Below are 57,671 nucleotides of genomic sequence, written 5' to 3' on the forward strand. Positions count from 1 at the left end.
AAATCGGATTAATAAAAGATATAGGTGCTGGCGCCGTATTTATTGCTTCAATCATAGCTATAGTCGTTGCTGGGATTATTTATATTCCAAAAATCTTCGCTTAATTCTGTTAATAACCTCTTAGCAATAATACCAAAACTGTTAGGATAAACGTTACTAATTTGTATTTTTGATTTAATAACTAAATCGTAATTCAATACGCTTAAGTCTGAATGTATTTCAGGCTTTGTTTATAATAGATGGCAAAACGTACGACCAAGAAAAAAGCACCAGCAAAACCTAAGCTTAAACGCCCTTCCTTTAAACTGTCGAGTCAGCAAAAGCTGATACTTGGTAGCTTATTCATTATTTTAGGTGTTTTACTGTTTATTTCGTTCGTTTCATTTTTATTTACAGGAAAAGAAGACCAAAGTCTGTTATCAGAATTCCCATCAAGACAAATAGAAGCCAAAAATTGGGCAAGTCAACTTGGCGCAAAGCTTAGTGAGTGGTTTATTACCAAAGGGTTTGGTTTACCATCGTTTATATTTTCGGGATTGTTGTTTTTATCTGGCGTTTACGTTTCGCTAAATCTTAACCTTGCAAAACTCCGTAAACATTGGATTTGGGGAACACTAATTGTTATATGGCTATCTATTCTTTTAGGCTTCTTTACGCATAAATACGATATCCTAGGTGGTGTTATTGGTTATGAAATGAATCATTTTTTTCAAGATTATATTGGAAAAATTGGTACAGCGCTCCTACTCGCTTTTGGCTTAATCGTGTATTTGGCAATCCGCTTTAAAATGACAGGTGATACCTTTGTGAATCTGTTTAAAAGAGCTAAATCTAATATTAAGGACGATTTTAAAACTGTTGAGAACACTAATACTTCTGAAGACATTGTCCCAATAGACAATAGCTTATCCGAAGAAGCTGAAGCCATTAAATCCGTTTACGAAATTCCGTTAGAGAATTTAGAGCCTACAATAGCTAAACATTCTAAACCAACCGACACAACCGATACAAAAACCGAAGCTCCGAGAAAAGTAGAAGTTGTAGTTAACAAACCTGAAGCAGAGGTAGAAATGAAAGTCGAGGTTACAGAAGAAGAAAAATCTGAAACTGATAACCTGGCAGATAAATTGGTGGAAGACTTTGGTCAGTTCGACCCAACACTAGAATTAAGCAACTTTCAATTTCCGCCTTTAGACTTATTGAAAAAATACGATAACGAAGGCATCTCCATAGACCAAGACGAACTCGAGGAAAACAAAGACCGTATTGTAGAGACACTAAATAACTATAAAATTGGTATTACGAGTATTTCCGCGACTATCGGTCCAACAGTAACGCTATATGAAATCGTACCAGAAGCAGGTATACGTATTTCAAAAATTAAGAATCTAGAAGACGATATTGCCTTATCGCTTTCTGCCCTTGGTATTCGTATTATTGCGCCAATTCCAGGAAAAGGAACTATTGGTATTGAAGTTCCAAACAAAAAGGCCACTATCGTATCGATGCATTCGGCAATAGCTTCAAAGAAATTTCAATCGTCTAAGATGCAATTACCTATTGCGCTAGGTAAAACCATTAGCAACGAAACCATGGTTGTTGATTTGGCAAAAATGCCGCATTTGCTTATGGCTGGTGCTACAGGACAAGGTAAATCCGTAGGATTAAATGCCGTATTAACGTCGTTGCTCTACAAAAAACATCCTGCCGAGGTAAAGTTTGTTTTAGTTGACCCAAAAAAGGTAGAACTAACGCTTTTTAATAAAATAGAGCGTCATTATTTAGCAAAACTACCAGATAGCGAAGATGCCATTATCACAGATAACACAAAGGTCATTAACACCTTAAATTCGCTCTGTATTGAAATGGACAATCGCTACGAATTGCTAAAAAATGCCTTTTGTAGAAACATTGCGGAGTATAATAAGAAATTTAAAGAACGTAAACTTAATCCTAACGACGGCCATCAGTTCTTACCATACATCGTATTGGTTGTCGATGAGTTTGCCGACTTAATAATGACGGCAGGGAAAGAAGTAGAAACACCAATTGCCCGTTTGGCACAACTCGCACGTGCTATTGGTATCCATTTAATTATTGCTACGCAACGTCCTTCTGTAAATGTTATTACAGGTATTATAAAAGCCAATTTTCCGGCGCGTATTGCTTTTAGAGTAACGTCTAAAATAGATTCTCGTACCATTTTAGATGGCGCAGGTGCCGACCAACTTATTGGTCGTGGTGATATGTTATACACGCAAGGCAATGATTTAATCCGTATTCAGTGTGCTTTTGTAGACACACCAGAAGTGGAACGCATTACGGAGTTTATTGGTGGACAAAAAGCGTATCCCGATGCATATTTACTTCCAGAATTCGTTGGTGAGGAAGGTGGCACAAATCTTGATATAGACATAGCAGATAGAGATAAATTGTTTAAAGAAGCTGCTGAAATTATAGTCACGGCTCAACAAGGGTCGGCGTCTTTGCTTCAGCGAAAGTTAAAACTTGGCTATAACAGAGCAGGTCGTTTAATTGACCAGCTGGAAGCCGCAGGAATTGTTGGCGGTTTCGAAGGCAGTAAAGCAAGACAAGTTTTGGTACCAGATTTGCTCGCTTTAGAACAATTATTAGCTAACGAAACTCAAGATTAACAGGTTAATACAACTTATAAGATGAAAAAAATAGGACTACTTTTAGCATTAATTATTACCGGGAACTTAATGGCCCAAGATAAAGCCGAAGCTTTGCTTAACGAAGTCAGTAAAAAGGTAAAATCGTACGAAAACATCAGTGTGAATTTTAAGTACGAACTTAATAATGTTAGCGAGAATATTTCCCAGGAAACAAAAGGCGACGTAACTATAGAAGGTGATAAATATGTATTAAACGTGCTAGGCGTTACCAGAATTTTCGATGGAAAAAAGTTATACAATATAAGTCCCGAAGACGAAGAAGTTACTATTTCTTCAGAAAACACAGAAGATGAAGGTACTATTACCCCAAGTAAAATGTTATCCTTTTACGAAGATGGATACACCTACAAAATGGATATTTTACAAAATGTTCGAGGACGAAAAATACAGTATGTAAAACTAACACCTATCGATAGTAATTCTGAGATTAGACACGTGCTTTTAGGTATTGATGCTACGACAAAACATATTTATAATTTAATAGAAGTAGGTAAAGGTGGCGTTAAGACGACACTGACTGTTAATTCTTTTAAAACAAACCAAGCTATTCCAGAAAGTCTTTTCACTTTCGATAAAAGCAAATATTCTGATTATTATATCAACGAAATAGATTAACGATTGAAAATTCTAGACAGGTATATACTAAAAACCTTCTTACGAACATTTGTGAGCATATTTATCATATTTATGTTCATTTTTGTTTTACAAGGCCTGTGGCTATACATAACAGAGCTTGCTGGTAAAGACTTAGACGTTGTTACCACTTTGAAGTTTATTTTTTACTATTCACCAAAACTTATTCCTTTAGTTGTTCCTTTAACAGTATTGCTAGCATCTATTATGGTTTTTGGAAATTTTGCCGAAAACTATGAGTTTGCTGCCATGAAATCTACAGGAATTTCGCTTCAGCGCGCTATGCGAAGTTTGTCTTTGTTTATTGTAGGTTTAGGAATTGCTTGTTTTTTCTTTGCTAATAATGTAATTCCTTGGGGAGAATATAATTTCTATAATTTAAGACGAAATATTGCAAAGGTAAAGCCAGCGCTAGCCATCGCAGAAGGACAGTTTAATGAAATTGGTAATATTAATATACGAGTAGAAAACAAGAGTGGCGACCGTGGACAATATTTAGACAAGGTTATAATTCATCAAAAAAAATCATTTAAACGCGGTAACTACACGACAATTATTGCAGAAAAAGGCGAATTAAAAAGTGCTGAAGATTCTAATATTTTAAAGTTAGAGTTAACCAATGGTAATTTCTACGATGAAATGGTCTCTAGGGATATGCGAAAGTTTAACAAACGCAAACCGCATGCACAAAGTCAATTTAAGTCCTATACCATAAATATCGATTTAGGGAATTTAGGGAAAGACGATTTAGATGAAAAAAGCACAGACGACAGATATAATATGTTACCTGTAAACGAACTAAGCTATACAATAGACTCTTTGTTTACAGAACGAAAAAAGGATTACCAGTCGCTCTCTACTAGCTTATACAATCGAAGCACCTTTGCCAGCCTAAAGACCACAATTCCGCAGAAAAACGACAGTTTATTAAACGAGGATATTCTTAATATTTTTAATACAAAAACTAAAATCCAAATCCTTGGATTAGCTTTTAATACGGCTAGTAGCACATCCCAGATTATACAAACCAACGAAAAAACTTTCTCAGCCAGAACCTCAGAGCGCAATAAGCACATTATTGCCTTACACGAAAAATACGCTTTAGGCTTTGCTTGTGTTATCTTATTTTTTGTGGGAGCACCACTTGGCGCATTAATCCGTAAGGGTGGTATTGGATTACCAATGGTTATTGCAATTTTATTGTTCCTTACCTACCATTTTATTGGTATATTTTTAAAGAACAATGCCAAATCAGATGCTATCAATCCAGCCATTGCCACCTGGCTGTCCACATTAATTATGCTTCCGCTAAGTATATATCTCACACATCGTGCTACAAACGACAAAGGCTTAATTAATTTAGATATTATTACAGTTCCGCTAAAGAAATTGTTTTCAGTTAAGTCTAGTTCGGAAATAAACGATATTAAATCAGTGCAATCCTATAGCTATTATAACAAGCACAGTATAGATGACCTTGTTGCTGTTGTAAAAAATCATAACGACTATGATTTGGATAAAAAGCCAAAGCAAATTGCACTTCAGCATTTAACAGACCGAAACGTAACTTTAAATCAATTAGAAGAAAAAGGTCTTACGGTACCCGCTAATATTAAAAAAGCAAAGTCAGAACTAAAAGACTATTTAGACTATTCTAATACAAACTTAGTAACGTTTAGCTTGGGTGCTATTTTTCTTGTTCTTCATTTTGTATTTAAAAATAATAAGCTCCCAGAACTCTCTGAAATTGTAAAAACCCTTAGCTTTATTTCCTTTGGCATTTACTTTCTTTATGTCATTGTTTCCTCTGTTTACTACTCGCGTTTTTACAAATCTATAGGTCAGGCCGAAAAGCGAATCAACCCACTACTTATTCTTTTAAGTCTTCCGTTCTACCCTATTAAATATATCTTTTTAAAATCTAGAGTAAAAGAAGACTTCCACCTAAGTTGTCTTAACCAAATAAAATAAGTTTATCTTTGCAGTATCAAAAAATCTAATCATGATTGCAGAAACTGTGAGCCATACAATCGTTTTAAATACAATAGAAGAAGCCATTGAAGATATTCGCCAAGGTAAAGTGATTATCGTAGTAGATGATGAAAATAGGGAAAATGAAGGTGACTTTCTTGCTGCCGCAGAAACTGTGACGCCAGAGATGATTAATTTTATGGCTACTCACGGAAGAGGTCTTATCTGCACGCCTTTAACAGAACAACGTTGCAAAGAATTAGACCTTAATATGATGGTTCGCAACAACACTGACCCTATGGAAACTGCGTTTACCGTGTCCGTAGATTTAAGAGGACATGGTGTTACTACAGGGATTTCTGCAAGTGACCGTTCTAAAACTGTAAAAGCTCTTGTCTCAAAAGATACAAAGGCATTCGATTTAGCACGTCCTGGCCATATTTTTCCGTTAGTTGCAAAAGAAGGCGGTGTATTAAGACGCACAGGTCATACAGAAGCTGCGATAGATTTTGCGCGTCTTGCTGGTTTTGAGCCTGCTGGATGTATCGTTGAAATTATGAATGAAGACGGTACAATGGCGCGTTTGCCGCAGCTTGTAGATGTTGCTAAAAAGTTTGACTTAAAAATTGTTTCTATCGAAGACCTTGTTGCCTATCGTATGGAACATGATTCGCTAATTGAGAAAAAAGAAGATTTCGATATCGAAACACGCTTTGGACGGTATAGATTACGTGCATACGAGCAAACGACAAATAACCAAATTCATATTGCATTAACAAAAGGAAGCTGGAACAGCGGAGACGAGGTATTGACTAGAATTAATTCGACATTAGTTAATAACGATATTTTGGGTACGCTAACGAACAATGCCGACCAAAAGCTAGATGACATGTTTAATGTTATTAACCAATCTGGTAAAGGTGCTATTGTTTTTATAAACCAGCAAAACCAGTCTACCAATCTTCTTAATAGGTTAGCTATCTTAAAAGATACACAAAAGACTGGCGAAATCGTGAAAGCTCCAAGTATAGCAATGGACTCTAAAGATTTTGGTATTGGTGCACAAATTTTACACGACTTAAACATCAGTAAAATTAAACTAATATCTAATAGTGCTCAAACCAAACGCGTTGGTATGATTGGTTATGGACTAGAAATCGTCGAGTACGTTAACTATTAAAGATTTTCTTTAATAAGTTTTGCCATTTTTTTGGCTCTTTCTTTTACTTCATCTTCGGTCCAAGATAATTTTATAAGACAAGATAGATTTCTAGCTATGTAATTATCTGATTGCTCGAAAGTTTTTGTTTCTAAATATTGAAGACCTTTCCTAACCTCCTCAGAAATTGGGAATAAAGATTTTAAGTTCTTTAAATGGTCCCATTTTCTAATGTAATGCCAATTGTTATCGTAATAATGAAAACAAGCATCAATGCCGTTTTCTTTGAAGGCTTTAGATACCTTACGAGCGATTTCTAAGTTTGGTAAAAAGAAATTTAAAAATGCGCAACTTTCTTCGCCACCTTCTGGAACTGTTCTAAATTCTACTTCTGAAATTTGACTTAACTCTTCTCTAATAATATCAAAATTTCGTTTCTGTATCGCTAAAAAATCTGGCAGACGTTTTACCTGAGCTAAACCAACTGCCGCGTGCAGTTCAGAAATTCTAAAATTGTAACCTAAAAAAGGATGTGTTTCGGCGCCTCTATCATTCCCTACATGGTCATGTCCATGGTCGCTATAATGGTCGGCATTTAAATAATAATCTTTGTTGTTAGTAACCACTGCGCCACCTTCGCCACAGGTAATCGTTTTCACAAAATCGAACGAAAAACAACCAACATCTGCGATACTTCCCAGAGGTTTACCTTTGTACGTACCTCCAATTGCCTGACACGCATCTTCCACAAAAACTAAATTATGTTTTTCGCAAATCGATTTAAGTGCATCCATATCTCCCATACTCCCACACATTTGCACCACCATAACTGCTTTTGTTCTAGGCGTAATAGCTGCTTCTACTGCTTTTGGGTCTAGAGTTAATGTACTATCTATATCTACCAACACTGGAATTGCACCTAGCATCATAATAGCCTCGAAGCTTGCTACAAACGTAAAGGTTGGCATAATAACCTCGTCTCCTGCTCCTACACCCGCAGAAGCTAGAGCTACAGAAACCGCAGCCGTTCCACTTGATACTAATTGTACGTGTTTGGACTTAAATGTATTTTGAAGTTCGCTTTCGAGCGCTTTTGCTTTCCAATGACCTTTGCGCATACCATCAAATCCGTAGCGCATTAAAACACCATTATCCAATACATCACTAACGCTTTGACGCTCAGCGTCACCAAATAACTCAAATCCTGGCATGTGCTATTTTAAATTTTTTAGGGTTTTAAAAAAGAGTTTTATGCCTGCGTCATCGAACTTTGTAAATAGTTCTGGCGCGTTGTAAGAGGGCACTACAGCTACTTTTATAGCAGGGAAAACGCGATTATAATTATAAGATGAAATTAATCGCTCATTGTATCTAGAATCTCGAGAATTAGTGTTCGTATCTATCTTATAGATTATAAAATCGTTAGCTAAAGATTTTAGCTCATCTGATTTAAAGATGTCTTGATTAATCTTACGCTCAGCTTCTTTATCTACGCCATTTACAAAATAAATCAATAACATTTTATCGGTGTTCCTTGTAAGCTCAAGAGCTTTGGCATAATTGTTTTCCCATTTAATTTTTTGCGAGAAACCCAAAAGCGTAACGCAACAAAAAATAACTGAAAGACTATAATATTTCATAAGATGACGTTTATATAACAAATATAGTACTTTGAACGCTTAAGGCGTTGTATTATTACAATTCTATAATTGTTTCGTTTATGGGCTTTCTAACCTTCTTAAAATCTGCAAACATATCATCTTTAGCGCGTTTCCCTACAGGTAGTAACAATACTGATTTTAATCCTTTTTCGCTTAGCTGAAGTGCTTTATCAAAAGCGTCTGGAACAAAACCTTCCATAGGGCAACTATCAATCTCTTCGATCGCACAAACGGTCATAAGATTACCTAATGCAATATAAGCCTGTCTAATAGCCCAATCTTCTTTTTTGTCTTTGGGCATTGCTTCGATTGTAGCATTAAGTTGATTTTTAAAAGGCTCTAAAATAGCTCTTGGTGTGTTTCTTATTTCAACTATATTATCAAAATGGTTATCTACATCTTTCGTATCTATTTCATTCTGAATACATAAAATTAATAAGTGAGACGCATCAGCCACTTGTCGCTGACCGTAAGCGTGGGATACTAAAGCTTCCCTTTTTTCTCTATCGCTTATTATTATAAGTTTTAACGTTTGTAAACCGTAGGATAAGGCAGTAAGATTAAATGCCTCTTTAAGTGTATTTAATTTAGAATCTGATAATACGACTTTAGTATCGAATTTCTTAGTCGCATAGCGCCATTTTAGCTGCTTAATAACATTCATAGCTTTCTTTTTTTGCAAAAATAAGGAATGTTACTTTGAATTCTATTATCTATACGCTCCGAAAAGGCAAGGAACTATTGAAAATGTATCTTTCGCTAAAACGTATTTAAAGTTGAAGTACTTTTAAACTACAATTCTATTGCTGAATGTTATTTGGATTATCTTCTATTAACTCTGATTTAGGTGAAATAAAGTTCATTTCTTCCAAGGATAGAATAACGACATTTACGTATCGTTTAATCGTCTTTGTTATTTCTTTTTGGTTTGGGTCCGTAATATCAATATAACCTTTCCATAAGAGCTCTCTGTCTTTGCTTGGACAAATACAATACATAGCAGTTTCTGCATGATATACCGTATACTCGTTATAGTATTCTGGATTATAATAAATATCCTGATATCTTAAGTAATCGTCTTTAAAACGTCTATAGGTTTGGTCATAATTTTTATAGTCGTTTCGGTAAACAATTTTATCTTCTACGCCAATAACTTTACTAAGAATAATAGTATCGAAATAGTCATCGAGTAGCTTATCCTCTAACTTATCTAGTTGTTCTTCGGTGATTTGCCCAGTATCTAACGACAATTCCTTAATATCTGCACTGGTTTGTACCTCAACACCTCTTAATTCTAGTTCAGTTTTCATTTGGTTTTCAAACTCCAATCGCGCTTTCTCATCGGCTGTTAAGCCCACTACTAAGACCTTTATGGGACTATAAGTATCAGCGTCAGGGCTTTTCCAATAATCTACCAATTGTATGTCCGAACAGCTTACAACAAAGAGTATGGTTAATAAAAATGCAACTCGTTTCATATCTTTTATTTTAAAAATCGTTTTTGCTTGCTCTCTTTAATCACCGTCTTGATTAAATTAAAAAGCTCCTTCTTAATTGATTGGTAACGCTTTTTAAACTCACTTATGAGTTCTATTAAATTTCTATGTTCTTTTTTATACTCAGCTTCTTCTTCTAACTGATTTATTCCATCTACCATAATTGAGAGCTCCTTTTCGTGAGATTTTACCGCGTTGATTAGCGTTTGTGTTTGCTTAACAATAACTGAGAGTCTGTCTATTATGGATTTACTATCTTCAAAATGATTTTTATCTATTAATTGTAGTGTATTCGATTTAATCAAATCTTCGAAAAAGATTTGTTCTTCTTTATAAAATGATAACTCAGATAACCATAATTTTGAAGAATTATGCATTTCCTCTGCACTCAACCATTCGGTATGTTTTGCATATGTGTGTATTGTTTTCATGATTAAACCTATTTTGAAAAAGCAGGGCGTGAAACACTTTGAACACCCTGCTGAATTTGATTTTTTGATTTAGATAACTTCAATTACTTTTTTCGGTGTTTCCTTAGTCGATTCTTTTTTCTGAAGATTAAGTCTAAGAATACCATCATTGTATACGGCCTTAATATCAGCCTTATCGTTAACAGTTTCTGGTAATCTTAGTGTTCTTTTAAATGCATTGTAGCTAAATTCTTTGCGCATGTAGTCCTTATTTCCTTCTTCTTTCTCGGTCTCTTTTTTAGCAGAGACGTTAAGGACATGATTTTCTAAAGTAACTTCGAAATCGGATTTCTTAAAGCCAGGTGCCGCAAATTCTACTTCGAATTCTTTGTCTAATTCTTTAACATTCATTGCAGGCATTAAAGAATCGTCATCAAAAAAGTCATCGCTAAACAAAAAATCATCTGAGCTAAAAAAATCTTTTAACTGATTGTTATTCCATGGGATTAATCTGTTTCGATTGTTAAATTTAATTAGTGACATAATCGTAAAATTTTTGATGTTAAACTTCTTGTAACATCTGTAATTTACTTATAACTATCACCTTACGAAATGATTTTAATCAGTTTACACTAAATAATAAGCTGCTCTACATCCGTAATCTTAGGAACTTTCACAAGCCAATTATATTTTGTTTCTAGCTTAACTCTAAAAGCGTTAAGCGATGAGGCTTCGCCATGAATCAAGTACACCTTTTCTGGTACATTTTTAATTGTACTTAACCATTCGAGAAGTTCTTCTTGATCTGCATGAGCAGATAAACTTTCGATATGATGTATTTCTGCATTAACTGGATAATATTTACCAAAAAACTTAAGTTCGTGAACGCCATCTAAAAGTTGACGTCCTCGTGTACCTTCGGCCTGATAACCTACCAAGAGTACTGTGGTAGTTGGCTCGTCTATTAATTGCTGTAAATATGTTAGAACTCTGCCTCCGGTAACCATGCCACTGCCAGCGATGACTACTTTAGGCCTTTTATCGTCTATAGTTTTCCAAGTTTCTCTATACGAGCTAATAATATTTACGTGATTACACATGGCGTAATAATCAGAAGTCGATAATCGGTGCCATTTTGGGAATCTTTTGAAAACATCCAAAACATTATTTCCCATAGGACTATCTATAAAAATAGGAATATTAGGGATTTTGTGCGCTTTGTATAATTTCCACAATATGTACATTAATGTTTGAAGACGCTCTACAGCAAAACTTGGTATAATAAGATTGCCCTTGTTATAAATGGTTTTTGTAATAAGGTCTATAAGTATGGCTTCTACATCTTGTTCTGGATGCTTTTTATCGCCATAAGTACTTTCTACAAACAGATAATCTGCCCATTCTGGTTTTTTTGGGTCATCCAATAGATAATCATTAGTTCTGCCAATATCTCCAGAAAACACAAAGCGTTTTCCATTAATATTTATTTCTATAAACGTTGCCCCAATAATATGCCCATTATACTGAAACCTTGTAGATATATTGTCTGACAGAAGAACCCATTTATCTTCTTGAATCACTTCAAAAAATGTGATTGTTTTTTCAGCTTCTTCAATTGTATAGAAAGGTAAAGCTGGATTATGTTTGGTGTACTTTTCTTTATTCGCCTTCTTGGCTTCTTCTTCATGAATTTTGGCACTATCCAATAATATAATTTGAGCTATTGCAAGTGTTGGCGCAGTACCGTATACTTTTCCTTTAAAACCTTGCTTTATTAATCTTGGTAAGTAGCCTACGTGGTCTAAGTGACCATGAGTTAATAGTACTACATCGATGGAAGGCACATCTACAGGTAAATCAACCCAATTTAAAGTTCTTAACTCTTTTAGACCTTGGAACATTCCGCAATCTACAAGAATATTGCATTCTGAAGTTTCTATCAAAAATTTAGAACCAGTTACAGTACCTGCACCACCCAAAAAATTAACTTTTACTATTGGTTTCATTGCTTTTGTATTGAGTAATCACAGAGCAGCTCTATCTCGTTAAAGATTTTTTCTTTTCGTTCTTCCGATATCCCTAGATGATCTAAATAAAAAACATCTCCGATAAGCTGCTTACACAAAACAATACTTCTACTTAATAAAAACTGTTTCTCTCGTTCTGTTAGTAATGTAGATACGGTTATTGGGTAAAGTCCCAAACTGTCTATACGTTCTCGTAAACTTTCTCCATTTGGGTAATCCCAGCTTAGCAAGTACAAACCACAACAGCGACCGTATTTTACTGCATCTTCGGTAAAACGTGTATTGGTTACTACCCATCCAGCGGTAAGCGTTGTCCCGTTATCACTTACACTATTCCAATGTTCTTTTACATCTTGAAACCTTGAATTAATGTACAACGGAACTTTAACATTACAATTTAATCCTTCTTCTCCGTGAAATTTACATTCGATAATTGTTGTTTTATTTCCTTTATGCGCAACAACATCAATTTCGTGAGACACACATTTTCCTTGAAGTATTTCACCAACATAGGCATCGTAGCCAGAATGCTGTAATAATTCTTTTATAAATCTTTCGAACGGGAAACCCGTAGGACCTAACTCGTATATGGCTTTTTTAAGCCGATACTTAGATGCCATATAGCTTTTCTTTTTTTTAAGCATGGCATAGGCTCTGTTATAAATTTCTTTTGTAGATATTCCTTGATACAACTCGTCTCTTACCGTATCAATGATAGCGTTAATGGTCTCTCTATTTGCGCCAATTCGCTCTAAAGACGAGCGTAATTTATTTATAGAGAATTTAACCTTTTCTCCACTAGATTTAATGATATCTATCTTATTTTTTTCCATTCTATTTAAAAAATTATGCTGGTATAACTAAAAAAGGTATAACTGGCTGTAAACCAATTCTTTTCACAACTGGCTCATTCATAATTCTTTCTATTAAACTTCTTTTGTAGTAAACCATAACCAGTAGGTCAATACTCAAGTCAGCTATAAACTCATTTATTTCGGCTTCTTTACTATCGTAATCGGGCATCCAATGAAAGCTTAGTTTAAGATTTCTAAGTCGCTCTTTTAGTACGTCATGATTGCGTTTTTGTTCGATGCTAAGTTCTTCTTCTTCATTAATATGAAGTATTCTTATTTTAGAATCATACAATTCTGCTACTAATTTTAAAGTGTCTAACTCATTATCTTTAAAAGGTCTTTTAAAATCAGTCGGGAAGGTAATTTGTCTTGGTACAATATAATCGTATTCGTCCGGAACTATAAGAACGGGGCAGTTTTTAATTTTCTTTATAACTTTAATGGTATTACTACCTAAGAAAATTTCTTTGGCACCAGTGGCTCCTTTTGTTCCCATTACAATTAAATCAATATTGTTCTGTTTTATTTCAAACTTAATGGCATCGTATAAGTCTTGTGTGCTAAGCACGTTATAAAACTCATGGTTTGCATTGGCATCAGCGGTTTCTATTTGCTTTTTTAGAGCATCTAATTCTTTCATTGCGTTTTCTTTCATAACCTTTAAAAGACTATTTGAAAAATTAGAAATTGTAGATGCTTTTAAAGCAACTGAGTTTAAAAGGTAAAAGATACATTCTTCATCCTTAAAGAGTTTAAGTGCATAAACTATGGCACTCCAAGAATTATCTGAGAAATCGGTGGGTAAAAGGATTCGGCGTTTCATGACTTAAGATTTAACTATTGAGATGGAATTACTAAAAGTGGAATATGAAGATGAAAACCTATTTGACTTAATGTGGACTTAAAAAACAAGTTTTCGAAAAACGAATGTTTATTATTAAGCATAACCAATAGGTTAATTTTGTGCTTTATTTGAAATTTATCAATAGCATCTGTCACGTTTTCATTTCTAATATCATGAAATAAAGGTGCTTGATTATTAAAGTATTTTTCTAAAAGACCCTTATTCTTAACCTGTTTATCAGAAAGGTCGTATCCGTACGATACGTGCATAATATTAAGCCTGCTGTTGTAAAGTTTAACTATATCTAAAATAGACTTTAGATGCTTGTCTTTAAACGCTACCTCGTAATCTGAAGGAAATAATATTTCTAACGGACGCTCAAACTCAAAACCATCAGGAACGGCAATAACTGGACATTTTACATTCTTAAAAACTTGTACTGTATTAGACCCAAAAAGGACTTCTTTAGCGCCTGTAGCGCCCTTTGTTCCCATAACTATATAATCAATACCCTTTATCTCTGCGATATGTTTTATCTCGGTAATAAGCGTACTAAAAACCGTAATTGTCTCAAACGTATGCTTTGGGTTTTTAAAGTCTTTTTTAATCTTATCTAATAACTTAGTCATTTTAGCCTCTGCGGTATCTTTAATAGCATCCACTAAGCCATATTGTGCAGCGCCCATAGGCACATATTCTATTTGATAAACCACTGGTGTATAGGTGTTTAAAAAATAGAATTTACAATCCTCTTGTTTAAATAATTGTAATGCATAAACTATCGCATTCCAAGAATTATCGGAAAAATCGGTAGGTAATAGTATCTTTTTCATGACTCTAGATATTATATGTTGCGTCTAATATTCTGCAATGCCAAAAACGGAATTTTGGTGTGTAAACAAAAATCATCTACCTTAGACCTAAAGAGCATATCCTCTAAAAAAGAATGTCTTGTATTAACCATGACCAGCAAGTCTGTCTCGTGGTCTTTAGCATAATTAGCAATAGATTTAGAGACATTTTTACTTTCTATATGTTTAAAATTTAATTCTAGATTAGCTAAGCCTTCTTCTAAGAACGATTTATTATCTCTTTGTCTTTTGGACAGGTATTTACTTTTTGATATGTATAACAAATCTATGACTGACCTAAATGGAGATAGCAGCGTGTTTAATAGCTTTATTTCGCGTCTGCTATAAGGAATTAAGTAATTTGATGCGAAAAGAACGTTGTGAGGCTGTTTATATTCGTAAGAATGTGGGATGGCTAAAACTGGGCAAGACACATACTTTAAAACTTGAAGCGTATTACTACCAAACACGTATGTCTTAGAATAGGTTTCGCCTTTGGTACCCATTACTATGATATCTATATTTTTACCAATAACTAATTTATCTACCTCATCTACTATAGAATTATAAGCAGAGACTAAGTGGTATTTAAATCTAGGATGCGGCGCTAATTTCTGCACCTCTTTCAGCAGCATATCCAACTTAAGCTTAGACCTGTTTTTGGCCATTTCAATTACCTCATCAAATGGCTCTTCTTCTAACAATTCGTGATTACTGTAAACTTCATCTTCGTAAGCATTCAGAAAATAAAACTCTGTTTTTTCGTACTTAAAAAGTTGTAATGCATAGCGTATTGCATTCATTGAGTTCTCTGAAAAATCTGTTGGTATTAGTACGTTTTTCATAGCCATAGGTGTTTAATATCTATAAATTTATGCACTAATAAGAGCTTAAACAATGATATATATCAGACTGATTTCTGACTTACAGCAGTGTGTTTTAATGAAATAAAAAAAAGATGTAGTTCCTTGGTTGCAAGACCTTTAACTGAAAAAACAGAAAGCTAGATTTTTATAAAAAATCTAGCTTTCTAGCTTATCAATTATTAATAATATTAAGGCTTCCCCCAAACCTAAATACTTGTAGTAAATGTAATAATACGATAGTATTTAAAAACTGATTAAAATCAGTTTTAATTAATATGGGATTAATTGATAAGCCCTATTTAATAAAAACAGTCCCACTAAAAATAGAAGGGTATAAATAACTTGGACAAACTTTACATTTGTTATTTGAAGCCAATTAACAGTAGACTTTGGAAAAATAAATAAAGCCAGACCAATAAAAAGAGAAAACCAACCAATAAGGGTAAGAACTATCTTATAATTGAGCTCCCAGATATTGTGAAATATTATGCTAATAAGCCCTACGATTATAGCAATAAAAGAACTTAATATTAAAAATTTTTCGTCTTTAAGATCATCGAATATTTGTTTTATTCGCTTTGGATTTAAACTTAATATCAAAAAGAAAATAATGAGATACCAGCCCCAAAATTTTGCAAAAGTTAGTGAAACGTCCATGGCAGTTATGTTTTTTCGTGAAGTACCAAGAATGGTATCTCTGTGTGATACGTTATTTTTTCTACTCTTGTGTGAAATAAAATCTGTTGAAAATAATTTAGATTTTTTGCAACCATAGCAATCATATCAACTCCTCTACTCTCTATAAAACATTGAATAGCCTCCTCTAAATGCGTATTTGTTAAATAATAACATTTGGTATTAAAATCAGTAAAGAAATCCTCTAAAATATCTTTATTTTTTTGCTGCTCGTAGTTTAACTTAGGCTTAGACTTAGTTACATGTAAAAAGCTGAGTTTGGCATTAAAAGCCTCAATAATACTTAGTAGTGGTTTTAGAGTGTTAAAACTATTGAATGAAGAAAAATCCGTCGGAAAAGCAATTTCTTCAATATGTTTATAGGTACAATCTTCTGGTACAACAAGTGTAGGGCATTTTACTTTTACCACGACGTCTCCCGCATTACTACCAATTATAATTTGTTTTAAGCCCGAGGCGCCTTTAGTGCCCATTACAATCAAATCAATATTTTTCTCAACAACCTGTTTCCTTATAGAATCTATGAAAAAACCATAATCTACTACGGTGTAAAACTTATGTAAATTGGTATTTGAAAATTGTGAAATACGCTTTAAGATAGAACGAAGCTTTACTTTGGACGGTTTGATGTAAATGTCATTAATATCACTTTCGGAAGCAATAAAAGATGGGTCGTTTAAGGTTGTAAAACTTAGTGTGTTGATATGTAAAATATAAAAAACGCATTTTTTATCTTTTAAAAACTCCAAAGCATATTTAATAGCATTCCATGAATTATCTGAAAAATCTGTTGGTAATAATACACTTGTCATAACTCACCACTTTGAAAACCAAATTTATAGGCTTTAAAAAAGGTTTAAAATGACCTGTGTCATTTTCAAGGTATCCATTTATGTAATTTGCTTTAATCCTTCTAAATCTAGCACAACAATATTTCGGCCTTCTGATTTAATAAGTCCGCTGCTTTTAAAGTTGGTAAGCGTTCTAATAAAAGTTTCCGTTGCAACACCAGCCACACTAGCCAAATCGTTTCTAGAAATTTTTATAGGATCATTTGTATGTCGATTAATTTTTTCTGCAAACTGAATAATAGTATTGGCGGTTTTTTTATTTACAGAGCTATATGCCATTTCTAAAAGCTGATCTTTAACATTAGACAAATCATCTGTTAGTAAGTCGATAAGCGCTACAGCAACTTTATGGTTATTGTTGAGTATTTCCGAAAGCTGATTAATGGAAACTCCCATAAGTTGCGTTTTTTCTATTGCGGTTGCAGTTTCTTTATGCGCTATGGTATGTGTAAAAGAGGTATAACCAAATAAGTCATCTTCTTTATATAATGCAGTTGTTAACTCTTTACCATGCTCATCTAGCTTATGACATTTTACAGCGCCTTTAGAGATTAGATAAATTTGGTTAGAGTGGTCACCTTCGTTATAGATAATTTCATTTTTATCAAAACTTAACTCCAAACCGTTATTATCAAAGTAGTTTTTTAAATCGTTTAAAGACCGAAGTTCTTCATTTTCTACCACTTTTTTTTCGAGTTTTCTTTGCTCTTTAAGTATCGCCACTTTTGCCAATCTGCTTTTTATGGCACTCACTAGTTCATCTTCTGTAAAGGGTTTTGTTATGTAGTCGTCCGCACCCATATTCATACCTTTTCGAATGTCTTGATGTTCTGTTTTAGCAGAAAGGAAAATAAAGGGTATATGACTTGTTTTAGAGTTTGCAGAGAGTTGTTCCAATACCTTATATCCGTCCATTTTTGGCATCATAATATCACAAATAATTATATCTGGAGTTTCAGCTGCTGCAATTATTAAACCTTTCTTACCATTAGAGGCGGTAATAACCTGATAGTTTAAAAGCTCTAATAATTCCGCAGTATTATCTCTTAACACAATATCATCTTCTATAAGTAAAACTTTAGTCTGCATGAGAAGTTGGTATTTGTAATATCACTGTTGTGCCTTTATTTTCTTTACTCGTTATAGATATATTGCCGCCTAAATTTTCTGTATGCGTTTTAGCAATGTTAAGACCAATCCCTGTTCCTTGCATATGAAGTACATTTTCGGCTCTAAAGTATCTTGTAAATATGTTTTCTAAATCTTTCTCGGGAATACCAATGCCCTGGTCCTTTACTGCTATTTGCGTAAAGCCATTTTCTAGCGTTATTTTTATATCTATTTCAGAGTTTTCGTTTGAATACTTTACTGCATTTAAGACAATATTGGTTAGTACTAACTCTAAAATTCTTTCGTCTTGATACATGGCTATATCATCGATATTATCAGGGTAATTTATGCGTTGACCTTCTTTTAATAGCATATTTGCATTGTAAACCACCTCATTAATTACTTTACTAAGATTAAAATGACTAAACTTATAGTTTACTGCCCCAGCTTCTAAACGTTCTAAAGATAAAAAGTCGTTAAGAATATTATTGAGATAATGTACCTTATCTTTTATAATTCCCAAGTGTTTGTTTCTTTTATCCTGTTCTTTTTCTTGATTATACTTCTCTAGAAGCATTACGGACGTAGATATACCACTTAAAGGCGTTTTAAACTCATGAGAAACCAAGGATAAAAATTTTGTTTTAAGCTCATTAAGTTCTTTTTCTTTACTCAGAGCAATTTGTAATTGTTCTGTTCTCTCTTTTACCTTATTTTCTAACCTGTTTAAATAGTCTTTCTGCTCTGTAATATCGGCAATTATAGAGGTAAATACAGGTTTTTCGTTAAGATAAGATAACTGCAGATGGACGTTTACAGGATAGGTTGTACCATCTTTTCTTTTGTGTTCTGTTTCAAATTCTATCTTTTCTTTTTCTTTATTAAGTAGTGGCTGAATGTAATTTGTCTTAAAGTCTTTTTCTTCGATAGTTATTTTTAAATCTAAAGGTGACATTGTTTCTAGCTCTTCTAAAGAATAGCCTATATTTTCTATGGCGCCTCGATTTACAGATATAAACTTTAAACTGTAAGCATCAAAAACATAAATTTCGTTTAAAGACTCATTAAAAATTGTAGCTAAGTGACTACGCTCTTCCTCGGCTCTAATACGCTTGGTTACATCATTTTGTATGCCAATAAAGTTGGTAATAACACCACGTCTGTTTGTAATTGGTGTTATGTATAAATCGTTCCAAAACAAAGTACCATCTTTTCTGTAATTACGAAGAGTTACCAAACAACTCTCTCCAAGTTTAATTGCTTTTCTAAGTTTATCGAGCTCTTCTTGCTTTCGGTCTTCTCCTTGCAAAAACCTACAGTTTTTACCTATAACCTCTTCTCTAGAATAGCCAGTTAGCTCAATAAAGGCATTATTGCAGTAAATTATTGGATTATCCGGTTTCTGCGCATCGGTAATTAAAATACCGTTGCTTGCAGATTCTAGAGCTTTACTACGTAGCATAAAATCGTATTCGCTCTTTTTTTGTTCAGAAACATCCCTTATTAATGCCATGACGTAAGTTTTGTCATAGATTTTAAAAGGATTAAGTTCTACCTCTATAGGGATAATATCTCCTGATTTTGTTAGACCGTACACATCCGTGGTCTTAGCCATTCGACGCTGTGTATTAACTTCGATAAATTCTTTTACATATTCGGCATGTTTACCATGATAATTTTGAGGAATAAGAATATCTAAATGTTTATTCTTAATATCTAATTTATTGTAACCAAATACCGTTTCCGCTACGCCATTAATTTCCATTATATTCTGATTTTCATCAACAATAACTACGGCTTCTGAAACTGTCTCTAGAAGAATATTGAATATTTCTTGGTCTTGCCCTATCATGATGCTACATGTTAAGCGTATTCCTTTAAAGATACGAAATTTGGGCCTAATATTCTATGACTCTGACGAATATCATTCTTTAATTAGTGCTATTAAAATAAATTAGCAAAGCCATATTTTTATTCAGAAAATGACTAAAGAATTATCACAAAAACTAGGATGCTTATTCTATGCTATTGCCAATGCAGATGGTAAGCTGAGTAATGAAGAATACGACCGTTTTATTAGTTTTACAAAAAAGAAATGGAAGCACCTTGGCGCGGAAGACTATAAATACATGAAAGATGCGTTTAACGAGTTAAAAGCATCAAACGCCAATCCAAACGACTGTTATAGTGATTTTGTAGAATACTTAAAACACAACCCATCTCTTTTTTCCGAAGAATTAAAAAGACTTATCTTAAAAACAGCTAATAAAATTGCTTATTCCTTTGCTGGTATAAATAAATCCGAACTTATTATGTTAGCAAAACTTAGTCTTGAATTTAAAAAATATTAGAACATGAAGAGTAACTTTAATTCTATAATAAAATCAAACACACCTGTACTATTAGACTTTTACGCCGATTGGTGTGGTCCTTGCAAAGCTCTTGCTCCCATATTAAAAACTGTGAAAGACGAGATGGGAGAATCTGTAAAAATTATAAAAATTGATGTGGATAAGAATCAGCCTTTGGCAAATAAGTTTCAAGTAAGAGGCGTACCAACTTTAATTCTCTTTAATAACGGAAAACAAGTCTGGAGACAATCTGGCGTATTACAAAAAGAAAACCTTATTGCCATAATTAAAAAACATAGCTAAGCTACATTTTATATTGACCAATATCATTTTGAAAACTCTAAGTAGATACTACATTTATGCTATAAATTTTAAAACGTTGTATCATGAAAAGACTAGTGTTACTATTAGCTACTTTATTATTAAGTTCTACAAAAATTAATGCTCAAAAGCTAAACGACATAAGTTTTATTTCGCCATATAATGATGGTGTCGCTGCAATACAAAAAAATAATCAATGGGCCTTTATTAATGTCGAAGGCAAAATAGTGGTTGACTATAGAGATGATTTAGTGTTAACGACTTTTGAAAAGAATAACTATCCCGTATTTAATTCTGGACGCTGTTTAATTAAAGAAGTAAAGGACGGTATATCGTATTTTGGTTACATAGACAAAGACGGAAATACAATCGTAAAACCTCAATACTTAAATGCTACAAATTTTGAAAATGGACTGGCAATTATACTAGAGCTACATAAAAACAATATTGGCAAAAACGATGTGTTAGACAAGAAAATGATTGATTATAGCTACACGGAATCAGCAATAAATCCAAACGGAAAAATAGTTCATTTTCTATCAGATAAACCAACCCATATCACACTATCCAAAGATTATATAAAAATCCCTCCAGAAATTAAATCTAAGTTTATTTCTGAAACCCTTGTCGCACAAAAGAATGGGGATAAAACATGGTCTATAAAGGCTTTATAAACTCAATAAGGTATAGTATTTCCAGAAAGTTAGACTATTAAAACTGATTAAGGTCATTCTTATTCTACATAAATTAAAATATTTTTAGTTCAAAACCATATATACCGTGATTAGAGCTTTAAAAGATATTGAAAGTAAACATCTACTATCCTATAACTATATAGGACACTTATCTTATTTATTTAAAGACAAGCCTTATGTACTTCCTATTACTTATTATTACGATGTTTTAAATAATATAATCATTGGATATTCTGGAAAAGGACATAAAATAAGAGCTTTGCGCATTAATAATCAAGTAGCTATGGAAGTCTCCGAAATAGAATCGGTAAACAATTGGAAATCCATTTTGGTACAAGGTTCTTATAAAGAGTTTGAAGGTAGTACAGCAAAAATAAACCTTCATAAATTCTCAGAAGGTGTTAAAGAAGTTATTAGCAAAAAAGAAGGCAAAGATCTGAAATATCTTAGCGAATTTTCGAGTAAAATATATAAAGAAGGTCCGCCAATAGTTTTTAAAATTAATGTTGAAGAAATAACAGGAAGAGAAAGAAAGCATAGTTAAAATAGAAAATGATTACTAAACAATCGCTTAACTTTTTGATAAATCAATCCCGCGACACCTTCTGCTTTTAATTAAGTTTTGAGTTCTCTCATTTTTAATCCTCTAACTTTGGAGCCTACAGCAAGGCTTTAGACACATCCTTAAAAACATAATCTTACATAAAATTTAAAAATAATCTAACTTAAATTGATGAATATCATTGTTCTACGTTTGCATATTCTCTTCCTTTGAGCAAAACTGAAACCATGATATGGCTAGTTATCATACTGCTATTACTATCAATCCTTTTGTATCTGCTATTAGTACCAATAATTGTGGTAATAGACACGATTAACAACACGTATTATTTAGAATTAAAAGGTTTAGCTAAAGCTAGTGTGATTGAAGATAATATTGAAGTTTTAAAGATAAAAATGAGAATATTATTCTTCAAATTTTATATGTATCCTCTAAAGAAGATGGCCATTAAAAAATCAAAAAAGACTAAAGTCTTAAAACCAAAAAATGAGAGATTTATTAACTCTAAAAACTTAAAAAGAGTATTACGAGTTATAAAGTCCTTTAACATTAAAAAATTCTATATGAATTTAGATACTGGGGATTACGCAGCAAACGCGAAGCTTTATCCTGTCTTTAGTTTTTTAAACTTTTACAAAGCAACAAATTGCAATGTAAACTTTGTCGGAGAAAACAACGTGCAGCTTATTATACAAAACAGGCCTGTACGGATTATAAAATCATTTATTAATCTTTAAATAATAAAATTATGGAACTACATTTAGAAGAATTACTAACAAAAATCACAGATTTTATGAAAACAGAAGCCAACACTGAAACTGTTGTTGGTAAAGAATTTCAATTAGGCGAATTTAAAATTGTACCTGTTATTAAAGTAGGTATGGGATTTGGTTCAGGTGGTGCCGAAGGTTCCGAAACAAAAGGAAAGAAAGGTGAAGGCTTAGGTGCTGGAGCTGGTATGGGTATAGAACCAATTGGCTTTTTAGCTACTAAAGGAGATGAGATATCATTTATTGAAGCAGGTAAGGCGCACGGATTAGCAGCTGCATTTGAAAAAATGCCAGAAGTAATCGAAAAGATAATAGAAAGTAGAAATAGAGAAACTATGACTACTTAACCTAGTTTGGTGAGTTTATTAAGCCGAGTAGATTTAATAATCTACTCGGCTTTTATTATTAATCTAATTGCTTCTTTTTCTCAAGTCGCTCTAGTTTTCTAAAATAAGCTCGAGTTAAAAAATTATGTTTTAAAGCTTCCATATTCTGATTAAACTTATCTGTTCCTTCATTAATGTTCTTAATAGTAGATTTTAAGCTATTAACCAACGATGTATCATTAAGTATATAGTTTACAGCGCCTTCATTAGAGTTAATATTATTAATTAAATCATTAGAATTCTTAAGTAAACTTTCTATTTCTATACTTGAGGCTTCAAGATTGGACACAATATTTTTTAGTTTTCTTCCAGATATCGTATCATTAATCATTTGACCCAAAAGTGTATTCTCATTTGTTTTAATATCTGTAAGAATTGCATTAAGCTCATTAACCGATTCAGTTGCTTTAAAAGATGTTACCTTAAGATTATAAATAGATTGGCTTAAATTTTTAGCTACTAATGTATCGTTTATAAGCATACCTATTGTTCCTTTTCCCTCTATTATAGCATTAGTAATTTTAAGAAGGTCTGAAGCCAAAATCGCAATGTTTTCTGAACTTGAACCCAACGTAGTTAAAATATCATCTGCTCCAATTTTGCTGTACGATTCAATAATATCTCCATTTTCAACAGATGCTTCTGTACCTTTGCCAGGTACAATATTTACTATCATATTACCTACCAAACCATCAGAGCCAATAGTAGCAATAGCGTCTTTTTTAATATGAGAAATTATTTTCTCCTCTATAGTCATATCAACCTTTATAGTTGAATCATTAATCATTGATATGTTTTTTACCGTACCAATATCAATACCTGAATAACGTACATTATTTCCTTTTTGTAGCCCTATCACATTCTGAAAATAAGAGCTTATCGTAAATGTTTTCTTAAACATATCTTGTCGTTGGCCAATAAGATATATTCCGGTTACAAATAAGATAGTACTAATGATTACAAATAAGCCTAGCCGTATTTTTTGGGATTTTGATTGTTTCATCTCTCTAATGTTTAAAAAATGCTTTAATCTTAGGGTCTTTAGAAATAGACAGTTGTGCATAAGCGCCTTCCGCATAATTAATTCCATCTATTAATAAAATCATACGGTCAGAAATCACTCTTGCACAATCAACATCATGCGTAATAATTAGTGAAGACGTTCCATATTTTTTCTGAATTTCCTGCATTAATATTATTATTTCCTTAGCCGTAATTGGGTCTAATCCACTCGTAGGCTCATCGTATAAAATTATTTTGGGCTGTAGAATCAAGGTTCTAGCCAAAGCTACGCGTCGTTTCATACCGCCAGATAATTCAGAAGGCATTAAATCTATAGCTTCAGCTAGTCCAACATTTTCTAAAGCCTTAATAACCAAAGAATTTGTATCTACATTACCATCAAATTTTTCTGAGTGACGTCGCAAAGGAAATTCTAAATTTTCTCTCACCGTCATAGAATCATACAGAGCACTTCCTTGAAATAAAAAGCCAATATCTGCTCTAAGGATATCAAGCGTTTCTTGATTCAAAGTTGTAATATCTTTACCCATTACAGAAATAGAACCTTTATCTGCTTCCATTAAACCTACTAGACACTTAATCATTACAGATTTCCCTGACCCTGATTTCCCCATGATCACTAAGTTTTCACCTTTGTGCAAAGTCATATTAAAACCGTTAAGCACACGATTATCTCCAAAACTCTTGTGTAAATCTTTAATTTGAAGAACTATGTCTTTTTGATTCATAGTATTAGTATGCTTTGATATGTGTTCACCTTCACTCATAAATCATAAAAAATATCGGTTACAAACACAGCAATAAAATCAATAACAAAGAGTAATAAGGACGTAAAAACTACTGCAGAATTAGCTGCTTTACCTACTCCTGCCGTACCTTTTTTACAGTAGTAACCTTTAAAACAACCAACTAAACCAATGGCAAAACCAAAGAAAAAAGACTTTATAGTGGCTGGTATTATATCTCCAAACTCTAATGAATTAAAAACTTGATTAAAGTATAAAGTGAAAGAAACGTTTCCTTTTAAAATTTCTACTAAAAATGAGCCATATAACGCCACTGCATCTCCGATAATTACCAAAAGCGGTAACATTATTGTAGTTGCTACTATTCTTGTAACCACTAAATATTTAAATGGGTTGGTACCTGAAACTTCCATGGCATCGATTTGCTCCGTAACTCGCATAGAACCAAGTTCAGCTCCGATACCAGAGCCTATTCTACCTGCACAAACTAATGCTGTTATCATGGGGCCAATTTCACGCACAATCGAAATGCCAACCATAGATGGCATCCAAGATACTGCCCCAAATTCCATTAAAGTAGGTCTTGTTTGCAGAGTTAAGACAAGTCCAATGATAAAACCTGTAATTATTACTAACAATAAAGAGCGGTTACCCATGCTATAGCATTGACGTAACAGCTCTTTAAACTCAAATGGTGGCTTTACCGACTCCTTAAAGTAGCGTCCTGCAAAATAAGATAGCTCTCCAATTTCTATAAAAAAGGAATCTATTTGCTGTCTTAAGCTTTGGATACTTAGCATTATTTGTGACCATTTTCATCAAATTTATAGGAATATACTTGCTCCAGAAATGATTATAATCATTTAACAAGCAACTAGATAAACAATATCTGAGTACCTTCTTGATCTGCTCTATTATAGAAGTCTCCAATGGTTAAAATACCATCTAAGTCGTCAATAAAATCCTCCTCTTCTAGATGAAACATTTCTACAGCTAGCTTACATGCCCAAAGCTTACATCCAGAATCTGAAAGTATCTCCAAGAATTCTCCTATTGGTGGCATGTCTAGTTTTTCCATTTCTTTTTTCATCATTTTGGTAGCTAATGCCTCTACCCCAGGTAAACCACCCAACATTGTAGGTATGTGCATTGCAGGGTTACCAACTGTTGCAACATGAAGGTGTTCTAGTTTTTTCTTCTGTATGGCTTCTAATCCAAAAAAGGTGAAAAATATCTCTGACTCTATACCTTCCATACGTGCGCCATTAGCCATGACAAAAGCCGCGTAAGCATTCTCAATTGTAGCTTTAGACAGTATAAAAAGCATTTTTTTAACTTTAGTGCTCATGATTTATTAATTTAAGTTTTAGATACAACTTTTAGGTTTTGGAATACCTGCTATTAAAGTAGATTTTTTTAAAGGTCCTCCTGGAAATAGATTATAAAACTCTTTAATGTTTATAACACCACTACGCTTTATACCTCTTATAGATAAAGGTTCTTCTTTGCGATGCTTATCTTGGAGATACTCTATAACTTCCCAATGCTTTTCCGTCATAACAACATTACATTCGCCCGCTATACATTCACAAACTTCTCGGTCCCATTGCTTAAAGTCTATTAAATAGCCTTCTTCATTTACGTCTATTTCTCTATTTGCAATTAACTTTTTCATGATTTCTAAATTTTTGATTCTATATTTATTTTAAACTTACTATTCAAAATTCTTTCCTTTCAGAGACATCTTGGAGGGTACAAATGGTATAGGGATGCCTTTTAAAAGCATATTCCAATAAATCCATCGAAAAGCCAACTTACCCCAATGATTCATACGGTTTTCCTTTAGTAAACTCATCGGACCGATACCTTGAAATGGAAACTTTCCTTCTACTGGCTCATGGTCGTAATTAAAGTCTATGAGTAAGGCTTTATTATTTCCTGTTTCTACAAAACAGTTGGCATGACCATCAAATTCTTCTTTTAAAGGCTTTCCTTCAATATATCTAAGGATGTTTTCTTCAAGTATTTCAGCTTCAAAATGCGCTACAGAGCCTGCTTTTGATGTTGGTAAGTTGGTAGCATCTCCGATGACAAAAATATTTTCATGATTCTTAGACTGTAACGTGGTCTTATGTGTAGGGATAAAATTTAGCTCATCACCTAAACCAGAGCGCTCTATAAGTTCATCACCCATATTTGTAGGTACTGTAACAAGCAAATCATACTCAACTTCAACATCTGCATAGTCAACGATTTTGTTGTTCTTATAATCCACACGCTCTATATTAAAGTCAACCACTTCTTTAATGCCTTTTTCTTCTAATAAATGGTGTAATGCTTTAGTAGCTTTTGGCTTAGTAAATGCACCACTTAGTGGCGTAATATAGGTTATATCTACTTTGTCACGCATCCCTTTTTTTCTAAAATAGGAATCCGCTAAAAATGCAAATTCTAGAGGCGCAACAGGGCATTTTATTGGCATTTCTGTAATATGCACAACAAGTTTTCCGCCTTTCCAATCACGCAGTTTATCTCGTAGAGCTTTAGCGCCTTCATAAGTATAAAAATCAAAAATGGTTTTGTACCAATCCGGCCCAGACATTCCATCAATCTCTTCTGGGGCAGTCTTAGAGCCAGTAGCTACTACGAGTATATCATAGGGCAGTATTTCATCACCTTCTAGTTCTATAGTATTAGCGTCTGGATTGATAAGCTCTATCTGCTTCTGCACATAATTAACACCGCTAGGGATAAACTTTTTACCTTCTTTTTTTACTTGCTTCTCAGTGTAAATATCAAAAGGCAAAAACAAAAATCCTGGCTGATAATAATGCGTTTTGTATTGGTCTATGATGGTAATTTTCCAGTCTTTCTTTGGAAGCTTTTTTACTAAATGATTAGCCATCATTGTACCAGCTGTACCTGCTCCTAATATGATTAAATTTTTCATTGCTAATATTCTTTAAATATGACTAAGCATATGATTTTAACTATGAATAAAGTTACTGTGATACAGCAGAAACTCGCATGACATCTGTCATGTTCTTATGTAGCAAATGTTACATATCGTAACTATATAAAAAACAGTATTTTACGACGGTTTTAAAGACTCATAAACGCAGCAATTTTCATCTATGATAATTGTCATGTATCCCTCATTATTCTGCCCGTAATTTTGTGAATATCACATAGCTCAGACATCGATTTTTTAGAAAAAAAAATAAACAGTCATTCAGCATGATTTTTTTGCTGAATGCCATAAAAACTCTCATCATGAAAACAACTCTTCTTAAATTTTTTGCCTTGTTATTCTCAACGGCTCTATTTTCACAAGCGGGTCATATTATGCAAGGTGTAGGGAATGTGAATATGTCTATGGGTGGAGCAGCTACTGCACAACCTCTAGATATTTCTGGTGCTTTGCATTGGAATCCAGCATCGATATCAACTTTTGACGATAAGATTATACGCTTTGATATTGGATTTTTCTTCTCGTCCCCAGAGTTAAGTGCCAGTTTACCTGAAGGTTTATTATTTCAGGCTGGAGATATGGGGCCAGGTTCACCAGCCTCACCTCCTGTTTTTGGTACTACAAAAGATGATAGAGGTGTTTCTGCTCTACCTGCTTTGGCTATGGTTTGGGGTAAAGAAAATAGTAAGCATACTTTTGGTGCTTCTGCTTTTGGCATTAGTGGATTTGGGGTTACTTTTCCTCAAGAAACCAACTTACCTTTTGACCAAAATGGAATGCCAAACACTAACTGGAATCCAAACAACTCAAACCCTGTGACTTGGCCACAAGCCTTAAGAGGTTTTGGGCATATAGAATCTGAATACATACTCTTACAAATAGGTTTTACGTGGGCATACGAGATTTCAGACAAACTTTCTTTTGGTATACAACCTACATTTAACTATGCAAATCTTGAGTTAATGCCAAATCCTACGGCTAATCCGACTATGGCAGGTTATCCAAGCACAAACAAGGCTAATGCCACAGGTTATGGTGCACAGTTTGGACTATTTTATGACTCTGGAAAAGGATTTAAGGCAGGTGCATCTTATAAGACAACACAAACATTTAGCGATTTTGAATTTGACAACACCTACTTAGATAATTCTACAGGTACTAACTCCTTTAATATGGATTACCCTTCAATATTATCCTTTGGGCTCGGATATTCTACTGATAAGTTTGACTTTGCTTTAGATTATCGTTTAGTGGATTATGAAAACACTGATGGGTTTTCAGAAACAGGGTGGACACAAACGGGTTCTGTAGCTGGCTTTGGTTGGGAGAATATTTCCATTATCTCTGCTGGTCTACAATACAAAGGCTTTAATAAGTTACCATTGCGTATGGGTTATACATACAGTTCTAACCCCATTAATAGTGATGTAGCTTTTTTCAATATTCCCGCTACAGCAGTTATTAAAAACGCCTTCCAACTTGGTTTAAGTTATCAACTTTCTGATAGACTTTCGTTAGATAGCACATTCCATTATGGGTTTAGTGGAGACGCTACTGAGGGACAAATATTAGACCCTATGCAAGTTTCTCCTACAAATCCGCTTGGTGCTATTCCTGGCACATCTGTCTCTTATGATATGAAGACATCTATGATTATGGTTGGTGTGAACTATATATTTAATAAAAAGGCTGATGAATAGTATGTTGTGTTGTATTATTTAAAATTCATCCTTTTGCACAAATGTGCCAATCTAATTTTCAAAATTTGGGTTGTCACATTTGTTTAATCGATATTTATAAATGAAATCCCTAAAACAGCTAAAATTTATGGTAGCTTAAGGGAAAAGGGTAATTTAGATTTCTAATAAAAAAGAAAAAACCGTAACATTTGTTACGGTTTTTTTTGCGGAGAAAGAGGGATTCGAACCCCCGGAGGTGTGACCCTCAACAGTTTTCAAGACTGCCGCATTCGACCACTCTGCCATTTCTCCTTGAGTGCCTCATCAAGGTATTCCCTTGAATGCGGGTGCAAATATAAAATCCTTTTTGCGTTAGCCAAAGGTTTTTTTCTAATTTTTTTATCTAATTAATTTCTTTTTTAAAAAATTCGTAGCTTTTCTCAAAGCATTGTATTTTCGGCACAATAAATGCTTATTAAAGCGTTATAATCAAAATCTTTTTACATGAAGCATTTACTTCTTTTTGTAATATCCTTAATTTCTTTTTTTGGATACTCCCAGAACAATACCATTGCATTTGGAGAAAAACTGGTGTTTACCGCATCTTACAACATGTCTGGACTATTAACTGATATCGCTGAGGTTAAAATGGAGACAAGTAAGATAAGTACATCTTCCAGTACGCTTATGCGACTTAAATGTACAGCTGCAACTTACAGTAATTTTGATAGTTTTTTTAAAGTAAGAGATTTGTACGAGAGTTATGTTAGCCCAAAAAGTTTAACACCTTACCTATATAAGAGAGATATAAACGAAGGTGGCTATTATAAATTTATGCAATATAAATATCGTAGAAAAGCAAAGAGTGTAGAAAGCATCAAGAAAAAAAGAAGAAGCGACGGCACTATTTGGGAAGAAAAAAAACAAATTAGTATCGGTAGCAATACAAAAGATTTAGTAGCAACGCTATACACACTACGCAACTTAGATATACACAAAGCTAATGTTGGTGATGCATCTAGCTTTAAAGTGCTGTTTGATAACCAGGAATCTACTGTTGTGTTTAAATATTTAGGAAAAGAAACCATTTCAACAGCTATTGGTAGAAAAGAATGCTATAAAATTGCAATTAGCCTTCGAGACTCTGATGTACTTAAAGGAAATAATTCTAATATAATTTGGCTTACTGCAGATGCTAATAAAGTACCTGTTTTTGCCAAGTTTAAAATTCCTGTCGGTAACGGTGAATTAAAAATTAAATCGGCAACTGGGCTTAAAAACTAATATCATGAAAAACGTATTTGTCATATTCGGTTTTATTTCTTCAATACTAGCGGTTATTCTTTCTATAACGCCGCTTTATAAATTAGCCTTATTCCCCGTAATTATAGCATTTTTGTGTGGTTTAGGCTTAGTTTTCTTGTCACGTAAAAAGCAAATAAAGACCAAAGCTATTCAATATATATTCTTGCTAAGTATCATCGCTCTATCTTTCACTATATACAAAAGTATATTTCAAAAAGCTGAAGTTGGTAATACCGAAGAATTAGAAAAACGTGATGAATCTTCTGAAGAGGAAGCCATAAAAGAATTAGAGGATATCGAAATAGACATCTAATTTTCTTACAAAAGTTTTATTTTTCTCTTATTTTTGAAGCCTAATCTTTAGAAAATGAGAATACTAGTAGCATCTCTCCTTCTTTTAGTAGGTACATGTTCTAATAAAAGGCATAGCGAGAGAGTCAGTGACTTAAAAGCATCTATCGAATTTAACGATAAATCTAGTGTAGAAACTTATTTAAATACCATCACAGAAAATGACTTAGAGCGTCATCTAGTTGAAATAGCTTCTGACAAATACGGCGGAAGAATGACAGGCGAAGATGGCCACAATCAAATCTGCGATTATATAAGGTCTCACTATCAAAATTTAGAGCTCGAAGCGCCAGTAGCATATCAAGATTATTACCAAAGAATTCCTGCTGTCTTTTTACCTGAAAATCTTAAAGATTCGCAAAATGTTATTGCCTTTATAGAAGGCTCAGAATTTCCAGAAGAGTACATTATCATTTCTGCACATTCAGATCATTTAGGCATAGAATATGGAGAAATTTTTAATGGTGCCGACGATAATGGTTCTGGGACATCTGCAATTCTAGAAATAGCAGAAGCTTTTAAATTAGCAGAGAAAAACGGCGTTAGACCAAGAAGAAGTATTGTTTTTCTGCACGTCACAGCCGAAGAACATGGACTAATTGGTTCTCGTTTCTACACGGAAAATCCAGCGTTTCCTTTAGAATTTACCGTAGCAAATCTTAATATGGACATGATTGGACGCGTAGACGAAAAGCATCTAAATAACCCTGATTACGTCTATTTAATAGGCTCTGATAGAATAAGTACCGAACTCGATTATATTGTAAGAAAGGCTAATGACGAGTTTGCCAAGCTTGAATTAGATTATAAATACAATGACCGAAACGATTCTAACAGATATTACAATCGCTCTGACCATTATAATTTTGCTTTAAAGAACATTCCTGTTATTTTCTTTTTTAATGGAGAACATAGCGATTATCATAAAGCTAGTGATACCATAGATAAAATTAATTTTAATGTTTTAAAGAAAAGAACACAACTTATCTTTGCAACAGCATGGTATATCGCAAACTCTGATAATGCGCCATCTAAAGAAATTCTTTAATGTTAAAATGTGTTAAACAGTTTATAGAGAATTAGGTTTATCGTTTAATGCATTAATTTTAAGCACATATTTTTAATACAAGACATATAATTAAACTTTGAAATGAAAAAAACAATATTTGCCTTAAGTATTGCTGCAACGCTTGTTTCCTGTGGTAGTGGAAAAAATAGCAGCTCTATCACACCGAAAAAAGAAGCTAATCCTGTAGATTATGCACAAACCATTACTCAAGACGAGTTAAAAGACATGTTATATACTTATGCTTCAGATGAGTTCGAAGGTAGAAATACAGGCGAAAAAGGTCAGAAAATGGCTGTAGAATATCTGAAAAACCAATATTTATCTATGGGCATCGCGTCTCCATATTCTGGTGACGATTACTTTCAAGAAGTTCCTCTAGAAAAACAGAGCGTTTCAAAAGCAGAACTAAGTGTAAATGGTAAAAATTTCGACGCGTTTAAAAATCATATTGTTCTTGTACTTTCAAAAAGTCTAGATGTAAATGCTTCAGAAATTGTTTATGTTGGATATGGTATTGATTCAGAAAACTATTCGGATTACAAGGATATCGACGTAAAAGGAAAAATCGTTCTAGCAAAAGCAGGAGAACCAAAAGACACTAACGGTAATTATGTAACTTCTGGTAAACCAGAAGATACTAAGTGGACAAACGGCCGCCAATCTTTATCGAGTAAAAGAAACGCTGCTAGTGATAATGGTGCAAAAGCGCTACTTTACTTAGACAATGATTTATTTTCTAGATATGCACCATTTTACCAAAGACAGGCAGAAAGCGGGTTTTCGGGTAGATTATCACTTAAAACAGGTTCAGAAGATTTTGCTTTTATTATGATTAATGACGAACTGGCGAAAGCGTTACTACCTACTATTGAAAATGATAACACCTCAAAATCAATAAATACAGATTTAGTATTAAAGTCTGAAAGAGTTGCCGAAGAGGTTATGTCGGAAAATGTGGTTGCTTTTATCAAAGGTTCCGAAAAACCGGATGAAATTGTTGTGCTCTCTGCGCATTTAGATCACGAGGGTATTAAAAACGGTGAGGTTTATAATGGAGCTGATGATGACGGTTCTGGTACTATAGCTATTTTAGAAATTGCCGAAGCGTTCCAACAAGCCGTTAAAGATGGTTACCAACCAAAACGCTCAATATTATTTTTACATGTTACTGGAGAAGAAAAAGGACTTTTAGGTTCTAGATATTATACGGATATCGACCCTATATTTCCACTAGAAAATACAGTGGCAGATTTAAATATAGATATGATAGGACGTACGGACCCAAAACGTAAAGAAGGCGACAGAAACTATGTTTATCTCATTGGTAGCGATAAATTAAGTACAGAATTACACAACCTGTCAGAAGAGGTTAATAAAAAGTATACGAATATAGAACTAGATTATACGTATAACGACGAAAACGATCCCAACCGCTATTACTACCGCTCAGACCATTATAACTTTGCTAAAAATAATGTTCCTGTAATCTTCTATTTTAACGGTACTCACGACGATTATCATAGACCTAGTGATACACCAGATAAAATTGAATACGATTTATTAGAAAACCGATCGCGATTAGTATTCTATACGGCATGGGAATTAGCTAACAGAGAAAATCGAGTGGTTGTGGATAAGGCTGAAGAAAACTAAGAATGAATTAAAATTCTTAAAATCAATAAATAAGCCTTCTAATATATCTTGGAAGGCTTATTTATTTTAAAATTACTTTAAAAAACCTTTTGCAAAAAAATAGAATTAAATTACATTTGCACTCCTAATCAAAAATGGTGGTTGTAGCTCAGTTGGTTAGAGCGCTGGTTTGTGGTACCAGATGTCGTGGGTTCGAGTCCCATCTTCCACCCCAAGACGATTGACATAGTCAATGTCTTGGTGCTGACCGAAGCGTCAGTACCAATAATTACTAACCTACCCTGACGGGTAGGTTTTCTTTTTTTTATGATAAATAATGGATTATTACGTTTATATTATTTATTCAGAGTCGAAAGACACCTATTACAAAGGCATAACTAATAACTCTAAAAGAAGGTTATACGAGCATAATTCAAAATCTAACTCAGGATATACAAAATCTGGAAAGCCATGGGTTGAAACTTTAGTCATTAAGAAACCAAATAAGGATAAAGCGTACTTACTTGAAAAAAAATTAAAAAACCTTAATAGAAAAAGGCTTGAAGATTTTATAGAAAAATGAAAATTATTTTAAATCAAATAAACTATCTACAGCCGCATAACGCTCTGTTGTAAATCCTTCTGCATATTCTACACCTATAAGTCTTCCTAAGTTTCTAGCTCTATACGCTATACTATCTGTAAAATTTTTACTGGATATTGGTGTTTCTGGTTCGCTGCTCTTTGGATTGTAAAATTGCGTTTTATAAGCCAAAACGGCTTCCATTTTTTTATCCATAAAACCAGAGACATCCACTACAAAATCTGGCTTAATGTCTTTCCACTGGATATAATGATAAACTACCTTTGGCCTCCAATTGTCTTGAATAACGGCATCTAGCTCAGTTTCAATCTTAACTAACCCACTTAAAAAACAAGCATCACTAACAAGTTTACTACCTTTTCCGTGATCTATGTGCCTGTCTTCAATTGCGTTGCAAAGCACAATTTCTGGTCGATACTTACGAATCATTTTTATGATTTCTATCTGGTGCTTTTCATCATTAACAAAAAAACCATCTGCAAATCCTAAATTTTCTCTAACGGCAATTCCTAGTATTTTAGCGGAATTCGTCGCTTCCTCATCTCTGGTTTGTTCTGTGCCTCGCGTACCTAATTCGCCTCGAGTTAAATCTATAATTCCAACGCTCTTACCGTTTTCAACTTCTTTGGCAAGAACAGCCCCACAACCTAATTCCACATCATCAGGATGTGCGCCAAAAGCTAATATGTCTAGTTTCATTAATTATATTTTCAATAAGAAATCGATTAATTTTTATAAAAAACTATGGTTTTTTTATCGATTTAACCAAAGTTCATTGTCAAAAGTATTAAAAAGAATAGAGATAACAGGTTTCTTTTTATTACGCAAACGGTTTCGCTTAACAAAATGATGATTTTATCTATCCAATTCTACATAAAATTGAAAACTTCGTAATTCAATCCTATCATGACATTCGTCATAATAATTAGGTGCTATAGCCTGTAATTTTATACCATAATTAAAAGGTTTCCTCCTATGAGCTTAATGCTAATAATTTTATCTATTACAATCCTACTTTTCATATGGGGAAAATTTACACCAGATATTATTGCACTCTTGTCTATGCTAAGTCTTTTCCTATTCGGGATTCTAGACTTAAATGAGACGTTGAGCGGTTTTAGTAATCCTACAGTAATTATGATTGCCGCTCTTTTTATTATTGGAGAAGGCTTGTCTCAAACCGGTTGGACAGCTTTAGCTGGAGAAAAATTTATGCAACTAGCAGGAAAAAGTATTACGCGTCTGCTGGTTATAACTAGTTTGGGTGCTGGCGTTCTGTCTGGTATCGTAAGTAATACAGGTACTGTGGCTACACTAATGCCAGTGACTATTTCTTCTGCTTGGAGTATTGGCACATTACCATCAAAATTACTAATGCCAATTGCTTTTGGTTCTAATACTGGTGGTCTTTTAACCTTAACAGGTACACCACCAAATATTATTGTAAATAACACGATGATAGATAGCGGGCTAGAGGGTTTTTCTTTCTTTGAGTTTGGATTAATTGGTCTTCCGTTACTTATTATAGCGCTACTCTATTTTAGATATATTGGGTATAAACTATTACCAAGCAACAAAACAAACAATAAACCCGTTGATATTAGCTCAACACTACACAAGTGGATAGAAGCCTACAAAGTCGATGACAACTATTACAGGCTAAGAGTTCGTTCTGTGTCGCCTCTACTAAATACAAAAATCGGAGATTGGGATTTCGAAAAAGAGCATCGTGTTGCTATCATCAGGATTAAAAGAAGACATCCAAATTTCTTAAAAGGTAATGAGGCATTTATTGAGTTTCCGACCAATTCTACAGAGTTTCTCTATCATGATATTATTACTGTAAAAGGCGATACTGAGGCTATTAATGCGCTAATGATAAAATTTAGACTTGGCCTACTACCACTTGAACCTATTGAAGAAGAATTAAAAACAAATCTTATCAACCAAGAAGTTGGTATGGCCGAGATATTGGTAACTCCAAAATCTGTTTTAGTTGGCCGAAAGATTAAACTAGGGAATTTCTTTCAACGTTTTGGTGTACAACTAATGGCAGCTTCTAGAAATAATAAACCTTTTACAGAGCGTGAAATAACTGTAAAAGCAGGTGATGCTTATCTTGTTAGAGGTATCTGGAGTGACATAGAACAGTTAAAAGAACATCACGAAAATTTAGTGATTTGTGGTAGCCCAGAAGGTATAGCAAAAACAGTAACGCAACTGTCTATAAAATCATACATCGCGTTATTCGCGTTGGTGCTTATGATTACCTTATTAGTATTTAAAATTGTTCCTGGTGCAGTTGCCGCATTAATTTCTGCCGGAATAGTATTAATCTCTGGTAGCGTGCCAATTGCCAAAGCTTATAAAGGTATAAGTTGGATAAGCGTGGTGATGATTGCCGCTATGATACCTATGGGTATCGCATTACAAAAAACAGGTACAGCCCAATTAATTGCAAGTGGTCTGGTTAAAACACTCGGTAGCTTTCATCCAGTGGCATTACTCGCAGGAGTTTTTCTACTGACTACAACGTTTAGCCAAGTGATTAATAACTCGGCAACCGCAGTACTTATGGCACCAATTGTTTTAATAGCTGCTAAAACCCTAAATCTATCTGCAGCACCATTTATGATTGCTGTTGCCATAAGTGCATCTACAGCATTTTTAACACCTGTAGGCACTACAACAAATGCTATGGTAATGACAGCTGGCGGATACAAATTCCAAGACTATTTAAAAGTAGGTGCGCCTTTGCTTCTACTATTTCTAATAACAACGCTATTACTAGTGCCATTGATTTGGCCATTTTAAATAAAGACAATAAAAATAATTTACTCATGGAAACATTATTAAAACAACCGATTATGAAAACAAGAGACCTTACCAAGTATGGACTGAAAGACACCAATGCCCATTGGAATCTTTCACCCGAAGAGCTACAAGCCATTACTATTGCAAAAGGAATGGGAAGAGAAACTGCTAATGGGACATTGGCTATAAATACAGGAAAATTTACTGGACGCTCACCACAGGACCGTTTTCTAGTAAAAGACGATTATACGACAGACCGCGTTTGGTGGGGAAAAACAAATAAAGGTATTTCTCCTGAAAACTTCGATTATTTACAATCTGAAATCGAAAATTACCTAAGCGGAAAAGAAATCTATGTAAGAGACGGCTACGTATGTGCTGACCCAGCTTACAAAATGAATGTAAGAACTATAACAGAATACCCATGGTCTAATATGTTTATTTACAACATGTTTTTAAGACCTACTGCGGAAGAATTAGAAAATTTTGAAGAAGAATGGTTAGTCCTTTGCGCTCCAGGATATGTATGCGAAGAACCATCAAAATACGGTCTTAGACAAGGTAACTTTTCTATCTTAAACTTTACTAAAAAGATAGCATTAGTTGGAGGCTCTGCATATACAGGTGAAATGAAAAAAGGTATTTTCTCTGCATTAAACATGATTCTTCCTGTAGATAAAAATGTCTTACCAATGCACTGTTCTGCTAATGTTGGCGAGGATGGCGATACTGCCATTTTCTTTGGACTTTCTGGAACAGGAAAAACAACACTTTCTGCAGACCCAGACCGTAAACTAATCGGAGATGACGAGCATGGTTGGACCGCAGAAAACCGCATTTTTAATTTTGAAGGTGGATGTTACGCAAAAGTTATTGACCTTACTGAAGAGAAAGAACCAGACATCTACAGAGCTATTAAACCTGGTGCTATTCTAGAAAATGTTGTTTTTAAAGACAACAATGAAGTTGATTATTTTGACAGTAGTATCACTCAAAATACACGCGTTAGCTACCCTATTTATCATATTGATAATATTCAGCAGCCATCTTACGCAGACAATCCTAAAAACATCTTCTTTTTAACTTGTGATGCTTTTGGTGTATTGCCTCCAGTTTCAAAATTAACTCCTGGCCAAGCCGCCTACCATTTTATTTCTGGTTATACAGCTAAAGTCGCAGGTACAGAGGCAGGAATCACAGAGCCTGTACCTTCTTTCTCAGCATGTTTTGGTGAGCCTTTTATGCCATTGCATCCAACCAAATATGCAGAGATGCTAAGCAAAAAAATGCAAGAAGCTGGCGTTAATGTGTGGTTATTAAATACAGGCTGGAGTGGCGGTCCTTACGGCGTTGGCTCTCGTATAAAACTTAAGTACACAAGAGCTATGATTACAGCTATTTTAGAAGGCGAACTAGATAATGTTGAATTTGAACAACATCCAATCTTTGGATTATTTATGCCAAAGTATTGTCCTAATGTTCCAACAGAAATGTTAGACCCAATGAATACTTGGTTACAAAAAGGCGCTTATATTAGTAAGGCTATTCAGTTAGCACACTCTTTCCACTTAAATTTTGAAAAATTTGCAAGTGAGGCGTCAGAACAAATTATCGAAGGCGGTCCACTAATTGATGAGCATCATCACTTAACCGACCACGTTTAATAATTCCATGATTTGGAGAGCCCATTTCTGGGCTCTCTTTTCATTTTATTTATTTATGAAAGTTACCCTATCCTTAAGCCTTTTCTTATTCTCAACTTTTTTAATAGCCCAAAATCCTTCAGAAGATTATTTAGGTTCTTGGTACACCTACGGCAGCAATCACAGACTTAGCGAAAGATTTAGTTTAAGTCCTTACGGGGAATTGCGCTTCTATGAGCCTTCTTCCAACTACAATCTTGCTTTTTTCTCTCTGCGAGGTAGTTACCATTTTAAGAACAATCAATCCGTAGGTTTGGGATACGCGTACTTGGATATTGATACCGTTTTTGAATTTGATAACGAGCCCAATGTTCATGAAAACCGAATATTCGAGAATTACTCGGTACAAAAAACATTCGGAAAATTTTTGCTTACACACCGAGCACAATTAGAACAACGTCTTTTAGATTTTAAAGATAGAAACGAAATTCAGAATAGATTAAGATATCGCATTGGCTTGAAATATGTTTTGAATAGCACTTTTTCTGTAAAAATAACTGAAGAACCTTTTATCAATTTTCAAGACCAAGTATTTCATGAAAACAGATTTTATGCTGGTTTAGATATAAAAATATTGAAACACTCTCAACTTCAAATAGGCTATCTAAAACAACATATTAGAAAAAATAACCTAAATAGAATACAAGTTGGTGTAAGTATAAAAACTGACCATAGAAAGCCTAAGCATTTAACAGCTGTTCTATAGCTTGATTAATATCTGCTTTTAAGTCTTTAGCATTTTCTATTCCAACAGAGAAGCGTATCAATTGGTCACTAATTCCAACTGCCTTTCGTTCTTCTTCAGTTAATAAGGCATGCGAAGTTAAGTGCGGTGATATCATTGTACTCTCCACACCTGCTAAACTCATTGATGATTTAATGAGCTTTAAAGCCTTCTGAAACTTGTATGAGTCTAAATCTTCACTTAATTCAAAAGACAACATAGCACCATAACCTTGCATTTGTGCTTTGGCCAATTTATGTTCTGGATGCGATTTTAAACCTGGGTAATAAACTTTGGAGATTTTGGGATGTTTATGTAACCATTTTGCCAATTTCATCGCATTTTTGGTTTGCGCTTTTACACGCAAGCCCAAAGTTTTCATGCTGCGCTCTAGCATCCAAACCGTCATATCACTAAGGCTTCCGCCTAAATTTTTGGAGACATTCCAAATGCGCTCCATATTCGCTTTGGAACTGGCTACAGCACCAGCACAAATATCACTATGTCCTCCGAAGTATTTTGTTGCAGAATGCATTACCATGTCAACTCCAAAGTCTATTGGTTTTTGATTTACAGGAGATGCAAACGTATTGTCAATAGAAGTTAAAATCCCTTTAGTCTTAGCTAGTTGCGTAATGTCTCTTATATCTGTTATAGTTAACAATGGATTAGAAGGCGTTTCAATATGAATTAGTTTTGTATTTTCTTGAATAGCTGCTTCAAAATCTCTTGCTTTAAAACCATTAGTAAATGTATATTCTATACCATACTTTGGAAACTCTTCCTTTATAAAATTAACCGTTCCGCCATATAACGTATTCTGCACCACCAAATGATCACCTTTTTGAAGAAAAGCCAAAAACATGTGACTTATGGCCGCCATACCAGAACCAAAAATCATGGCCGATTCTGCACCTTCTAATGCTGCTATCTTTTTAGATAAATACTCTTGGTTTGGCGTATTAAAATACCGTGGATAGCGCTTGACATCGACATCCAGAAATTCGTAAGACGAACTTAAATACATTGGAGATACAGCGCCTTTAAACTGTTCGTCCTTAACTTCACCAACATGGGTGCAAATGGTATTTACACCTAATTTATCTTTTGACATAGCTTAATTATTAACTCGCATAAAAATAATGAAAACTAGATAAAGCTTCTTTAAACTTTAATAGATTTCCAATACCCTTTTTTAAACCAAACTATGCCTATAATCACGATTAAAACCTCAGCTAATGTTATAGCCATAAACACACCCAAAGGACCAAGGTTAAAAGTTAGTGCCATTAAGTACGCAAAGGGTAATTGAAATAGCCAAAAGCATATAAAGTTAATCCATGTTGGCGTCTTAGTATCTCCTGCACCATTAAAAGCATTAATTACCACCATACCGTATCCATAAAAGACATAACCAGCAGCAATAATTCTTAGACATAACGCACCATTCTTTACAACTTCTGATTCTTGAGAGAATAGTTGTATAATCTGAGGTGCAAATAATAAGTAAACAATGGAAACTATACCCATAAAAATAGCACTATACTTTCCAGTTTTCCAAACGGATTGTTCTGCACGTTCAGGTTTTTGAGCACCTAAATTCTGACCAACTAAGGTCGCTGCTGCATTACTCATACCCCAAGCAGGCATTAACGTAAACATCATAACACGAATAGCTATAGTATAACCTGCTAAAACTTCACTCCCAAACTCACTCATAATACGCATTAAAAACACCCAAGACGACGTTCCTATTAAAAACTGCCCAATACCTCCGAGTGAAACTTTTATAAGATTAAACATCACGGCAACTCTTATGACCAAATCTTTTAGTCCAACCTTAATACGACTCCAACCATAAAACAATACAAAAAGCTGAAAAACAACTGCTGTACCTCTTCCTATGGTTGTGGCTATTGCAGCGCCTTTAACACCGTATGCTGGAATTGGGCCAAATCCAAAAATAAATAATGGGTCCAAAATAATATTAAGACCATTTGAAACTATTAAAGCCCACATGGCTACCGAGGCATCACCTGCACCTCTAAATATGGCATTAATTAGAAAAAGTAACATAATGGTTACGTTTCCGCCCATGAGTATCTGCGTGTAGCCATAACCTTCTTCAATAAGGTCGGCTTCGCCACCCATTAGACTCAGAATCTCTTTAGGATATATAATACCTATGACGCTAATAAAAGCGGCTACAACAACACCCAAGAATATGACTTGCACCGCGGCTTGTGAGGCGCCTTCTTTGTCTTTTTCACCAATTCTTCGTGCAACTATGGCTGTGGCTGCCATACTCAGTCCAATAGCCACAGCATAAACCAGTGTAATTACAGACTCCGTTAAACCAATTGTAGCCACTGCATTAACACTAACTTTTGAAACATAGAAAATATCTACAATGGCGAAGATAGATTCCATCAACATTTCTAAAATCATAGGTATTGATAGCATAAAAACTGCACGACGGATACTACCTGTTGTAAAATCTTGCTCCTTCCCGGAGACAGCGATTTTTAAATTTTTAAAAAATTGTTTTATTGAAATTTTATTGGATTGCATAATATTGAACTGTATAATAAACTTAGCATTCTAGAGTATAGAATACTTTAAACCGCTGAAGTCTTAGCGATAATTTTTCTTTTCCGAAGTGGGCTTATGCAATCATAATGTCACAAATATGCACATTATTTTTTAAATAGAAAGAAAATATAACATACTGGTTAGAAATAGTATGGTCCAAAGACATGTTCTATACCAATTGTAATTTACCAGCTTTTTACAAACGTTATTCACAGGTTTATTGTTGTCTATACTTTGATGTAGCGGCACAAAAACGAGAAATGTTAAAAGCCAAAGTGTGACAATTATACCTAAGCTTAAAATACTGTACCAATTTTGAACTTGGTATAAATGTATTATTCCCAAAATGAGTTGACTAAACATTAATGGTAACACGATTATGGTAACTCGCTTTGTATAAATGCGATGCCATAACAATAAATTAGATTGAGAATAGTATGCAAAACTTGGATAGATTACCAATTGTACTGCCCAAATAAGTACCAGGAAACCAGCATCAACTAATAATCGGACTAACTCTAAACTCATACCTTATTTGTTTTTCTTACTGACCAAGCCCATAGAATGAGCAAAGGATGAATTAGAACTAACCTCACCCAAGCTACCCAAAGCGGTACGCATAGCGACTCAGACATACAACCGCCTTCGGTTATAAAATAGATGTGAGAAGGTATAAAAGCGATGAGCATTAAAATAATACCTTTTACGGCTAACAACCTTGTCTTTTGGATGGCAACACCAATAGCTAAAATAATCTCAACAAAACCACTGAGGTAATTTATAAGCTCAGGAAATGGTAAATAATCTGGAATTAATGGATAGTAGAATTCAGGATTTATAAAATGATAAATTCCAGCAAAAGCATAAAAAGTAATTAGTAAAACACGAAGAACTATAATCACGATAATTTCCATTTATAATCTGTATGGACTTTCTTCAGAATTAAAAAGAAAGGTATCCACCAGATAAAATCGTTTGTAATTAGTGTGTATATAAATTCAAAAGGGACATCTCCTTTTAAGTAATTAAAAATAAAACCTAAAGGACCAAAAATTTTACCTAAAAAACCAACAGCTACAATTGGCCAATGCGTCATAGGGTTATAAGATGCCCACCAATAACCTAAGCCATAAACACCAATAACCATACCCATACCTTGCCAAACCATAGGATGATTTAGCGGTTGCATGCCTACCAAATTAAAAAAATGATTAGGGAATAAAACGACCCAAGCTCCCCATAAAATATTGTAAATAGCTGCTAAGCGAAGTGTTAATCTCATAACTGTAATTTTATGTAAAATTAAGACTTGCTATTAGTCAAATTAAAGCATTTAACTAATCTTTACCAATGTTGTTATAAGCTCTTATAATTATAATAGCCCAAAGCGCCACTAATGCAGAAACAATAATGGAAAACCAAAATACGATATCATCTGCCTCCATTATTAATGATTTTAAGGTAAATCATTACACCAAGTAAAGTCGGAGCCCAGAGACCTACAAAAATACCGTGTAATCTATCACCAGTTAAAAATAAGTACTCTGCGACAATAATTATGACTGCACATAACGCTAACATAAGAAAGTTGGCAGTCCCTAATTTTTTGAAGTAATTCATCTAAAAGGTTGGTTTAACGGTAACAAGTTACACAAAATAGAATTTGATTGTATACAATCTGCTATAAAATTTATGCTATTAATAATGAGCTTTATATTTACGATAAGCAAAAAATGAAATAACCGCAATAATAAATAGGGTGATTGCTATAAACTGAAAACTAATAATTTGGTCTCCACTTGCATAAGCATGGAGTCCCGAAAGGTAAAAGTTAACACCAAAATATGTCATTAAAATACTTCCGAAAGTTAAAACTGAAAGTACATTATATAGCCATTTACTTCGTAAACCTGGAATTAAGCGCATGTGTATTACAAAAGCATAAAGCATAATACTAATTAATGCCCAGGTTTCTTTTGGGTCCCAACCCCAATAACGTCCCCAACTTTCGTTTGCCCACATGCCGCCAAGGAAGTTTCCTATAGTAAGCATAACCAAACCTACCGTTAGAGCCAATTCATTTATAATAGTAATTTCTTTGATATTGATTTTAATTCGCTCTTTGTTCTCATTATTAGTCATTATCATTAAGAATAAAGCCACAAGACCTAAAATCATTCCTATAGCAAAAGGACCATAACTTGCTACGATTACAGATACATGAATCATCAGCCAATAACCTTGTAATACAGGTTGAAGATTACCAATAGCTGGGTCCATCCAATTCCAATGGGCTACCATTAAAATTACGGATACAACAAAAGCAGACGCAGCTATCGTTAATCTACTTTTTCTACCAAATAATAATCCAAACAACATCGTTGCCCAAGACACATAAATCATAGATTCATAAGCGTCACTCCAAGGTGCATGTCCTGATAAATACCAACGTGCTATTAATCCTCCTATATGAAGAACAAATAAAAATATAATGATACCAACTAAGATTTTAACTGCAATTTCTAGAGCCTTACTCCTATGCTTCAATATTTGCCATATTAGCAAGATAAAAAGTAAGGTGCTAGCGTACACGTACCAGCTAAAAAGCCGTTTGAAAATATCATATTTATTATAAGCGATTTCTGTTTCTACTTTAGCGTCAGAAAGCATAACTTCACTGCCGTATTTTTTCTGTGTGGATTTAAAATCCTCTAAAAGTCTGTTGGCATTGGTAAAATCGTTTTTCTGCTTTGCAGCGTTCAACGTCATTAAATAATAACTAAATCCGTTTCTAATAAAATTACCGTAAAGCGAATCTGTTTCTTTTATCTCTTTATTAAAACGCCCAGATTTATACTCGAAAGGCGAAATCCAAGTATTATTTTCGTCGTTAGGAACAGGAAATATTTTAAGAGAACGTCCCTCAATAATGCCTGATAGTAAGCTAAGACGCTCATAAGCCATCTTTATTTCTTTTTGCGAACCGTTTGGTATGGCAGCGCTAAAGGCTTCCTCTAGATAAGGGTCTAGTTTATTTGTTCCGTTTGGATTAATAAAATCCAATAAACTCACATATTTTTCTGATGCCCCAACACCTATAATACTTCTAACCGTATCTGCCTTTCTTGGTGTAAGATAAATTACAGGCATATTATACCAAAGCTGCGGACTTTCCTGTATTGATAAGAAAATCTGAGTTGCGCTAAAGTCTTCATAAGTATCTTTTTTACTGAGCTTTCTTAAAACCTCAGACGCAAAGGTGTGCATAGGCATCATACGACCGCTAACATCTTGTATCACCATTTTTGCAAACTTATCTGCATGTTCTTGTGGTGTTATATTAGCTCTTAAAATAGAATCAAGCAGCGCTTTCTGAGGTCGTTCAATAGCAGCTCCATGGTCGTGACCATCATCAGCCGAATGCTCTTGCGAAAAGCTAAACAGACCAAAGCTTAAAAATAGAACTGTTAGGAGTTTAGCCTTTTTCTTTTTTAACTTTTCGAGTTGCTTTCGTAAATCATCAAAACGGGTATGCTTGGCAAACATAATGGCTAATAACCCAAAATAAAGTAACAGATATCCGGCATAAGTAATGTAGGTTCCCCACATATCATGATTTACGGATAAGATAGTTCCTTTTTCATCTGGGTCATAACCTGATTGAAAAAAACGGTAACCACCATAATCTAGAACATGATTCATGTAGATTCTGTAATCAAAATCGCCTTTATCTTCATCAAAAACAGTGACTTTACTTTCAAAGGATTTAGGAACATTCTGGGTACCTGGATATTTTTCTGCTATAAAATCGTTTAGTTTTATTGAAAATGGCAAATCTATAATTTTGGAACCATAAAGTAGTTCGATATCTAAACCACCAACATTTATGTTTTCAAAACCATTATAAGACCCTTGTCCGCCTAATAAACCAATTTCTTTTGTTTCTCCATTGGCAGTAATATCTAAAACCACACCATCTTCATCGTTCTTGAGAATTTTAGATTTTTTTACAACGCCAAACTTTCCTTTCACCACAGGTTTAGGGAATACGATTTGCATATTTTCTATAACATAGCGAGAACGTAAGGCCAAAGGTTGCAGACTATCCTTAACCAATTTGCCTTGGGTCATAGTTGCCATGGTTAAATACTCGCCATCGTAAGGTGATTGTATAAACAGTCCTTCGTTAGTATTTGTAATGTTTATAGCTCCTTCTTGAAATCTATTAAGTGTAAAGAGAATATTATGAATGTTTTCAATCTCACCTTCTTTCAAGAAATGATTATGAGGTTTTCCGTTACCCGCTTCAACGATTTTAAGATAGGCCTCGCCATTTTCATCTGGAATAATATCTTTTTCGGCACCAACTATAAACTCCTTTAATGCAATGGTAACTTCTGTATCGCCATAATCATACGTTTTATTAAAATCGTTATCTAATCTTGGCGAAAAATCAACTTCTTCTTCTATATTTCTTTGCTGAAATTGCCCATTAACCTGATAGTCTCCCACGATGCGTCCCTTGATGTAAGTTTTAAGCGAAAGCATTTGGCTTGCGGTTTCACCTTCACGAATTGGCATTGCACCCTCGTAGCCAATATAGCGTGTTACGGCTGCACCAAGAATAATAAGTATCCATGACAGATGTAAGATTAAAGTTGCCCATTTTTCTTTTCGCCATAATCGGTATCTGCCAATATTTCCAATAAAGTTAATAAGAAAAAAGACCATGATTGCCTCGAACCACCAAGCATTATAGATAAGCTGCCTAGTGTAAGGTGTTGGAGAGGTTTCCATATTACGGTCTAAAATGGTTCCTACTGCCATAGCAACAGCAAAAACAATAAATAAAACACCTGTAAGTCTTGTTGAAAATAGGAAATTAGCGATTTTCTTTTGCATAGCGTTTGGCTTATTTTAAGCTCGTGCAAAGATACAGTTTTTCACTTGTTTTATATAGTCTAAAACTATCCAAAACGATGTTAAATTTCTTTCAATTATTTTGAAGCATTCAAAGTCTTTAAAATTTTGTTCTGCTCCTCCATTAATTCTGTTAATTGACTTAATAATTCAATGTCCTTGGGCGTGCTTACGGACGTATCGTTAGAGTCTTGTGCTTTCCGTTTTAATCGATTCATTGCTTTTATAACCACAAAAACAGTAAAGCCGATAATTAAAAAATCTAAAAAGACCTCTGCAAGTTTGCCGTAGGCAATTGCAACCTCGTCTACATTCGTAGCGGCTTCTCTAAGAATAAATTTCTGATTTTCTAAATTTACATCTTCCGATAATAGTGATAACGGTGGCAACAACACTTGTTTTGCTAAAACATCGATAACTTTATTAAATGCAGCACCAATGATAATACCTATGGCCATATCCATCATATTCCCTTTTACTGCAAATTCTTTAAACTCTTTTAGTAACTTCATTTTCTTGTTTTTTTAATAGTACAAAATAAATTCTTTTAATATCCAATTAGAATAAGTTTCAAGTTTTGTCATGCTATAATTCTTAGTATTTTAGCAATATGATTTCAGTTGTGTTAATTGGCGCTGGTAATGTCGCTTCGCATTTATATAACGCATTTTTTAATGCCGAGACAGTAGTTGTAAAACAATGGTACAATCGTACGTTTGAAGCTGTTAAATCATTTCAAAATGACACAGAAGTTATCGACGATATTTCTGAGTTAAAAGAAGCTGACGTGTATATCCTAGCTGTTTCTGATGATGCTATTGTAAATGTTTCTAAATCTTTTCCTTTTGATAATCGGTTTGTAGTACACACATCAGGTAGTGTTGGTTTACATGACTTAGACAAAAGGCAAAAACGCGGCGTTTTTTATCCGCTTCAAAGTTTTTCTAAAGATGCCACCATGGATTTTGTAAATGTTCCTATTTGCATAGAGACAGAAGACAAATCTAACCTACAATTGCTAAAAGATTTGGCAGAAGCTATTGGTAGTAAACATTATAAAATATCGACTGAACAAAGACAAACACTTCATCTTTCTGCGGTTTTTGTAAATAATTTTACCAATCAGCTATACAGAATTGCTCACGAAATTAGTGATGCAAAAAGTATTAACTTCGATATACTAAAACCTCTTATCTTGGAAACAGCTAAAAAGGTACAAGACATGTCGCCTTTTAAAGCGCAAACTGGACCCGCAAAGCGCAACGATAAGAAAACATTAAAAAGACATTTAAAATTAATTGAAAAGGAAGAGCATCGTGATATCTATGAATTATTAACCAAATCCATTCAGAAAACACACGGCACTTCGAAAAGCTCAGTGACCAAAAACCATTTTAGAATTAAAAATAAATCCTAAGTATGAGCGATAAAAGCTACAAAGAGTACCTTAACGATATTACCACGTTTATTTTCGATGTTGATGGTGTACTTACCGATGGAACGGTAACTGTAACAACAGATGGCGAAATGCTTAGAACCATGAATATAAAAGACGGATACGCTTTAAAAACTGCGGTGGATAGAGGTTATAACGTTTGTATAATTTCTGGAGGCTCTAATGAAGGTGTTAGAAAACGATTAGAGGGCTTAGGTATTACAGATATTTACCTTGGCGCACAAAACAAAATAGAACAACTAGAAGATTACTTTAATAAAAAGAATATTAAGTATTCGCAAACCCTTTATATGGGAGATGACATCCCAGATTATCCTGTAATGAAATTAGCTGTGCTGCCTTGTTGTCCACAAGATGCTGTGCCAGAAATAAAAAATATTTCTAAATATATCTCTCATAAAAATGGTGGCAAAGGCGCGGCTAGAGATGTTATTGAACAAGTTTTAAAAGTTCAAGGCCAATGGTTTGGAAACTTTAATGCAAAACACGATTAATAATGGCTAGAGGAAGAAGACATAGCACAGGATTTGGCTATATAGGTTTTGGAAACAGTCAAGCGACTTTTAACCAAAATTCTAAGAAACCCTTTTCTTCTTATAAAGAGAAACTAGACCTTGAGGCACATTTGCATTACAAAATGGACTTTCTTCATAAAGATTTAAGCAAAAGTGACAAACAAAAAATTAAGGATAAAATTAGAAAACAAGAACGAATCGCGAACCAACGTACAGCTATTGTTACAGTAATATTATTTAGTGGTCTGGCCTATTCTGTTTATCACCTTATCGAACAAATAATGTCGCGTTAATCTTTTATGATACCATTTCTAAAACTTATTCGTTGGAAAAATTTACTATTACTCATTTTAGCGCAAACCCTGATAAAATACGCCTTACTTGAGCCTTTAAAACTAGAATACGGTTTCGACACTGCTTTGACTAATTTAGGATTTGCCCTTTTAGTTATTGCCACCGTAAGTATTGCTGCTGGCGGTTATATTATTAATGATATTGAAGACGTAGAGGCAGATAAAGTTAATAAACCTAACCATGTTATTATAGGCAAGCACATCAGCGAAAAATTTGCGACTTACCTCTTTATTGCATTAAATTTCATTGGCGTAATTGCAGGATTCTTTTTATCTAATGCTATAGATAAACCTAGCTTTTTTGTGTTATTTATATTAGTATCTAGCGTACTTTACTTATATGCGACCTACTTAAAAAAAATAATAGTAATAGGAAATGTAATAATTGCAGCACTCGTTAGTTTTAGTCTTTTAATTGTTGGTGTGTTCGATTTAATTCCAGTAGTAAGCATAACAAATGCATCTTCGCAATACTTTTTTCTAGACCTAATTAAAGATTATGCACTTTTTGCGTTTATGCTTAATTTTTTAAGAGAACTTATTAAAGATATCGAAGATATCGATGGTGATTATAAAATCGGCGTAAACAGTATTCCAATTGTGTTTGGTAGACAATGTGCTACAAAATTGGTGTTCGGCTTATCATTAATTCCGCTTGTACTAATTATCATTTATCTCACTAAAAACCTATATCAGCAAACGCTGGCGTTAATTTATGTTTTAGTATTTATTATTGCCCCTATGATATATAGCAGTATTAAAATATATAATGCAGAACATAAAACCGATTACAAGCACGTAAGCAGCATTCTAAAACTGGTAATGTTATTTGGTGTTTTATCGCTTCTCTTATTTCAATTTATATTATTAAACTAATGCTGAAAGAACATCTTAAATCGCAACGAATTATTTTGGCCTCGGGTTCTCCAAGACGGCATGAGTTTTTCAAAGCACTAGACTTAGAATTTGAAGTAAGACTAAAGCCTGTTGAAGAGATATATCCAGAGCATCTTCAAAGAGAAGACATAACAGATTACCTTTCTAAACTTAAAGCAGAACCTTTTCTTCCAGAATTAAAACAGAATGACATATTGGTAACAAGCGACACGATTGTTTGGCATAATAATAAGGCGCTTGGCAAGCCGAAAGATGAAAACGAGGCTTACAAAATGATAAAATCTTTGAGCAATGCCACACACAGTGTAATATCGTCTGCTTGTTTCACGACTTTAACGCAACAAATTGTAGTCAATACAACAACATGGGTTACGTTTAAACGGTTGTCTGATGAGGAAATTTGGTACTACATCAACAACTTTAAACCCTTTGATAAAGCTGGCGCTTATGGCATACAAGAATGGATTGGTGCAGTAGGTATAACAGCCATAAAAGGCTCTTACAACAACGTCGTTGGTTTACCCACACATTTAGTTTACGAAACGTTAATACGCATGGCTAACGATAAATAACATCGTATCTTTATGTCAAAACTAGAAAAATGAATAATCCGATAAAAAGCATGACCGTTTTTACGAGCTTATTATCCTTACTTGTCATTGCATTTTCATGCAAAGAAGAGCAAAAACCTATAGACAAGCAATTAGCAGTTACCGATAATACAATTAAAACCGAGATACTTAAATCTGCGGAACCACTTAGCAAAGAATTTAATGACTATTGGTATGCCGGAGAGGCTGAAATATCGTCTTACAAACTCGAGCAAGCGCGTTATGGCGAAATGCGAGACGGTACGGCTGTTTTGGTATATGTGACCGAAGATTTTTTACCAGAAGAGCAAGTAAAGGCAGATAACTACAGTAAAGACAATACCTCTGTTCTAAAGCTTAATGCAACTAAAAACTTTAATACAGGAATATATCCTTACTCAATAATGCAGAGTACGTTTTATCCTGTGGCAAATAACCAACATGCTCTAAAAGTAACGGCATCTATCCAAGAATGGTGCGGACATGTTTACGCGCAATTAAATAATAGAGATAATTTTGAAATTAAAGCTCACTCCTACTTCGAGACCGAAGCAGACCAAAATTTAAATTTAGAAAAGTCAATTACAGAAAATGAAATTTGGACACAATTACGAGTTAATCCTAAATCACTCCCAACGGGAGAACTAAAAATTTTACCATCGTTAGAATTTTTAAGATTAAAACACTTAAAATTTAAAGCCTTAAACGCAGAAGCGACTTTAAATGACGATTCGTATAAAATCCACTATCCTGAAATAAACAGAACGCTAAAAATTAACTTCAATCCTAATTTTCCATTTGATATTATTAGCTGGGAAGAAACATATCCAGATGGTTATGGGCCAAATGCCAAACTTTTAACGACAAAGGCTAATAAAATAAAAACCATTAAATCTGCCTACTGGAGTAAAAATTCAAATTCAGACGAAAATTTAAGAAATACACTTGGGTTAGAATAATTGAGTAAAAACTAAACTATATTTGTGTTAAACAGATTAACGTTAGTTATGCTCAATTTTTTTAATATATATAAGACAGAAATTATATATACCATTATTCTGCTTATCATCCTCTTAATCATTAGAGCGTTTATAGTAATTGCAGTAAAAAAGATTGGAAAAACAAGTGGTACTACTGAAGCAAGGGCAAATCTCATTGGCCGCTATGTCACTGTTACAATTTTTCTCTTAGGTGCGCTCATTGAAGCCTTTGTGCTAGGTGCAAATTTTGGGGATATTTCTCTTTTATTTTCTTCCGTTTTTGCTGTAATTGGCATTGCGCTATTTGCAATTTGGTCGATTTTAAGCAATATTACATCTGGCGTAATTATGTTTTTTTCATTTCCCTACAAGGTAGGAGACAAAATTAAAATTCACGATAAAGATTTCCCCGTTGTAGCTATTATTGAAGATATTCGCGCGTTTCAACTTATTCTAAGAGAAGATAATGGCGATTTAGTCACTTACCCAAACAACCTAATATTACAAAAACCTGTAACGCTTATCCAAAAGGATGCCTTAGATGATAGTAGTATTTTGTAAATTGAAGCATTATGGGTAAAAAACGTACAGAAAATTACAAAAAACACGTTGGGCAGGTACCAGGCTCTGTTATATATACTGGAAAAAAAACAAATAAAAAACTTCACATTCATTCTTTTGACTATACAAAGGAAAGTATTGAAGAAACCGTACTTCTTAACATAGAAGATGCATCTGCCTATAAAGAAACATCATCCGTTACTTGGATAAACATCAATGGACTAAATTATACGCAAGAAATCTCTAATATCGGCAATCAATACAATCTTCATCCTCTTGTCTTAGAAGATATTACGCATACAAGCCAGCGTCCTAAGATAGACGAATACGAAGATTACATCTTCGTAGTTTTAAAAATGCTGTACTATGACGAAAAAGAACAAATCGTTGTAGAACAGGTAAGCTTTATTTTAGGCAAAAACTATGTATTAACCTTTCAAGAAGCAGAAGGCGATGTTTTCGATACGATTAGAGAACGACTTCGTGAGAACAAAGGCCGCATAAGAGGATTAAAATCCGATTATCTTATGTATGCATTAATAGATGCTGTTGTCGATAATTATTTTAGCGTTATCGAAACCCTAGGTAATAAAATTGAAGATTTAGAAACAGAACTTTTTTCTGGAAATACAAGAGAAGATATTAATATTGAAATTCAGCAACTAAAACGCGAAATCCTAAAAGTTAGACGTGCTATTTTTCCGCTTAGAGAGATTATAAGTCGTATTGAAAAGTCTGAAAATTCGCTAATAAACAAACGCACAATTACCTATTACAGAGATGTTTACGACCATTTAATTCAAGTGTCAGAAAATATAGATATTTATCGCGAAATGATTTGGAGTTTAATGGACATGTACATGACAACAATTAGTAATAAGATGAATGAAGTCATGAAAGTACTGACCATTATCGCCACTATCTTTATTCCTTTGACCTTTATCGCTGGTATTTATGGAATGAATTTCGAATACATCCCAGAGCTTGACTATAGGTATAGTTATTTTATTCTTTGGGGCATAATGATAGTTCTTTTTGTTGGTATGCTTTATTACTTCAGAAGAAAAAAGTGGTTATAAAATCTTAATTCTTTTTTTATTTATTGTCATAATTTACTTACTTGTGATCTTTAAATTTTTAATCATGACAAGACAAGAGCATCTTAAATTCTGTAAAACCTGTACTAATCGAGAAATGGATATGAAAGTGGGCATAGTATGTAAACTAACTAATAGCATAGCCGATTTCGAAGATGAATGCAAAGATTATACTATTGATAATGATGCCGTAGCAAGTATAAATAATGAAGACACTTTGGAGCATACCGAGGTGTTAGGTAAGATTTCTAACGAACATTTAGAAAAATTTAGAGCAGAACAAAACTTAAAGGCGGGCATATTTGCCAGTATTTTAGTCGGAGTCATTGCAGCATTAGGATGGGCAGCGATAACCGTAATGACAGAGTTACAAATAGGTATAGTAGCTATTGCTATTGGTGCTGCTGTTGGATTAACAATGCGTTTTATCGGTAAAGGTATAGACCAAGTTTTTGGAATTTCTGGAGCCATTATAGCATTATTAAGCTGTGTCCTAGGAAACTTTTTAAGCATTCTCGGATTCATAGCTAATCAATACGAGTTAGGATACTTAGAAACATTATTATCGTTCGACTACTCAATGACGTTTGCTATAATGAGTGAAACTGCAAGCCCTATGGACTTAGTTTTTTACGCTATTGCAGGATACGAAGGGTATAAATTTTCATTTAGAGCCTTTACCGAAAGAGATATTCATGATTTAGCGCATAAAGACTCTAACCGTTAAATAAATCTAAAATCCCACATACAGCATAGTAACTTTTTTACCTTTGAGAAGCAACTAACTGAAAAACTATGCATCGCATAAAACAAGGTATTCTATTACTTTTCGTTTTTACATTCTCTGTAAATGCGCAACAACCAAAAAAACTAAATTCATCAGAAATTTACGAAGCAATTCAGAAGCTAAACGTTTTAGCTTCGGTGCTTTACGTGGCAGCACATCCTGATGACGAAAATACGAGGCTCATATCGTATATGTCCAATCATGTAAAAGCCCGCACTGCTTACTTATCCTTAACGCGAGGCGATGGTGGACAAAATTTAATAGGACCAGAACTACGAGAATTATTAGGTATTATGCGTACCCAAGAATTACTTGCCGCTAGACGTGTTGATGGTGGTGAGCAACGCTTTACACGAGCTAATGATTTTGGGTATTCTAAACACCCTGATGAAACATTAAGTATTTGGAATAAAGACGAGGTTCTAGCCGATGTTGTATGGAATATAAGACAGTTTAAACCAGACATTATCATCAATCGTTTTGACCATAGAACGCCAGGTCGTACACACGGCCATCACACAAGTTCTGCAATGCTTAGTTTAGAAGCGTTCGATTTGGTTGGTGATGCTACAAAATATCCTGCTCAACTAAAATATGTAGATACATGGCAACCTCAGCGCATATTCTTTAATACGTCCTGGTGGTTTTACGGTAGTCAAGAAAAATTTGAAGAAGCGGACAAAAGCAATATGGCCAGCTTTGATATAGGTGTTTATTACCCATTAAAAGGTTTATCTAATAACGAGGTAGCTTCCATTGCGAGTAGCCAGCATTTGTGTCAAGGCTTTGGGCGTTTATCCACACGTGGAACGCAACAAGAATACATTGAATTGCTAAAAGGTGAGTCTTTAAATAGTACAAACAATCCGTTTGAAGGCATAGACATCTCTTGGAATAGAATTGAAGGCGGTAAGGCTATTGGTGAACTTCTAAAGACGGTAGAAAACAATTTCAATTTTGCAAATCCATCAGTGCATATTCCTGATTTGCTTAGAGCTTATCAACTGCTTCAAACTATAAAAAATGAACACTGGAAACAAATAAAAACTGAAGAACTAAAAACCATTATTCAGGCATGTGCCGGACTATATTTAGAAGTTTCTGCAAATAGTCCTTCGGCTACTAAAAATGAAGCAGTAAAACTTCAAATTGAAGCCTTAAACCGCAGTGCTATTAATATAGAATTAGACTCTTACAAGATGACTTCTATAGATAATACCATTTCAAAAAATATTCAGCTTTTACCAAACCAACGCATTAATATAGAAGAAGGCATAACCATCCCTAGTACTATAAACTACACCAACGCCTACTGGTTAAACGAGAAAGGGAGCTTAGGCATGTACAAGGTTAACGACCAAGCCCTAATTGGTAAACCAGAAACGCCTAGAGCTATAAATATGACATTTAATTTAAATATCGAAGGCGTTATAATTCCATTTACAAAACCTGTCGTTTACCGTTATTCAGAACCTGATAAAGGCGAATTGTATCGTCCGTTTGAGATTGTACCTCCAGTTTCTGCAAGCCTAAAGGATAAGGTATTTATTTTCGAGAATGACAAACAGCGAGATATCGAAGTAAGTGTTAAAGCAGGTAGAAATAATATAGATGGTTATGTTCAGCTTGCGTATCCTAACGATTGGAACGTCTATCCAGAAAAACAGAAAGTAACGATTAAAAATAAAGGTGATGAGCAAACTTTGGTGTTCACAGTAATCCCACCTAAAAATCAGAGCGAAGGCTTAATTTCTCCGATGGTTAATATAGATGGCGAATTCTACACAAGAGAGCTCGTAGAGATAGACTACAGCCACATTCCCTACCAGACCGTTTATTTACCTAGTGAGAGTAAGTTAGTGCGTTTAAATATTCAGAAAAAAGGCAATAACATTGGTTACATAGAAGGCGCAGGTGACGTTGTTCCAGAGAGTCTTAGACAAATTGGCTATAACGTAACCATCATACAGCCAGAACAAATTAATTCTGACAATTTAAAAGATTTTGATGCTATAGTTGTTGGTATTAGAGCTTACAATATTTTGGATGACTTAAAGTTTAAGCAAAAATACCTGCTGGATTATGTAAAAGAAGGCGGAAATCTAGTTGTGCAATACAATACAAGCAGACGTCTCAAAGTCGACGATTTAGCACCTTACGAATTACATCTATCTCGAGATAGAGTGACAGATGAAAATGCCGAAGTTAGAATTCTTGAGCCTAATCATCCGCTTCTAAACTTTCCAAATAAAATCACAGAAAAAGATTTTGAAGGTTGGGTACAAGAGCGCGGCTTATATTTCCCCAACAAATGGGCAAAAGAGTTTACACCTATATTATCTGCAAATGATAAAGGCGAATCGGCCAAAGACGGTGGTCTTTTAATAGCTAAATATGGTAAAGGCAACTATATTTATACAGGTTTAAGTTTCTTTAGAGAATTCCCTGCTGGTGTTTCAGGAGCCTATCGCCTATTTGCCAATATGCTTTCAGCTGGAAAAGAAGATATCCCAAACAAAAAATTAAACGACTAAATCATGGATAAACAAACACACGAAAAACAGCCATGGTTAAAGTCATACACTTTAGTTCTAGTGGCAAACTTAATTTATATCATTCTATTTTATTTTATAACTCAAGCATTTTAGCATGGTATTAAGTTGGATAGATTGGACGGTACTTTCAGCAACACTTTTAACCATCGTGGGTTATGGTACTTGGGTTACAAGACATAATAAAAGCGCACAAGATTACATAAAAGGCGGAAACACAACACGTTGGTGGACAATAGGTTTGTCCGTTATGGCCACTCAAGCTAGCGCCATTACCTTTTTGTCTACAACAGGACAGGCGTTTTCTGATGGTATGGGCTTTGTACAATTCTATTTTGGCTTACCAATAGCCATGGTTATTATTTGTGCTGTTTTTATACCATTATATCATCGCTTAAAAGTGTATACAGCTTACGAATTCTTAGAAAATCGTTTCGATTTAAAAACCCGTAGTCTTACTGCTATTTTATTTTTAATTCAGCGCGGATTAGCAGCAGGAATTACCATTTTTGCTCCGGCTATTATTCTTTCAATTGTATT

Annotated in this window: 60 protein-coding genes and 2 tRNA genes (2 of these 62 cut by a window edge); 32 read left to right on the top strand and 30 right to left on the bottom strand. The window is 34.0% G+C overall.

What is annotated here, in order from left to right:
* From DFQ05_RS12495 to ribB, 5 genes are all read left to right on the top strand, one after another.
* A protein-coding gene (locus tag DFQ05_RS12495; protein ID WP_132705809.1) for a diacylglycerol kinase crosses the window boundary here: on the top strand, positions 1-104 show its final stretch. 274 nt of this gene lie to the left of the window's left edge; 104 of the gene's 378 nt are visible here — the last part of the coding sequence; its start codon lies off the left edge, out of view; its stop codon occupies positions 102-104.
* 135 nt (positions 105-239) lie between these two features.
* A complete protein-coding gene (locus DFQ05_RS12500) occupies positions 240-2,654 on the top strand; it encodes an FtsK/SpoIIIE family DNA translocase (RefSeq protein ID WP_132705811.1) in 2,415 nt (804 codons plus the stop codon).
* Between the two features lie 21 nt (positions 2,655-2,675).
* Positions 2,676-3,311 (top strand): outer membrane lipoprotein periplasmic chaperone LolA1, encoded by a 636-nt coding sequence (gene lolA1 / locus DFQ05_RS12505; RefSeq protein WP_132705813.1) that lies wholly within the window; start codon positions 2,676-2,678, stop codon positions 3,309-3,311.
* A gap of 3 nt (positions 3,312-3,314) precedes the next feature.
* Positions 3,315-5,300 carry an LptF/LptG family permease gene (locus DFQ05_RS12510; protein ID WP_132705815.1) on the top strand — a complete coding sequence of 662 codons (1,986 nt, stop codon included), beginning with the start codon at positions 3,315-3,317 and terminating at the stop codon, positions 5,298-5,300.
* Between the two features lie 31 nt (positions 5,301-5,331).
* Positions 5,332-6,480, top strand: coding sequence for a 3,4-dihydroxy-2-butanone-4-phosphate synthase (ribB, locus tag DFQ05_RS12515; protein ID WP_132705817.1), 1,149 nt, complete (start codon positions 5,332-5,334; stop codon positions 6,478-6,480).
* Here ribB and DFQ05_RS12520 read toward each other — a convergent pair.
* The 14 genes from DFQ05_RS12520 to DFQ05_RS12590 form a co-directional block, all read right to left on the bottom strand.
* On the bottom strand, positions 6,477-7,670 hold the full coding sequence (locus DFQ05_RS12520; protein ID WP_132705819.1) for a DegT/DnrJ/EryC1/StrS family aminotransferase: 1,194 nt from the start codon (positions 7,668-7,670) through the stop codon (positions 6,477-6,479). The genes ribB and DFQ05_RS12520 overlap by 4 nt on opposite strands.
* 3 nt (positions 7,671-7,673) lie before the next feature.
* A complete protein-coding gene (locus tag DFQ05_RS12525; RefSeq protein ID WP_132705821.1) occupies positions 7,674-8,099 on the bottom strand; it encodes a hypothetical protein in 426 nt (141 codons plus the stop codon).
* A gap of 55 nt (positions 8,100-8,154) precedes the next feature.
* Entirely contained in the window at positions 8,155-8,784 is a 630-nt protein-coding gene (locus DFQ05_RS12530) for a nitroreductase family protein (RefSeq protein ID WP_132705823.1), read from the bottom strand.
* Positions 8,785-8,920: 136 nt separating this feature from the next.
* Positions 8,921-9,598, bottom strand: coding sequence for a hypothetical protein (locus DFQ05_RS12535; RefSeq protein WP_132705825.1), 678 nt, complete (start codon positions 9,596-9,598; stop codon positions 8,921-8,923).
* A gap of 5 nt (positions 9,599-9,603) precedes the next feature.
* Positions 9,604-10,047 carry a hypothetical protein gene (locus DFQ05_RS12540; protein ID WP_132705827.1) on the bottom strand — a complete coding sequence of 148 codons (444 nt, stop codon included), beginning with the start codon at positions 10,045-10,047 and terminating at the stop codon, positions 9,604-9,606.
* Positions 10,048-10,116: 69 nt separating this feature from the next.
* A complete protein-coding gene (locus tag DFQ05_RS12545) occupies positions 10,117-10,569 on the bottom strand; it encodes an Hsp20/alpha crystallin family protein (protein ID WP_132705829.1) in 453 nt (150 codons plus the stop codon).
* 89 nt (positions 10,570-10,658) lie between these two features.
* Positions 10,659-12,032 carry an MBL fold metallo-hydrolase RNA specificity domain-containing protein gene (locus tag DFQ05_RS12550; RefSeq protein WP_132705831.1) on the bottom strand — a complete coding sequence of 458 codons (1,374 nt, stop codon included), beginning with the start codon at positions 12,030-12,032 and terminating at the stop codon, positions 10,659-10,661.
* Entirely contained in the window at positions 12,029-12,886 is an 858-nt protein-coding gene (locus tag DFQ05_RS12555) for an ATP cone domain-containing protein (protein WP_132705833.1), read from the bottom strand. Before DFQ05_RS12555 ends, DFQ05_RS12550 begins: the two co-directional genes overlap by 4 nt.
* A 13-nt stretch (positions 12,887-12,899) precedes the next feature.
* The gene (locus DFQ05_RS12560; protein WP_132705835.1) at positions 12,900-13,730 is read right to left on the bottom strand and encodes a universal stress protein; all 831 of its coding nucleotides are present in this window, start codon (positions 13,728-13,730) and stop codon (positions 12,900-12,902) included.
* A 14-nt stretch (positions 13,731-13,744) separates the two neighbouring features.
* Positions 13,745-14,584: a universal stress protein gene (locus DFQ05_RS12565; RefSeq protein ID WP_132705837.1), complete on the bottom strand. Its 840-nt coding sequence runs from the start codon at positions 14,582-14,584 to the stop codon at positions 13,745-13,747.
* An 11-nt stretch (positions 14,585-14,595) separates the two neighbouring features.
* Positions 14,596-15,447 carry a universal stress protein gene (locus DFQ05_RS12570; RefSeq protein ID WP_132705839.1) on the bottom strand — a complete coding sequence of 284 codons (852 nt, stop codon included), beginning with the start codon at positions 15,445-15,447 and terminating at the stop codon, positions 14,596-14,598.
* 683 nt (positions 15,448-16,130) lie between these two features.
* Positions 16,131-16,976, bottom strand: coding sequence for a universal stress protein (locus DFQ05_RS12580; protein WP_132705843.1), 846 nt, complete (start codon positions 16,974-16,976; stop codon positions 16,131-16,133).
* Positions 16,977-17,054: 78 nt separating this feature from the next.
* Positions 17,055-18,104: a response regulator gene (locus DFQ05_RS12585; RefSeq protein ID WP_132705845.1), complete on the bottom strand. Its 1,050-nt coding sequence runs from the start codon at positions 18,102-18,104 to the stop codon at positions 17,055-17,057.
* Complete coding sequence (locus DFQ05_RS12590) at positions 18,094-19,977, bottom strand: PAS domain-containing sensor histidine kinase (protein WP_132705847.1); 1,884 nt, start codon at positions 19,975-19,977, stop codon at positions 18,094-18,096. The genes DFQ05_RS12585 and DFQ05_RS12590 overlap by 11 nt, the downstream gene beginning before the upstream one ends.
* A gap of 130 nt (positions 19,978-20,107) precedes the next feature.
* Here DFQ05_RS12590 and DFQ05_RS12595 point away from each other — a divergent pair, with 130 nt between their 5' ends.
* From DFQ05_RS12595 to DFQ05_RS12620, 6 genes are all read left to right on the top strand, one after another.
* A complete protein-coding gene (locus DFQ05_RS12595; RefSeq protein ID WP_132705849.1) occupies positions 20,108-20,476 on the top strand; it encodes a TerB family tellurite resistance protein in 369 nt (122 codons plus the stop codon).
* A 3-nt stretch (positions 20,477-20,479) separates the two neighbouring features.
* Positions 20,480-20,779, top strand: a complete 300-nt coding sequence (gene trxA, locus DFQ05_RS12600; protein ID WP_132705851.1) for a thioredoxin — start codon at positions 20,480-20,482, stop codon at positions 20,777-20,779.
* An 83-nt stretch (positions 20,780-20,862) separates the two neighbouring features.
* Positions 20,863-21,471 (top strand): WG repeat-containing protein, encoded by a 609-nt coding sequence (locus DFQ05_RS12605; protein WP_132705853.1) that lies wholly within the window; start codon positions 20,863-20,865, stop codon positions 21,469-21,471.
* Positions 21,472-21,577: 106 nt separating this feature from the next.
* Positions 21,578-22,036 (top strand): pyridoxamine 5'-phosphate oxidase family protein, encoded by a 459-nt coding sequence (locus DFQ05_RS12610; RefSeq protein ID WP_132705855.1) that lies wholly within the window; start codon positions 21,578-21,580, stop codon positions 22,034-22,036.
* Between the two features lie 245 nt (positions 22,037-22,281).
* Complete coding sequence (locus DFQ05_RS12615; RefSeq protein WP_132705857.1) at positions 22,282-22,791, top strand: hypothetical protein; 510 nt, start codon at positions 22,282-22,284, stop codon at positions 22,789-22,791.
* A gap of 11 nt (positions 22,792-22,802) precedes the next feature.
* Positions 22,803-23,171, top strand: a complete 369-nt coding sequence (locus tag DFQ05_RS12620; protein WP_073087150.1) for a GerW family sporulation protein — start codon at positions 22,803-22,805, stop codon at positions 23,169-23,171.
* Between the two features lie 58 nt (positions 23,172-23,229).
* Here DFQ05_RS12620 and DFQ05_RS12625 read toward each other — a convergent pair whose 3' ends face one another.
* From DFQ05_RS12625 to sqr, 6 genes are all read right to left on the bottom strand, one after another.
* Positions 23,230-24,213, bottom strand: coding sequence for an MlaD family protein (locus DFQ05_RS12625; RefSeq protein ID WP_132705859.1), 984 nt, complete (start codon positions 24,211-24,213; stop codon positions 23,230-23,232).
* Between the two features lie 4 nt (positions 24,214-24,217).
* Positions 24,218-24,961 (bottom strand): ABC transporter ATP-binding protein, encoded by a 744-nt coding sequence (locus DFQ05_RS12630; RefSeq protein ID WP_132705861.1) that lies wholly within the window; start codon positions 24,959-24,961, stop codon positions 24,218-24,220.
* 35 nt (positions 24,962-24,996) lie between these two features.
* Positions 24,997-25,779 carry an MlaE family ABC transporter permease gene (locus tag DFQ05_RS12635; RefSeq protein ID WP_132705863.1) on the bottom strand — a complete coding sequence of 261 codons (783 nt, stop codon included), beginning with the start codon at positions 25,777-25,779 and terminating at the stop codon, positions 24,997-24,999.
* 74 nt (positions 25,780-25,853) lie between these two features.
* On the bottom strand, positions 25,854-26,327 hold the full coding sequence (locus DFQ05_RS12640) for a DsrE/DsrF/DrsH-like family protein (protein ID WP_132705865.1): 474 nt from the start codon (positions 26,325-26,327) through the stop codon (positions 25,854-25,856).
* A gap of 18 nt (positions 26,328-26,345) precedes the next feature.
* Positions 26,346-26,654, bottom strand: coding sequence for a TusE/DsrC/DsvC family sulfur relay protein (locus tag DFQ05_RS12645; RefSeq protein ID WP_073087158.1), 309 nt, complete (start codon positions 26,652-26,654; stop codon positions 26,346-26,348).
* Positions 26,655-26,693: 39 nt separating this feature from the next.
* Positions 26,694-27,929, bottom strand: coding sequence for a type III sulfide quinone reductase, selenoprotein subtype (gene sqr / locus DFQ05_RS12650; protein ID WP_132705867.1), 1,236 nt, complete (start codon positions 27,927-27,929; stop codon positions 26,694-26,696).
* Between the two features lie 323 nt (positions 27,930-28,252).
* Here sqr and DFQ05_RS12655 point away from each other — a divergent pair, with 323 nt between their 5' ends.
* Positions 28,253-29,650, top strand: coding sequence for an OmpP1/FadL family transporter (locus DFQ05_RS12655; protein ID WP_132705869.1), 1,398 nt, complete (start codon positions 28,253-28,255; stop codon positions 29,648-29,650).
* A gap of 206 nt (positions 29,651-29,856) precedes the next feature.
* Here DFQ05_RS12655 and DFQ05_RS12660 read toward each other — a convergent pair.
* A tRNA-Ser gene (locus DFQ05_RS12660) sits at positions 29,857-29,941 on the bottom strand.
* Between the two features lie 192 nt (positions 29,942-30,133).
* On the opposite strand from DFQ05_RS12660, the gene DFQ05_RS12665 reads away from it, so the two are divergent.
* The 6 genes from DFQ05_RS12665 (at position 30,134) to DFQ05_RS12690 (ending at position 34,569) form a co-directional block, all read left to right on the top strand.
* The gene (locus DFQ05_RS12665; RefSeq protein WP_132705871.1) at positions 30,134-30,913 is read left to right on the top strand and encodes a DUF3108 domain-containing protein; all 780 of its coding nucleotides are present in this window, start codon (positions 30,134-30,136) and stop codon (positions 30,911-30,913) included.
* Positions 30,914-30,917: 4 nt separating this feature from the next.
* On the top strand, positions 30,918-31,247 hold the full coding sequence (locus DFQ05_RS12670; RefSeq protein WP_132705873.1) for an FUSC family protein: 330 nt from the start codon (positions 30,918-30,920) through the stop codon (positions 31,245-31,247).
* A 54-nt stretch (positions 31,248-31,301) separates the two neighbouring features.
* Positions 31,302-32,333: a M28 family metallopeptidase gene (locus DFQ05_RS12675; RefSeq protein ID WP_132705875.1), complete on the top strand. Its 1,032-nt coding sequence runs from the start codon at positions 31,302-31,304 to the stop codon at positions 32,331-32,333.
* A gap of 102 nt (positions 32,334-32,435) precedes the next feature.
* Positions 32,436-34,007, top strand: a complete 1,572-nt coding sequence (locus DFQ05_RS12680; RefSeq protein ID WP_132705877.1) for a M28 family peptidase — start codon at positions 32,436-32,438, stop codon at positions 34,005-34,007.
* 137 nt (positions 34,008-34,144) lie between these two features.
* Positions 34,145-34,221, top strand: a tRNA-His gene (locus DFQ05_RS12685).
* 102 nt (positions 34,222-34,323) lie between these two features.
* Entirely contained in the window at positions 34,324-34,569 is a 246-nt protein-coding gene (locus DFQ05_RS12690; protein WP_132705879.1) for a GIY-YIG nuclease family protein, read from the top strand.
* A 3-nt stretch (positions 34,570-34,572) separates the two neighbouring features.
* Here the strand turns inward: DFQ05_RS12690 and bshB1 are convergent, their stop codons facing one another.
* Complete coding sequence (gene bshB1 / locus DFQ05_RS12695) at positions 34,573-35,289, bottom strand: bacillithiol biosynthesis deacetylase BshB1 (protein WP_132705881.1); 717 nt, start codon at positions 35,287-35,289, stop codon at positions 34,573-34,575.
* Positions 35,290-35,565: 276 nt separating this feature from the next.
* Here bshB1 and DFQ05_RS12700 point away from each other — a divergent pair, with 276 nt between their 5' ends.
* From DFQ05_RS12700 to DFQ05_RS12710, 3 genes are read left to right on the top strand one after another with little or no spacing between them, the layout of a single operon-like run.
* Complete coding sequence (locus DFQ05_RS12700) at positions 35,566-37,404, top strand: SLC13 family permease (RefSeq protein WP_132705883.1); 1,839 nt, start codon at positions 35,566-35,568, stop codon at positions 37,402-37,404.
* Between the two features lie 53 nt (positions 37,405-37,457).
* Complete coding sequence (pckA, locus tag DFQ05_RS12705; protein ID WP_241974270.1) at positions 37,458-39,068, top strand: phosphoenolpyruvate carboxykinase (ATP); 1,611 nt, start codon at positions 37,458-37,460, stop codon at positions 39,066-39,068.
* Between the two features lie 55 nt (positions 39,069-39,123).
* Entirely contained in the window at positions 39,124-39,813 is a 690-nt protein-coding gene (locus DFQ05_RS12710; RefSeq protein WP_158281919.1) for a DUF2490 domain-containing protein, read from the top strand.
* On the opposite strand, the gene DFQ05_RS12715 is transcribed toward DFQ05_RS12710, so the two are convergent.
* The 8 genes from DFQ05_RS12715 to mscL all read right to left on the bottom strand — a co-directional run bounded on the left by DFQ05_RS12715 (position 39,788) and on the right by mscL (position 47,855).
* Complete coding sequence (locus tag DFQ05_RS12715) at positions 39,788-40,945, bottom strand: trans-sulfuration enzyme family protein (RefSeq protein WP_132705889.1); 1,158 nt, start codon at positions 40,943-40,945, stop codon at positions 39,788-39,790. The two genes, DFQ05_RS12710 and DFQ05_RS12715, sit on opposite strands and share 26 nt — an antisense overlap.
* Before the next feature lie 50 nt (positions 40,946-40,995).
* Positions 40,996-42,402, bottom strand: coding sequence for an MATE family efflux transporter (locus DFQ05_RS12720; RefSeq protein WP_132705891.1), 1,407 nt, complete (start codon positions 42,400-42,402; stop codon positions 40,996-40,998).
* A gap of 132 nt (positions 42,403-42,534) precedes the next feature.
* Positions 42,535-42,951, bottom strand: coding sequence for a hypothetical protein (locus DFQ05_RS12725; RefSeq protein ID WP_132705892.1), 417 nt, complete (start codon positions 42,949-42,951; stop codon positions 42,535-42,537).
* Positions 42,948-43,337, bottom strand: a complete 390-nt coding sequence (locus DFQ05_RS12730; RefSeq protein WP_132705894.1) for a DoxX family protein — start codon at positions 43,335-43,337, stop codon at positions 42,948-42,950. Before DFQ05_RS12730 ends, DFQ05_RS12725 begins: the two co-directional genes overlap by 4 nt.
* Complete coding sequence (locus tag DFQ05_RS12735; protein WP_132705896.1) at positions 43,322-43,705, bottom strand: alkyl hydroperoxide reductase; 384 nt, start codon at positions 43,703-43,705, stop codon at positions 43,322-43,324. Before DFQ05_RS12735 ends, DFQ05_RS12730 begins: the two co-directional genes overlap by 16 nt.
* A 149-nt stretch (positions 43,706-43,854) precedes the next feature.
* Positions 43,855-44,043, bottom strand: a complete 189-nt coding sequence (locus DFQ05_RS12740) for a hypothetical protein (protein WP_132705898.1) — start codon at positions 44,041-44,043, stop codon at positions 43,855-43,857.
* A gap of 78 nt (positions 44,044-44,121) precedes the next feature.
* Positions 44,122-47,325 (bottom strand): cytochrome c biogenesis protein CcsA, encoded by a 3,204-nt coding sequence (locus DFQ05_RS12745; RefSeq protein WP_132705900.1) that lies wholly within the window; start codon positions 47,323-47,325, stop codon positions 44,122-44,124.
* A gap of 95 nt (positions 47,326-47,420) precedes the next feature.
* Entirely contained in the window at positions 47,421-47,855 is a 435-nt protein-coding gene (gene mscL, locus DFQ05_RS12750; RefSeq protein WP_132705902.1) for a large conductance mechanosensitive channel protein MscL, read from the bottom strand.
* 98 nt (positions 47,856-47,953) lie between these two features.
* On the opposite strand from mscL, the gene DFQ05_RS12755 reads away from it, so the two are divergent.
* From DFQ05_RS12755 to DFQ05_RS12805, 11 genes are all read left to right on the top strand, one after another.
* Complete coding sequence (locus DFQ05_RS12755; protein ID WP_132705903.1) at positions 47,954-48,760, top strand: Rossmann-like and DUF2520 domain-containing protein; 807 nt, start codon at positions 47,954-47,956, stop codon at positions 48,758-48,760.
* A gap of 2 nt (positions 48,761-48,762) precedes the next feature.
* Positions 48,763-49,293 (top strand): KdsC family phosphatase, encoded by a 531-nt coding sequence (locus DFQ05_RS12760; protein WP_132705905.1) that lies wholly within the window; start codon positions 48,763-48,765, stop codon positions 49,291-49,293.
* A gap of 2 nt (positions 49,294-49,295) precedes the next feature.
* Positions 49,296-49,607: a hypothetical protein gene (locus DFQ05_RS12765; protein WP_132705907.1), complete on the top strand. Its 312-nt coding sequence runs from the start codon at positions 49,296-49,298 to the stop codon at positions 49,605-49,607.
* 6 nt (positions 49,608-49,613) lie between these two features.
* Positions 49,614-50,543, top strand: a complete 930-nt coding sequence (locus tag DFQ05_RS12770) for a geranylgeranylglycerol-phosphate geranylgeranyltransferase (RefSeq protein ID WP_132705909.1) — start codon at positions 49,614-49,616, stop codon at positions 50,541-50,543.
* Positions 50,543-51,136 carry a Maf-like protein gene (locus DFQ05_RS12775; protein WP_132705911.1) on the top strand — a complete coding sequence of 198 codons (594 nt, stop codon included), beginning with the start codon at positions 50,543-50,545 and terminating at the stop codon, positions 51,134-51,136. The genes DFQ05_RS12770 and DFQ05_RS12775 overlap by 1 nt, the downstream gene beginning before the upstream one ends.
* A gap of 29 nt (positions 51,137-51,165) precedes the next feature.
* A complete protein-coding gene (locus tag DFQ05_RS12780) occupies positions 51,166-52,113 on the top strand; it encodes a septum formation inhibitor Maf (RefSeq protein WP_132705913.1) in 948 nt (315 codons plus the stop codon).
* A gap of 48 nt (positions 52,114-52,161) precedes the next feature.
* Positions 52,162-52,695, top strand: coding sequence for a mechanosensitive ion channel domain-containing protein (locus tag DFQ05_RS12785; RefSeq protein ID WP_132705915.1), 534 nt, complete (start codon positions 52,162-52,164; stop codon positions 52,693-52,695).
* 11 nt (positions 52,696-52,706) lie between these two features.
* Entirely contained in the window at positions 52,707-53,774 is a 1,068-nt protein-coding gene (corA, locus tag DFQ05_RS12790; RefSeq protein ID WP_132705917.1) for a magnesium/cobalt transporter CorA, read from the top strand.
* A 64-nt stretch (positions 53,775-53,838) separates the two neighbouring features.
* Entirely contained in the window at positions 53,839-54,519 is a 681-nt protein-coding gene (locus DFQ05_RS12795; protein WP_132705919.1) for a hypothetical protein, read from the top strand.
* A 68-nt stretch (positions 54,520-54,587) separates the two neighbouring features.
* The gene (locus DFQ05_RS12800; protein ID WP_132705921.1) at positions 54,588-57,113 is read left to right on the top strand and encodes a PIG-L family deacetylase; all 2,526 of its coding nucleotides are present in this window, start codon (positions 54,588-54,590) and stop codon (positions 57,111-57,113) included.
* Between the two features lie 115 nt (positions 57,114-57,228).
* Positions 57,229-57,671 carry the beginning of a sodium:solute symporter family protein gene (locus DFQ05_RS12805; RefSeq protein WP_132705923.1) on the top strand. The gene runs 1,354 nt beyond the window's last position, so 443 of the gene's 1,797 nt are visible here — the first part of the coding sequence; it begins with the start codon at positions 57,229-57,231; its stop codon lies off the right edge, out of view.

This window comes from Winogradskyella wandonensis (assembly GCF_004346845.1).
Lineage (GTDB): Bacteria > Bacteroidota > Bacteroidia > Flavobacteriales > Flavobacteriaceae > Winogradskyella > Winogradskyella wandonensis.

What these genes read in the sequence shown, in the direction of transcription:
- DFQ05_RS12540 (WP_132705827.1), bottom strand. Translation starts at nt 10,047, where the DNA reads ATGAAAACAATACACACATATGCAAAACATACCGAATGGTTGAGTGCA.
- DFQ05_RS12665 (WP_132705871.1), top strand. Translation starts at nt 30,134, where the DNA reads ATGAAGCATTTACTTCTTTTTGTAATATCCTTAATTTCTTTTTTTGGA.
- DFQ05_RS12590 (WP_132705847.1), bottom strand. Translation starts at nt 19,977, where the DNA reads ATGATAGGGCAAGACCAAGAAATATTCAATATTCTTCTAGAGACAGTT.
- DFQ05_RS12730 (WP_132705894.1), bottom strand. Translation starts at nt 43,337, where the DNA reads ATGGAAATTATCGTGATTATAGTTCTTCGTGTTTTACTAATTACTTTT.
- DFQ05_RS12715 (WP_132705889.1), bottom strand. Translation starts at nt 40,945, where the DNA reads ATGTCAAAAGATAAATTAGGTGTAAATACCATTTGCACCCATGTTGGT.
- DFQ05_RS12635 (WP_132705863.1), bottom strand. Translation starts at nt 25,779, where the DNA reads ATGCTAAGTATCCAAAGCTTAAGACAGCAAATAGATTCCTTTTTTATA.
- DFQ05_RS12745 (WP_132705900.1), bottom strand. Translation starts at nt 47,325, where the DNA reads ATGCAAAAGAAAATCGCTAATTTCCTATTTTCAACAAGACTTACAGGT.
- DFQ05_RS12500 (WP_132705811.1), top strand. Translation starts at nt 240, where the DNA reads ATGGCAAAACGTACGACCAAGAAAAAAGCACCAGCAAAACCTAAGCTT.
- DFQ05_RS12615 (WP_132705857.1), top strand. Translation starts at nt 22,282, where the DNA reads ATGATATGGCTAGTTATCATACTGCTATTACTATCAATCCTTTTGTAT.
- DFQ05_RS12670 (WP_132705873.1), top strand. Translation starts at nt 30,918, where the DNA reads ATGAAAAACGTATTTGTCATATTCGGTTTTATTTCTTCAATACTAGCG.
- DFQ05_RS12530 (WP_132705823.1), bottom strand. Translation starts at nt 8,784, where the DNA reads ATGAATGTTATTAAGCAGCTAAAATGGCGCTATGCGACTAAGAAATTC.
- DFQ05_RS12645 (WP_073087158.1), bottom strand. Translation starts at nt 26,654, where the DNA reads ATGAAAAAGTTAATTGCAAATAGAGAAATAGACGTAAATGAAGAAGGC.
- DFQ05_RS12555 (WP_132705833.1), bottom strand. Translation starts at nt 12,886, where the DNA reads ATGGAAAAAAATAAGATAGATATCATTAAATCTAGTGGAGAAAAGGTT.
- DFQ05_RS12740 (WP_132705898.1), bottom strand. Translation starts at nt 44,043, where the DNA reads ATGAATTACTTCAAAAAATTAGGGACTGCCAACTTTCTTATGTTAGCG.
- DFQ05_RS12620 (WP_073087150.1), top strand. Translation starts at nt 22,803, where the DNA reads ATGGAACTACATTTAGAAGAATTACTAACAAAAATCACAGATTTTATG.
- DFQ05_RS12655 (WP_132705869.1), top strand. Translation starts at nt 28,253, where the DNA reads ATGAAAACAACTCTTCTTAAATTTTTTGCCTTGTTATTCTCAACGGCT.
- pckA (WP_241974270.1), top strand. Translation starts at nt 37,458, where the DNA reads ATGAAAACAAGAGACCTTACCAAGTATGGACTGAAAGACACCAATGCC.
- DFQ05_RS12720 (WP_132705891.1), bottom strand. Translation starts at nt 42,402, where the DNA reads ATGCAATCCAATAAAATTTCAATAAAACAATTTTTTAAAAATTTAAAA.
- DFQ05_RS12630 (WP_132705861.1), bottom strand. Translation starts at nt 24,961, where the DNA reads ATGAATCAAAAAGACATAGTTCTTCAAATTAAAGATTTACACAAGAGT.
- DFQ05_RS12550 (WP_132705831.1), bottom strand. Translation starts at nt 12,032, where the DNA reads ATGAAACCAATAGTAAAAGTTAATTTTTTGGGTGGTGCAGGTACTGTA.
- DFQ05_RS12640 (WP_132705865.1), bottom strand. Translation starts at nt 26,327, where the DNA reads ATGAGCACTAAAGTTAAAAAAATGCTTTTTATACTGTCTAAAGCTACA.
- DFQ05_RS12580 (WP_132705843.1), bottom strand. Translation starts at nt 16,976, where the DNA reads ATGACAAGTGTATTATTACCAACAGATTTTTCAGATAATTCATGGAAT.
- DFQ05_RS12625 (WP_132705859.1), bottom strand. Translation starts at nt 24,213, where the DNA reads ATGAAACAATCAAAATCCCAAAAAATACGGCTAGGCTTATTTGTAATC.
- DFQ05_RS12535 (WP_132705825.1), bottom strand. Translation starts at nt 9,598, where the DNA reads ATGAAACGAGTTGCATTTTTATTAACCATACTCTTTGTTGTAAGCTGT.
- sqr (WP_132705867.1), bottom strand. Translation starts at nt 27,929, where the DNA reads ATGAAAAATTTAATCATATTAGGAGCAGGTACAGCTGGTACAATGATG.
- DFQ05_RS12800 (WP_132705921.1), top strand. Translation starts at nt 54,588, where the DNA reads ATGCATCGCATAAAACAAGGTATTCTATTACTTTTCGTTTTTACATTC.
- DFQ05_RS12725 (WP_132705892.1), bottom strand. Translation starts at nt 42,951, where the DNA reads ATGAGTTTAGAGTTAGTCCGATTATTAGTTGATGCTGGTTTCCTGGTA.
- DFQ05_RS12770 (WP_132705909.1), top strand. Translation starts at nt 49,614, where the DNA reads ATGATACCATTTCTAAAACTTATTCGTTGGAAAAATTTACTATTACTC.
- DFQ05_RS12755 (WP_132705903.1), top strand. Translation starts at nt 47,954, where the DNA reads ATGATTTCAGTTGTGTTAATTGGCGCTGGTAATGTCGCTTCGCATTTA.
- DFQ05_RS12780 (WP_132705913.1), top strand. Translation starts at nt 51,166, where the DNA reads ATGAATAATCCGATAAAAAGCATGACCGTTTTTACGAGCTTATTATCC.
- DFQ05_RS12525 (WP_132705821.1), bottom strand. Translation starts at nt 8,099, where the DNA reads ATGAAATATTATAGTCTTTCAGTTATTTTTTGTTGCGTTACGCTTTTG.
- DFQ05_RS12735 (WP_132705896.1), bottom strand. Translation starts at nt 43,705, where the DNA reads ATGAGATTAACACTTCGCTTAGCAGCTATTTACAATATTTTATGGGGA.
- DFQ05_RS12520 (WP_132705819.1), bottom strand. Translation starts at nt 7,670, where the DNA reads ATGCCAGGATTTGAGTTATTTGGTGACGCTGAGCGTCAAAGCGTTAGT.
- DFQ05_RS12765 (WP_132705907.1), top strand. Translation starts at nt 49,296, where the DNA reads ATGGCTAGAGGAAGAAGACATAGCACAGGATTTGGCTATATAGGTTTT.
- DFQ05_RS12560 (WP_132705835.1), bottom strand. Translation starts at nt 13,730, where the DNA reads ATGAAACGCCGAATCCTTTTACCCACCGATTTCTCAGATAATTCTTGG.
- DFQ05_RS12690 (WP_132705879.1), top strand. Translation starts at nt 34,324, where the DNA reads ATGGATTATTACGTTTATATTATTTATTCAGAGTCGAAAGACACCTAT.
- DFQ05_RS12545 (WP_132705829.1), bottom strand. Translation starts at nt 10,569, where the DNA reads ATGTCACTAATTAAATTTAACAATCGAAACAGATTAATCCCATGGAAT.
- DFQ05_RS12585 (WP_132705845.1), bottom strand. Translation starts at nt 18,104, where the DNA reads ATGCAGACTAAAGTTTTACTTATAGAAGATGATATTGTGTTAAGAGAT.
- DFQ05_RS12675 (WP_132705875.1), top strand. Translation starts at nt 31,302, where the DNA reads ATGAGAATACTAGTAGCATCTCTCCTTCTTTTAGTAGGTACATGTTCT.
- DFQ05_RS12680 (WP_132705877.1), top strand. Translation starts at nt 32,436, where the DNA reads ATGAAAAAAACAATATTTGCCTTAAGTATTGCTGCAACGCTTGTTTCC.
- DFQ05_RS12785 (WP_132705915.1), top strand. Translation starts at nt 52,162, where the DNA reads ATGCTCAATTTTTTTAATATATATAAGACAGAAATTATATATACCATT.
- DFQ05_RS12700 (WP_132705883.1), top strand. Translation starts at nt 35,566, where the DNA reads ATGAGCTTAATGCTAATAATTTTATCTATTACAATCCTACTTTTCATA.
- DFQ05_RS12570 (WP_132705839.1), bottom strand. Translation starts at nt 15,447, where the DNA reads ATGAAAAACGTACTAATACCAACAGATTTTTCAGAGAACTCAATGAAT.
- trxA (WP_132705851.1), top strand. Translation starts at nt 20,480, where the DNA reads ATGAAGAGTAACTTTAATTCTATAATAAAATCAAACACACCTGTACTA.
- ribB (WP_132705817.1), top strand. Translation starts at nt 5,332, where the DNA reads ATGATTGCAGAAACTGTGAGCCATACAATCGTTTTAAATACAATAGAA.
- DFQ05_RS12565 (WP_132705837.1), bottom strand. Translation starts at nt 14,584, where the DNA reads ATGAAAAAGATACTATTACCTACCGATTTTTCCGATAATTCTTGGAAT.
- lolA1 (WP_132705813.1), top strand. Translation starts at nt 2,676, where the DNA reads ATGAAAAAAATAGGACTACTTTTAGCATTAATTATTACCGGGAACTTA.
- DFQ05_RS12775 (WP_132705911.1), top strand. Translation starts at nt 50,543, where the DNA reads ATGCTGAAAGAACATCTTAAATCGCAACGAATTATTTTGGCCTCGGGT.
- DFQ05_RS12605 (WP_132705853.1), top strand. Translation starts at nt 20,863, where the DNA reads ATGAAAAGACTAGTGTTACTATTAGCTACTTTATTATTAAGTTCTACA.
- DFQ05_RS12595 (WP_132705849.1), top strand. Translation starts at nt 20,108, where the DNA reads ATGACTAAAGAATTATCACAAAAACTAGGATGCTTATTCTATGCTATT.
- DFQ05_RS12795 (WP_132705919.1), top strand. Translation starts at nt 53,839, where the DNA reads ATGACAAGACAAGAGCATCTTAAATTCTGTAAAACCTGTACTAATCGA.
- bshB1 (WP_132705881.1), bottom strand. Translation starts at nt 35,289, where the DNA reads ATGAAACTAGACATATTAGCTTTTGGCGCACATCCTGATGATGTGGAA.
- mscL (WP_132705902.1), bottom strand. Translation starts at nt 47,855, where the DNA reads ATGAAGTTACTAAAAGAGTTTAAAGAATTTGCAGTAAAAGGGAATATG.
- DFQ05_RS12710 (WP_158281919.1), top strand. Translation starts at nt 39,124, where the DNA reads ATGAAAGTTACCCTATCCTTAAGCCTTTTCTTATTCTCAACTTTTTTA.
- corA (WP_132705917.1), top strand. Translation starts at nt 52,707, where the DNA reads ATGGGTAAAAAACGTACAGAAAATTACAAAAAACACGTTGGGCAGGTA.
- DFQ05_RS12760 (WP_132705905.1), top strand. Translation starts at nt 48,763, where the DNA reads ATGAGCGATAAAAGCTACAAAGAGTACCTTAACGATATTACCACGTTT.